This window comes from Virgibacillus sp. CM-4 (assembly GCF_000445495.1).
Lineage (GTDB): Bacteria > Bacillota > Bacilli > Bacillales > Amphibacillaceae > Virgibacillus > Virgibacillus salexigens.
Window position 1 is genome coordinate 1 of record NZ_AUQA01000006.1, and the last position, 57,671, is coordinate 57,671.

The following is a 57,671-nucleotide window of genomic DNA, read 5'->3' on the forward strand; positions in this document are numbered from 1 at the left end:
CACAGTAGTTAAGCTCTCCAGCGCCGATGGTAGTTGGGGCTTTGTCCCTGCAAGAGTAGGACGCCGCCAGGCCATTTTAAAAGCTGTTCGTATGTTTATACGGACAGCTTTTCTAACACTAAATATATTCATTTTATCCCTACAAACTCTGCCTGAAATAGTAAAAGTCAATATTTTTAAAAAACCATATAAACAAATGGCCTCAGTACTCTTAAAACGAAGACTGAGGCCATTGTTAATTCGATATATTCAACAACTTTAAAAGTTTATTCAGCAATACAAGATTAGGTTAGGTTATTTTCTTCTGTAAGATTTCTGCCTTTTTTTCCACTTAATGAATTCGTTATAGAGGTGATGGCTCCATCACCTGTAACATTACAAGCTGTTCCAAGACTGTCTTGTGCTAAGTATAGAGCTATCATTAAAGATACCATCGTTGCGTCAAAACCTAGCATACTTTTGAGCAAGCCAATAGCAGCCATTACTGCACCACCAGGAACCCCTGGAGCAGCAATCATTGTTATACCTAACATTAAGATAAATGGAAATACAGCTGAGAATGTACCAGGCTCTCCTTGTAAAAACATGACAGCTAAAGAACAACTTACTAACGTAATTGTACTTCCAGATAGATGTATATTTGCGAGTAAAGGAACTGTAAAATCAGCTATTCCTTCTCGTACTTTTAATGTTTTTGTATGTTTTAAAGTTACTGGAATGGTAGCGGCAGAAGATTGAGTTCCTAACGCTGTAAAATATGCAGGTATCATTCGTTTTATCATACTGATTGGGTTTTGCTTACTTAACGTTCCAGCTAATGTATATTGAAGCATTAAATAAAGTAAATGCAAAATAATAATCATAACAAATACTTTTGCAAATACAGCTAAAATTGTACTCACTTGACCAGCTGCCGTCATATTGGCAAATATTCCAAAAATATGGATTGGAAGTAAAGGAATAATAACTTTTTCAATAACTAATTGTATAATATCTCGGAAATCAGTTGTTATTTTATATAATGCTTCGCCTTTAATAGTTGCAATACCAAGACCAATGACAAAAGACAGAAGTAAAGCTGTCATAATTTCCATTGGGGGTGGCATTTCAACTTGGAAAAATCCTTCACTAAGGCTCTTGGAAGGATCTGAAAAAGATTGTAAGGATTGCTGGCTCAAAAACGTCGGATAGACGATTTTCGCTACAAAAAATGCTATTACTCCAGCAACAACGGTTGATGTATAAGCTACTGCCCCTGTTAGTCCAAGTAATTTACCTGCACCTCGTCCCATTGAGCCAATACCTGGTGCAATGAAACCTATAATAATTAATGGAATAATAAATTCTAGAAAATTACCGAATATATCGTTAAACGTTGCAAATAATCGAATAAGCCAGTCATTCGCGAATGACCCAATTACAATACCGAGAAGGATTGCTGTAATTATTCTAAGTAGTAGTCCTAGTCCTTTCAATGATTCCCCTCCTTTTATAATACCCCCTATTTTACACAAAATATTACGATTCGTCTAACTAAATTAAAAGCGCACCAAATTTAGGTGCGCTAGTGCCTGCTTAGCTCATTCCATAAGGTCCTAATTGTTGGGAATTACTTGTGCTTGTGTTTCCACTGTTACCGCTACTATTATTTGAATTCGTCATTTGGGAAACGAATGGAATCATCTGTTGCATGGTTTGTCCAAGATTTTGATTGTTTTTTGTCATGGTATAATATGTGGCAGCTCCTACACCAACAGACGCAATAATAGGTAACCATACTCCGTTTTTTTGCATTATTTACCAACCCTTTCTAAACCTTATCGTTTGATTAACAGACATTATTAGGTTAATCCATTTGCTGAATTTAATGCCTAGTATCAACTACCAGCATAATAACCTGTTTCCAACGCAGCATTTAGTCCCGCCAATCTTCCTGTGACTAGAGCCGAAGTAATATTATAACCACCTGTATATCCATGTATATCTAAGATCTCACCACAAAAATATAGACCATGCATGATTTTAGATTGCATTGTATTTGGTACGATTTCTTTTATGGATACACCACCTCCAGTTACAAATGCTTTATCAAGGGGTAATGAGCCATGAACTTGAAATGTAAACTGTTTAAAGTCTTTAATGATATTGCGAATCGTTAATTTTGAGATGGAACTTCCTTTTTCATCGTCCGTAATGCGATGTCGTTGAAATAAATAAGCCATCAATCGTTCAGGTATCCAACCTTTCAGTAAGTTTTTTAGAGATTTCCTTGGATGCTCCTCGACTAATTTCAGTAACTTATTAAATAGCTCTTGTTCGTTGTGTTGAGGTATCGTATCAAGCTGCATTGTTACTGAAGATTGCCCTTTACGTAATTCCTTTACTACAAATTGAGAACAACGCAGAACAGCTGGACCAGAAACTCCAAAATGCGTAAATATCATATCCATTTGATGAGATACAATAGGTTTATGATTTTTATTTAAAACGGTTAGTTTTATATCCCGTAAGGATAAACCTTGAAGGGATTTATTTTGAATAAAAGGTTCATTAGAGGTTAGGGCCACTTCAGTAGGATATAGATCTGTCACAGTATGTCCTGCTTTTTTAGCCCAAGCATATCCGTCCCCTGTAGAACCTGTATGTGGTACTGCTTTTCCACCGACTGCGATAACCAATGCTTTTGTCATTATTTTTGAACCGTCTCGAAGAATAATCGTATGGTTAGCTTGGTCATAATGAATAGCTTTCACAGGAGTTTCAAGTTTTATTGCTACCTGTAACTCATCCATCCGATTTAAAAGGGCGTTAACAACGGTTTTGGATTGATTAGAGACAGGAAACATTCTTCCGTGGTCTTCTTCTTTAAGAGGAACGTTTAGTCCTTCAAAAAAATCAATAATATCGTAATTATTAAATACTGAAAATGCACTATATAAAAATTTGCCATTGCCAGGTATATGTTTGATCACTTCATCTTGAGGAAGACGATTGGTAACATTGCAACGGCCACCCCCAGATATAGCTAATTTTTTCCCCAATTTCTTCCCTTTTTCAATTAATAAGGTCTTCGCCCCTGATTCGGAAGCTGCAATAGCTGCCATCAAACCAGAAGGCCCACCACCAATTATTATTACGTCATAGGACAATTTTCTTCATTCCTTTCCGTATGTATATTAACATGATCTATTAATACGAACAATTTTTTACTGATGGTATGTAATAAATAGGAGTTGAATTGATAATGATGCAGTTAAATTGTGATAAAATAGTGCAAATGATTCTTTTTATCAGAAATGAAGTTTCTGTATAATGATATAATGGTGTCGAATTTTAATAATTTATGTAGATAAATGCGGGTGAAATAATGTCAAATATAGTACGAGGAACCATGTTATTAACTGGGGCGTCTTTTTTGTCGAAGTTTTTAGGCATGATCTATGTCGTTCCTTTTAATGCGTTAGTTGGAGCAAGCGGTGGTACGCTGTTTGCCTATGCATATACGCCTTATAGTATTTTTATAAGCTTATCAACAGTAGGTGTACCTTTAGCAGTATCTAAATTTGTGTCGAAATATAATGCAGTAGGGGATTATGAAACAGGTATGCGCATGTTCCGTGCAGGTTTAACGTTGATGCTTGTAACTGGAACCTTGGCTTTTTTAGCCATGTTTATTAGTGCTGATTGGCTAGCAGCTGGGATGATTACGAGTGACGATCCAGATAGTATTACTGTAGCCGATGTAGCTTTTGTGATTCGTATGGTAAGTGTTGCATTAATTATAATTCCAGCTATGAGTATTGCCCGGGGTTTTTTCCAAGGCCATAACTCGATGGGACCAACGGCAGTCTCGCAAGTAGTTGAACAAATTGTTCGGATTGTTTTTCTTTTAGGCGGCTCATTCATTATTCTAAAAATATTTGATGGAACAATACTTGCAGCTGTTGGATTTTCTACGTTTGCAGCCTTTCTTGGCGCATTGGCATCATCAATCATTCTATGGTTGTATTGGCGTAAAAGAAAACCATTTTTAGAAAAACAAATTCATCAGCAAACATATACGCATGATGTTCGTAAGAAGGATTTGTTTGCTGAATTGTTCCGTTATGCAGGACCATTTGTACTGGTAGGATTAGCAATCCCATTATATCAATTAGTAGATCAATTTACATTTGAACGTTCAATGGTAGCAAGTGATCGACAAGATATTTGGGAATTTACGTACTCGGTTATCAATTTTTATGGACATAAGCTCGTTATTATTCCAATTACGTTAGCAACGGGTTTATCAATGGCGATATTACCTGAAATGACCAAATCATTTACGCAACAAAACCAAACACAATTGAAGCAGCAAATTAATCATGCTTTTCAAATTATTATGGTTTTAGTTATTCCTGCTGTTGTCGGGCTTTCTATGTTATCGAATGAAGCATATGGGACACTGTTTGGTGAAATGGATAAGCTGCATATTTCAGGTCCATTGCTTGCTTGGTATGCACCAGTTGCTTTATTATTTGCACTATTTAGTGTCTCATCCTCCGTATTACAAGGGATAAACCAACAACGTTTTGCAGTTATTAGTTTGTCCGCAGGATTGTTAGTTAAAGTGCTATTCAATATACAGTTAATCTATTTATTTGGAGCAAAAGGTGCTATTTTTGGAACTGCAATTGCTGCTGGTATTGCAGTGATGTTAAATCTTTGGAGAATCCGTGCTTCCATTGATTTCTCTTATAAACAGTTAATTAAACGTACGATTTTGATTGGGATTTTTGTAACCATTATGAGTGGTTGTATTATCTTACTTAAGTATTTCGTTGGTTTTGCCGTTCCTTATGAGGATACAAGATGGGGGGCAGCTATCATGCTTATTATTGGTGTGATCGGCGGAGGAGCAGTTTATCTATGGCTTGCCTATAAATCCACTTTATTGGAAAGAGTATTAGGGAATCGAGTCCGTGTGTTGGACAAAGTCTTCCAAAGGTAAGGAGGAAAGAATATGCGAATTGATAAATTTTTGGCGAATACAGGTTATGGTAGTCGTAAAGATGTGAAGGTATTACTTAAGAAAAAACAAGTTTTTGTTAATGGTTCTATCGTTAAAAATAGTGCTTTGCATATAAATCCATATGAGGATATGATTAAAGTAAATGATACATTAATAAAGTATCGAAAATATATTTACATGATGATGAACAAACCTCCTCAGGTTATTTCTGCTACGGAAGATAAGCGAGATAAGACCGTCATTGATCTGCTACCTCCAGCATTACAAAATTTTCAACCTTTTCCTGTTGGGAGGTTGGATAAAGATACAGAAGGACTATTATTAATAACAAATGATGGGAAGCTGGCCCATCATTTGTTATCTCCAAAGAAAAACATTGATAAGACATATTACGCTAAAATCGATGGAATTATTACGGAAAATGACATTACATCTTTTCGTAATGGCATTCAATTAAATGATGGATATGTGACTAAACCCGCTGGTTTGTCCATCTTACATCGCGGGGAAATATCTGAAGTACTTGTAACCATTACTGAAGGAAAATTCCACCAAGTGAAAAGGATGTTTCATGCGATTGATAAACAAGTAATTTATTTAAAACGCATGCAAATGGGGAGATTAAAGCTTGATCAATCTTTAGCTTTAGGAGAATATCGTGAACTTACAGAAGAAGAACTTCAATTATTAAACAACCCCTAAAACATTGGAGGCTTATCATGACTGGAGAACCGCATTATTTTATAGCTGTCCCATTGTCTAATGATGTGAAAGAACGTTTTTCTTTAACGCAACAGCAAATAAGCAATCTGCCATACAAACAATGGACGGATTGGCAAGATATGCATATTACATTAAAGTTTTTAGGCCCTGTTTCCGATATTAAATTAAAAGCATTGATTCATCGCTTACATCAAATTTCTTTTCGGGGATTCACTTTAAAAGCAAGTAATATCGAAACGTTTGGTAATCCAGCAAGACCCAGAGTATTATATGTCTCTGTCGAATTATCTAAGCAGTTGACTGCGTTATACCAAAAAATAGAACTAGCTTCTTTGGAAGTTGGATTTTCAAAGGAAAACAGAATTTATATACCACATATAACGTTAGCTAAAAAATGGATTGGACAGAACGATTGGTTGAATAAGTTGGATCAAGTTAAAGCAAATGTCCAGGGGCCCATAAAAATAGATGTACGTGAATTTACACTATTTCGTATTTATCCGAACCGTATTCCAAAATATAGAATAATTGCTACGTTTCACGAACAAGGGGGTGGAGCATCTGGCTCAATTAATTAAGCTTCAAGATTATATTTCTCGCTATGAATGGAACCCATTTCGCTATCCAAGTCAGTTTATACGATTGAAACAAGAAAATTGGAAAAAATTGACTGTAGAATGGGAGCAGATCGTAGAGGAACCGGAGGAAGAAGAAGCATCTCCTAAATCATCACGTTTTTCCAAATGGAAACGGTGGAAACAGAAACCGAGGGTAGATGTAACAGGGGAGCGAGATCATACAGAATCTTTACCACCTACCAAAGAAGAGCTAAAGCATTATTTCTTGAATCGTTTAATGGAGATTCAGATGAAGTGGGCAACTTCCACAATAACGGATATTTCTTATATTAATCAAAAATACAGCTATGATCCGGAAATAAAATATTTTCTTCAGCGCTTTCCAGATACATATCTCATTATGTATTATCCAATTTTTAATATAAAAAAAGCACCAATAGAGGGAGAAATCATTGTAATTACGCCGATTAATATAGAAATTATATATTTAATGGATGAGGGTAAAGATGCTATGATTATCGCTAGTGATGAACGAACATGGACAGTGGATGTACAAGATAAGCGATATAAAATTATAAATCCTCATATCGCTTTAAAACGGACTGAACAAATCATAAAAAGTGTACTTGCCTTTCATGATTTAGAATTTCCAATTAAGAAGACAGTATTATCAAAAACAAACGAAATACTGTATACTGACGAACCTTTTTATACTCAGCTCGTTGGTAGAAAGCAATATGAAGAATGGTTCTTAACAATGCGTAGTTTGTCTTCACCATTAAAAAACCAGCAATTGCGAGTGGCAGATGCATTATTAAAACATTGTCAAACAAGCTCAGTCAAGCGGCTGGAATGGGATGAAGAAACGTATGCTTTTGGATTCACAGAAGAAAATAATTGACTGTGGTGGGGAAGCGAAGAACATGCTAAACTATTCACATATTTGTATTTTTGCTTAGAACTAGATAAAATGTATTATTGAACGCTAAATTTTGAAAGATGTGAGGAATTTATGGTGGACTGGCTGAAGCGAGTTCTAGGTTATGAATGGGAGATTACTCCAGCAGGGGGATTGACTGGAGATGCTTATCTAGCTACAAAAGACAATCAACGATTATTTTTAAAACGTAATTCTTCGCCATTTTTGGCTGTATTATCAGCCGAAGGAATTGTTCCCAAGCTAATTTGGACAAAACGTATGGAAAATGGTGATGTGATTACAGCACAGGAATGGCTTGAAGGAAGGGAATTGAAGCCAGCAGAAATGCAGCATTTACGTGTTGCTGAGCTGCTGCACAAAATCCACCATTCCTCGGAATTATTATATATGCTTATGCGATTAGGGAAAAAACCTGTCACATCTGATGAAAGTTTTTCTAATATAAGATTGAGATTAGAGCGTATTGGTTTATTTAACCAAGATCAAGTAAGAATAGCACTTGTTTTTTTGGAGCAATTATTACCAATTACTAGAAAGCAAAAATTGGTCGTATGTCATGGTGATTTAAATCATAATAACATTTTACTTTCAAAAGAAGGACATCTTCATTTGATTGATTGGGATAATGCTCTGATTGCAGATCCTGTAACAGATTATGGAATGGTATTAAACTGGTATATTCCTAAAGAAAATTGGAATGAGTGGTTAGAGCACTATGGTGTCACTAGTGACGACCATTTAATTGAACGGATGTACTGGTATTTACTTCTTGATGTGTTACATTATTTATGTTGGCATTTAGAACGAGATGAATTGATTAAATACAGGGAAAGATTAACGGACTTAGAAGAATTAAACGAGCAAATTAGAGCATTTAACGTTCACTAGTTTGATGTAGCGCATGAAGCCATGATGCTAAATTTTGATCATTTGCGGTTATATGATCTTCTATATTTTCAACAATTTCCCCATCTTTTCCATAGCTGTATATTTCAGGAAGAATACGAAGTAGTTCTTGATCCGTAACGTTATTATTATTCATTAAAGATTGAACGAGTCTAGAGATTTGTTGATACTCCGAAACATGGCCACAGCATTCGCCTTTTTGTTCATCTAAAAGGTCTATTAACAATGTTAATTGATTGTTTGTGTTTAATGTCATTCGTTATCACCTCTTCCTTAGTATCGTTCATCATTGCATTTCTATACCTCTAAATACAGAAAGAGAGGCTTAAATGATGCGTCAACGAAATAAGCCGTGGGCAGACGATTTTTTAGAAGAGAATACACATATTGTTATTCCAAATCCGCAAGAATACAAAGGTAAATGGAAAAAATTCTTTGGTAATGATAAAGCCGTTCATATTGAAATTGGAACAGGAAAAGGACAATTTATTGTTGAGATGGCTAAACAGTTTCCAGAAGTTAATTTTATTGGAATTGAACTCGCTAAAAGTATCATTGTTACAGCAGCTCAAAAAATCAACGAATCGAAACTAAATAATATTGTGTTGATTAATGAAGATGCTGCTAATCTAAAAGAAATATTTGCAGAAAGCGAATTAGCAACGATTTATTTGAACTTTTCGGATCCGTGGCCTAAAAACAGGCATGAAAAACGGAGACTTACCTATCATACCTTTTTAGAAAAATATCAAGAAGTATTACAACCGTCGGGAGAAGTCATTCTAAAAACCGATAATATGGGATTATTTGAGTACTCGTTAACAAGCTTCTCTCAATTTGGGATGCAACTTGAGGAAGTCAATTTGGATCTGCATCGTATTCATGATCCAACCAATAGGATGACAGAATATGAGGAGAAGTTTTCGAGCAAAGGCCAGCCAATCTATAGATGTCGTGTATCTTTCCACAATATGTAGACAAACAATCGATCGACGATATATTCGATCGATTGTTTTTTTTGCATTTTAGAAAGCGTTTGCTAGCTGACTGTTCTTTGCTAAACTAATAGGAAAAGGGGGGAATATAAATGGAGAATTTGCAAGTAGGTAGAGCTAGATTAACTTGGTTGCGCGGTGGAGTTACTTTTTTGGACGGTGGAGCCATGTTTGGTGTCGTACCAAAACCACTTTGGAGTAAGAAGTATCCATCCAATAATAATAATCAAATTGAGTTACGAACAGATCCAATTTTAGTGGAAATCGACAATAGAAACTATTTAATTGATACTGGAATAGGCGCAGGTAAGTTGTCTGATAAACAGATCCGTAATTTTGGCGTTATCGAACAATCCTACATCGAGAACGCTTTAGCACAAATAGAATTAACACCAGATGATATCGATGCTGTCCTTATGACACATCTTCATTTTGATCATGCATGTGGATTAACAAAGAAGAATGGGGACTCCTTAACTTCTGTTTTTCAAAATGCAATCATTTACACATCTTCAATTGAATGGAAAGAAATGCAGAAGCCGAATATTCGATCATCTAATACGTATTGGGAGAATAATTGGGTACCAATCGTTGACCAGGTTCACGTTTTCGATAAGGAAATAGAGATAACGCCAGGTCTAAAAATGATTCATACGGGGGGACATAGTAATGGACATTCTATTCTCGTATTTGAAGAAGGAAATGAGTGTTTTATCCATATGGCGGATATTATGCCGACACATGCGCATCAAAATAAACTGTGGGCATTAGCGTATGATGATTATCCCGTTACCTCAGTACATGAAAAAGAAAAATGGATGAAATATGGTTATGATAAACAAGCTTGGTACACGTTTTATCATGATGCCTATTATCGTGCGATTCAGTTTAATAAAAATGGTGAAATCAAAAATTTAGTTGAGCGAACACGCTATACAGATAGGAATTGAAAGCTGCTCAGAACTTGAGCAGCTTTCCGTTTGGATGTTCATTATACGGTTTGAACAGAGTCAATGACTGCTCCTGTTTCAACATCAACATAGAATTCATACTGTTTATTTTCGCCATCGAGGCTGCGTGTTACTCCACCACGATAGGCATTGTACAATAAACCGTTTTTTTCTACTTCTTGTGGTTTCATATAAATCCATGAACCACTAATTGGTCCTTGTTTTTTAAAAGTTTCTTTTGCTTGTTTTAAAGCTTTTTCTGGTGTTATTTTTTGGATTTGATCTAATTGTTGTTTAGCAATATAACCGACGGCTACACCTAATCCTGCTGCAAGAACTGCTTTTTTTACACTCATATCATGTTCACCTCTTGCTATAATATTAAAATCGGTAGTTTTGGGTCTACAAATGTTAGTATATCGTATTCTGAAAAAAATAGAAAATAATAAATCAAGGTATGTTTATTTATTAAGGAATAGTGGATATACATCGACTATTTCCGTTATACTAGCTATATTACATAGCAAAGGCGGGATATGAGAGATGAATCAAGAGACATTAGCAATGTTTAGGGAATTAACCGAATTACAGGGAGCTCCGGGTAATGAACACCCAGTCCGTTCATTTATGAAAAGAGAACTTGACAAGTATGCTGATGAGGTGATTCAAGACCATCTTGGTGGTGTTTTTGGTGTTAAAAAGGGAAAAGGTCCAAGAGTAATGGTAGCTGGTCATATGGATGAGGTTGGATTTATGGTTACACAAATTACAAAAAATGGGATGATTCGTTTTCAAACATTAGGCGGTTGGTGGAGCCAAGTCTTATTAGCTCAACGCGTTCAAATTATGACGGAAAACGGACCAGTCATTGGAGTTATTGGTTCGATACCACCACATAATTTAACAGATGCACAACGGAAAAAACCAATGGAAATGAAACATATGCTTATAGATATTGGTGCCGATGATCAAGATGATGCAGAAAAAATTGGAATTAAGCCAGGGCAACCCATTGTCCCGTTGACACCATTTACACCTATGGCCAATAATAAGAAAATTATGGCGAAAGCTTGGGATAATCGATATGGATGTGGATTAGCCATTGAACTACTGAAGGAATTACACAACCAATCTGTACCTAACTATTTGTACTCTGGGGCGACTGTCCAGGAAGAGGTTGGGTTAAGAGGTGCTCAAGTAGCGGCAAATATGATTAAACCAGATATATTCTTTGCGTTAGATGCTTCACCTGCTAATGACGCATCCGGTAATAAAGAAGAATTCGGTCAATTAGGTGAAGGAGCATTACTCCGTATATTTGATCGTTCGATGATTACACATCAAGGTATGAAAAATTTTGTATTAGATACGGCGGAAAGCCATGATATTCCGTACCAATATTTTATATCGCAAGGAGGAACAGATGCTGGACGTGTCCATATGACTAATCATGGAGTGCCTTCAGCAGTTGTAGGAATTTGCTCACGCTATATCCATACTTCTGCTTCTATTATTCATGTGGATGATTACGCTGCTGCTAAAGAACTATTAATACAATTAATTAAATCAACAGACCAAAACACATTAAATTACATTCACCAATCTGTTTAATCTAAGGTCTTGTAGAGGATGAAAGAAATGAATATAATAGTCGGTTCCACTAATCCTGCTAAAGTAAATGCAGTAAAAGAAGTATTCTATGAGAAAATGGTTGACTCAAAAGTTGTTCCATCACATGTTTCTCCTCAACCTTTCTCTGATGATGAGACGAGACAAGGAGCAATTAACCGAGCAGTAGCTTGCACTTCTAGTGATACAATGGGGATTGGTTTAGAAGGTGGAGTGATGTATGTTGAAGAGCAACTCTTTCTTTGTAATTGGGGGGCATTAGTAATTCCTGATCAGACAATTTTTACTGCTAGCGGTGCTCGTATTCCCTTACCGAAGGAAATAGATATCCAATTAGAACACGGGATGGAACTTGGAGACATTATGAATGCGTATGCCAAACGAAAAAATGTAGGGAAGAAAGAGGGAGCTATTGGCATATTTACAAATGAAATGATTTCGAGACAAACGATGTTTAGCCATGTTGTTAAATTATTACGTGGTCAATGGGAATACAATAGCCGGTAGAGCTGTTCTGCTCAACCGGCTATTTATCTTTCACTATGTTTACTCATATACATAATGAATAACATCTATTGCTTGTTCAATTGTTTCGACAGTTACATTTGCTTTTTCCGACAACTCTTTTAAAGGATGGATAAGTGAATCTGGTCGAACGATAATTGTTGGTTTATTTAATGATATCGCCTGACTTGCGTCCATAGCGGTATTCCATTGCTTATATTTTTCACCAAATAGCGCAATGATAATATCTGCTTTTTCCATCAAAACCTGGGTTCTAAAGTTATTTATCTTCGAAGCGGCTTCATCTTTATAAACCTTGCTCGGCTGGTTACCCAATATCGCTTCTCCAATATTATCTGAGCGATCATGATTGGTTTGTGGTGCAACAAAGGTTAAAGGTAATCCCTTTTCTTGTGCCAACTGTTTTATAGTTTCTCTCCAATCATCATGAATTTGTCCAGCTAAATATACTGTGAGTTCCATGCGCTTTCTCCCTCCTCATAAATCCTTCTATATCTATAGTATACAAAATTAAAATAACTGAAAAGCATTTTACGTAGTAGATTGATCTCGAACGTTTCACATTCTATGAAATTCATAGTAATATAGGTAAAGGAATAGGTAGCTGTACAATTCGTTCATTCAATTAGGGGCTCTAATATACGTATGGTGTAATCCAAAAGACAAGCCAATTCATTGCAAGTGGATGCAGGATATAAAAGTAAAATAATATACCTATAAGGTTTAATTTAAAATACGAAAATGCATCGATTTTTTTAGACAATGGTATACCGTTGTTTCTTCTATTAGAAACATTATCCATTCTATTCTGTCATAAACAAAGGAGATGATATAAATGGAAACATTACGATCTCATGAAACATTTGAAAAAAGGATCAATCAGTCGAATATCGTATTCTATTTTACTGCCGGATGGTGCCCAGATTGTAGAGTGATTGAACCTGTATTACCAGAAATAGAGGCAGAATTTCCAAACTATACTTTTGTAAAAGTAGATAGAGACGAATTTATTGATATTTGCCAGGAGTACGCAATATTTGGAATCCCTAGCTTTGTCGCTTTCCGTAATGGTGAGGAAACGGGTAGATTTGTAAGTAAGAATCGTAAGACGAAAGAAGAGATTGTCCAATTCCTTAATAATCTTCCAAACTAGATTTGTGTTAGGAGGGAATCAAAATGAAAATGACAAGCTTAAAATTAAAACAAATTCTAGAACAACATTTAGCAAATGACGATTTTCGAACATCATATAACCGGGATAAGGATACGTTTCGAATTGAAAGGAAAGAAACAAAAAAAGGGATTACCATCACCTTGCCGAATGTAGTAGGGAAATATAACCAGCGCGGGGAAATCGTCATAGATGAATTAGTTGATCATATTAAGGAAGCATTACGAATCATGAATGAAGAGCAACACCTAGCTGGAATGGAAAAACAAATTTATCCGGTTATTCGAGCTACTTCCTTTCCAACAGTCACCAATGCTGGAACTGAATTGATTTTTAAAGATCATACAGCGGAAACAAGAATCTTTTACGCATTAGATTTAGGAAAATCCTATCGCCTAATTGATGAAGAACTACTTCATAATGAAGGTTGGACCAAAGAACGGATAGATGAAATTGCAACTTTCAATTTACGTTCGTTATCCTTGGATTACAAACATGAGCAAGTGGCTGAAAATGATTTTTATTTTATTTCCACACAAGATGGGTATGATGCGAGCCGAATTTTAAATGAGGCATTTTTAGAAGAAATGAAAGCGAATAGTAAAGGGGAGTTAGCTGTTGCTGTTCCTCATCAAGATGTCTTAATTGTTACAGATGTTCAGAACAAAGCTGGATATGATATTCTAGCTCAGATGACTATGAAATTCTTTGCTGAAGGAAGAATTCCTATTACATCTTTACCAATGATTTATGAAGAAAAATCATTAGAGCCTGTGTTTATACTAGCTAAAAACAAACCCGAGAAGAATCAATAAACCGAAAAGGATGATCAAGCGAATGGATGTATTTTACAATGTCAATGGTATTGGTGATGTACTTATTATCCCAATCTCAGAAGGAAATCGTTATGACGTGAGACATGAAAGGATTGGTGATGTTGTTCGGATTACCGGTGATTCAGATAAAGTTTTAGGTTATAACATCTTTCATGCGTCCACTTATTTTTCTTTCTTAACCAATGGAAAAATAATGCTAACTGAAGAGGGATTAGGTGAACTCAAGCAATTATTTAACCAATTAGAATTAGATGATTATTTGAATTTTGACTTACGTCCTAAGTTCGTTATTGGACATGTTATGAGTAAAGAGCAACATGAAAATGCTGATAAATTAAGTGTTTGTCAAGTAGATGTTGGAGATGAAACGTTACAGATTGTGTGTGGTGCTCCAAATGTGGATCAAGGGCAGAATGTAGTTGTTGCCAAAGTAGGAGCTACGATGCCAAGTGGATTAAAAATTAAACCGACAGAATTACGAGGTGTTCCTTCGAATGGTATGATATGTTCCCAGAAAGAGTTGGGTTTGCCAAATGCACCAAAAGAAAAAGGGATCTATGTTTTAGACAATTCTTATCGAGCTGGAGAACCATTCGTGATCTAGTAAAGGACAAAAACAACCTGCAAGTATTACGAGGGTTGTTTTTCTTTTTGTTAAGCAGATCAACGTTCTTTGAGAAATGTAAAGAAAAAGGATACAATCTAAAGAACTTGTCTATAGGATTATATTCACAAGAAACCTTCCAAAGAATGGATGAAACCTGCTACAATAAAGGAACACAAGATTTTTAGATACAGAAATGAGTGAATTGATGTGTGGGATCATTGGAAACAGAAAATTAAAAGTCTTTTTGCAGAAAGTGAAATTGAAGAACAGCAAGAGGAAAATCATAAAACGGAGAAAAGTAATCTCGAGGCAAAAATGATGTATCAATATCCTACGAATAAATCGTTTCGCTTTCCCGTTATTCCTGATCAAGCTGAACAAAGAAAAGAAAATACACGAAAGAAAAATCGAAATTCAGTAAAAACAAATAACCATAATTTCATGAATAATAATCTAAACGAGGATCGAAGCTCGAGAATTGAACCGGAACAACAACAGCAGAGTAGTGTGCGACTTGAGAAAAAGAACATGGAGAACAGTGAAGAACTACCAGCTTACCAACGAAAACGCTCAAGAAGATCAAATTCTGATAGGAGTACGTATCATACTAGTCATTCATTGTCTCAGGAAGAAGGAAGAAATGTTGAAAGGGAGCAATCGGCAAATAAAGTTTATAAAAAAGATCCAGATGTACCCTTTAAACCAACAGAAGTACCTTCCCCTATCTATGGGTTTCGCCCTAGAGATGAACAAAAAGCAAAAGTAGAAAATATTCCGGCATATCAACGTAAAGTAGATGAGAAAAATAAAGAACCATTTTCTAACGAAATAAATCAAGAAATCCGAAAAGAATCAGTGGAAATCGCAGAACGGGAGATTGCAGCTGAAACAAAAGAGGAGGAAAAAGTTAGCGAACTTTTACATGAAGAAAATGCTACGCCTGCTTCCGTTAATATTTCAGAAGTAAAAGATAGTAGTAAGCAGCAGCCGAGAAAATCAGAAGAAACAGAAAATTGTTCGATTAGTGAAGATAGAAGACGGTCATCTAAACGGGTCAACCAACGGGAACATAAAAAACAAGAGCGTCAAAGTGGAAGGGCGACTATTCCATTCAACGTGATGATGACTCCCAGAGATAAGAAAAACTTAATGGAAAAATCAAAGAAAGCAAAAAGGCGAGAATCTGAACAGAAATCAGAAATAACCAAACAAGAATTATTCAATAAGAAGGATACGAGTATTCCGTACTATCTATTAGATGATATCGATCGAACAAATGCAGATGATGATCACTGGGTTCAACAACAACAACAATTGCTTGAACAAACCTTAAAGCATTTTAATGTACGAGCTAAGGTAGTAAACGCAACTCAAGGACCTTCTGTAACACGATTTGAAGTACAACCTGAATTAGGGGTTAAGGTTAGTAAAGTGAAGAATCTAAGCGATGATTTAAAATTAAATATGGCCGCTAGAGATATTCGAATTGAAGCCCCTATTCCTGGGAAAAATACAATCGGAATTGAAATTCCAAATCGCAAAGCACAGATGGTAGGGCTACAGGGGATATTTGAGACAGATGCGTTTAAAAGAAATACATCTCCTTTAACAATCGCTTTAGGGTTAAGTATTGAAGGGCAACCTTTAATAACCAATATTCAAAAGATGCCACATGGATTAATAGCTGGTGCAACGGGGTCTGGTAAAAGTGTCTGTATCAATACGATATTAATCAGTTTATTATACAAAGCAAGTCACGAAGAGGTTAAATTCTTATTAATTGATCCTAAAATGGTAGAGCTAGCACCCTATAACGGTATTCCACATTTGGTTTCCCCTGTAATAACGGATGTGAAAGCAGCTACTGCCGCACTCAAATGGGCTGTGACAGAGATGGAAGACCGATATGAGAAGTTTGTGCATGAGGGAGTACGCGATATTGAGCGCTATAATCAAAAAATGGACAAACAGCAACGCACACAAGATAAACTGCCATTTATTGTAATTGTTATTGATGAACTGGCTGATTTAATGATGGTTTCCCCTCAGGATGTAGAAGATGCAATTAGCAGAATTGCCCAGAAAGCAAGAGCATGCGGAATTCACTTATTGCTAGCGACACAACGTCCGTCGGTAGATGTTATCACTGGACTTATTAAAGCAAATATACCTACAAGAATTGCATTTAGTGTATCTTCTCAAGTGGATTCACGTACGATACTTGATACAAGTGGAGCTGAAAAGTTGCTTGGAAAAGGGGATATGCTATTTATTGAAAATGGAGCAGGAAAGAGCATGCGCCTTCAGGGACCGTTTGTATCTGATGAAGAAATCGAACGAGTCACCAATTATACTAGAAGTATTGCTGAACCTAATTACTTGTTTGAGCAAGAGGAGTTGTTAGAGCAAGTAGCGATGGATGAGGAGGAGGATGATCATTTGAAAGATGCTGTTAAATTTGTTCTTGAGCAAAATGGAGCTAGTACGTCGTTGTTGCAACGCCACTTTAAAATAGGCTACAATCGTGCTGCAAGACTCATTGACAGTTTGGAGCAGCGGGGGATAATATCCGGTCAAAACGGAAGTAAGCCTCGCGAAGTATTAGTTACAGCATCGCAGGTTGAGGAAATGCTTTAAACAATGGTGGCTGTATGTCTTGTTTCCTCAACCAAATTTATATATGATTAACTGTAGGATTATATGCTAAGGGAGAAAACAAAAACATGAAGGAAATCGAACAAAAATTAAATGGCAAAATAAAACGGTTAACCAATAAAACATTTAAGTTTGATGAACGAATTAAAGAGGGCTGGTTCTCTGCCGTTTATTTTCTTAAAACGAAAGACATAGCTGAAAAGAAATTACCAGATAATCAAGTAACCATGCAATTCTTTCAAAAATCAGATGCAGTACTTTGTGGAACGGATGAAGCAATTGCTTTACTACATACTTTTGCAGACAATCCAGAAACATTAGAAATTCATTCTTTAAAAGATGGTGATAAAGTACGGCCGTTTGAATCTGTATTGACTGTATCAGGTGGATACCACCAGTTTGGCTATTTGGAAGGAATTATTGATGGGATTCTATCAAGAAGAACATCTGTAGCCACGAATGTATACAATGTTGTAAAAGCCGCCCGTACCTCTGGTAAGCAAAAGCCTGTTATTTTTATGGGAGATCGAGACGATCATTACACCCAGCAAGCAGGTGATGGTTATGCTGCTTTTATTGGTGGTTCTACAGCTCAGGCAACACATGCTATGAATGAATGGTGGGGAAAAGAAGGAATGGGAACAATGCCTCATGCGCTTATTCAAATGTTCCGTGGTGATATTGTAGCTGCTTGTAAAGCGTACCATGAGCTTTTTCCTGAGGATGATCTAGCTGCACTTGTTGATTATAATAATGATGTTATTACGGATTCTCTTAAAGTGGCTAGTGAGTTTGGAAGTGAATTAAAATCCGTTCGATTAGATACTTCTCGAACATTAGTGGATAAATATTTCTTAAGAAATCATCATTTAATGGGTACTTTTGATCCACGAGGTGTAAATCCTGAACTAATATTCGCCTTACGAAATGCTTTAGATGAAGAAGGCTACTCTCATGTGAAAATAATGGTTAGCGGTGGATTTACGGAAGATCGAATTGTGCAATTTGAAGAATTAGGAGTACCTGTTGATATGTATGGGGTTGGAAGAAGTTTACTTAAATTGAATATTGGCTTTACCGGTGATAACGTTTTATTAAACGGCACACCTGAAGCTAAAGAGGGACGGCGTTATCGTCCCAATCCTCGCTTGGAACAGGTGCCTTATATTGGTGGAAATGAATATTAAAACGAATTTATGAAAAAACTATAATTCATTTTATTCTAAAACAGGATTTGCTATAATAAAAAAATAGCTGTAAAAAATAGATAAAAAGATGATTGAATCCTTTTTACGTAAAATATGGAGGTTCTTTTATGACAACTTACCATTTTATTGGTATAAAGGGAACAGGAATGAGTGCTCTTGCACAAATACTTTATGATTCTGGGGAAACAGTGCAAGGTTCAGATGTTGAGAAACGTTTTTTTACACAAGAAGCCTTAGAAGATAAAAACATTCCCATATTTCCTTTTTCAGAAAGCAACATCAAAGAAGACTATACTGTCATCGCTGGAAATGCATTTTCAGATGACCATCTTGAAATAAAGGAAGCGAAAAGAAAAGGCGTAACATTTTATAGGTATCATGATTTCTTAGGTGAATGGTTAAAACAATATACAAGCATAGCTGTAACGGGTGCTCATGGAAAAACATCTACAACTGGGTTGTTATCACATGTATTGAAAAATACATTTCCTATTTCTTATTTAATTGGTGATGGCACAGGTAAGGGGCATGTTGATAGTCAATATTTTGTATTTGAAGCCTGTGAGTATCGGCGCCATTTTCTGAGGTATGAACCAGACTATGCGATTATGACGAATATTGATTTTGATCATCCGGATTATTTTACAAGTATTGATGATGTATTCGCAGCTTTTCAATCGATGGCCGATCAAGTTAAGAAAGGGATCATCGCATGTGGTGATGATGAACAATTACAGCAAATTCAAGCCAAAGTACCAGTTGTATATTATGGGTTTGCTGATACCAATGATTTCCAAGCCCAAAACATAACAGAAACACCTAATGGTACGTCATTTGACGTGTTTGTTCGTAATACCTATTATGATACATTTACGATACCAATGTATGGAAATCACAATGTCTTAAATGCTCTGGCTGTAATTGCAATTTGTCATTATGAAGAAGTGGATGTAGAGAGTATTAAACATTTAGCAACTTTTGGAGGTGTGAAGCGCCGATTTACTGAAAAGCAAATTGGCAACCAAATTCTAATTGATGATTATGCACATCACCCAAAAGAAATTACTGCTACTATTGAGTCAGCAAGAAAAAAATATCCAGATAAATCGGTTGTTGCGATATTTCAACCACATACATTTACACGGACGAAAACATTTCTACAAGAATTTGCTGATAGTCTTGCTCAGGCTGACAGAGTTTATCTTTGTGATATATTTGGCTCAGCTCGAGAGGAAACAGGTCAGTTGACGATTGACGATTTACAGAAGCTTATTGATCATAGTTCGATCTTGGAATTATCTCAAACGGAAGCACTAAAAGAATTCGATGATAGTGTATTAATATTCATGGGTGCTGGGGATATTCAAAAATTCCAGCAGGCATATGAAGAAGCACTAACAATTAAATAGCAAATTGAAAAGAGTCTGTGCCGATGGCAACAGGCTCTTTCTTTTCTTTTAAAAACTAAAAATGTGAAGTGATATTGCGATGTCTTCCAAAATTTAATAAAAAAATAAAGGAATTTATAGATTTCTGTCGAAATGGTTATTATAAGCAATAACAAAGGAAAGGAATACAAATGAAAAATAAAACATGTTTCACCCATGCATAATGGGGGTATTTTTATTTTATAACAATATTTGCTATACTTTATTGGTATACATGAATGTTTTTGAACGATTCATTATATATCACTAAATAGACATCGAAGGAATTGAAGGAGTGTAAGGTCATGGAGATAATAGGATATATAGCAGCTATTATTGCAGCCCTCGCATTTGTTATTCTCGTTATTTATTTTGTTATAACGTTGAAAGTAGCAAAACAAACTCTACATAACGTAGCAAACACCTTAGAAAGTTTGGATAAGCAAATGCAAGGAATTACAGATGAAACGACGCAGTTGTTAACAAAAACCAATAAGTTAGCAGATGATATGAATCAGAAGTCAACAAAACTAAACGGGCTTTTTGATGGAGCTAGAGGGATTGGTGAGACGGTTAAAGATTTCAATCAATCACTGAAACAGTTAACGAATAGCGTATCTAAAGCTGCTGAAAAAGACCCCGAGAAAACCTCTCAAGCAATTAGATGGGGATCGGCGTTAATAGATATTTGGAAGAAAAAATAAATAACTAGTATCAGGAGGAGATAGACATGTCAGATAATAATTTAAATACGAAGGACTTTTTAATAGGAAGTTTTATTGGTGGGGTTGTCGGTGCAGTAACTGCTTTATTATTAGCACCAAAGGCTGGTAAAGAACTTAGGGGAGATATAAATAGTGGTGCTTATCAGGTAAAACAGCGTGCATACGAATGGAAAGATGTTGCTGCTGAGAAAGGGGCAGATTGGAAGGATAAGGCATACACAACCGGTTCTGAGCTTAAACAAAAAGCAATGGATTCCACAGCACAGATTACAAAATCTGCTTCTGAAAAGACAAAAGATCTAACTAAAAATGTTCAATCTAAATTACAAGATAAACGAAAAAAGGAAGATGAAGCATTACAAGCGGCTGAAGAAGTTGCAGAAGCAATTGAAGATGCTGCGGAAGAATTAGAAAAGAAAAATTGATATTGGGTTAAAGCTTGTAGAAAAGGTTCAATCACCTTTTCTACAAGCTTCTTTTAATTTCACAATTGGTATAATATTCCAATAGGCTTGTGACACATCAGAATCGTCTACGTTCTTTTATGTATAATTTCTTCCTTTAGATAAAGCATAAAAAAAGGGGATTATATGTATTTCTTAATACTATTGAGTGCATTACTGGCCACTATAGATTCTTCACTATAAAAGTTGGAAGAGAAGTAGATAGAAAAGATAATGACCTTGATCGTGATTCTAAAGCAACGAGGAGCCATCCAGTATGATTAACCCAGCTTTTTTGGCCTATGCTATTGGATTTGATGCGTTGCTGATTTTTATAGCGTACCTAGCACTTTCATAAATCACACGTTATCAATACCTTCCGCCGAATATCTACCGCTTAAAACTACAAACAGAAGCTGTCCACACTTGAATTGTTACTCGTAAGTTACAATTAATGGTGGTACAGCTTCTCTTCTTATATAGACGTGTATATTTTTGTTTTTGAATTTTACCAAATAATTTCTAATCGATCTCCATGATGTATTGGATCCGTAAAGCCTGATGGCCCTTTGATTTATTAATATGGAGAAATTTCCGTTCATGGTTGTTACATCTAAGTCAATATAACGAAATATATCCTGGAATATAAAAGAAGGTTGTTCCTTCTCAAATATTTCAATATGGTCATTGTGTCTCAATACCGTATCTTGGTTTATCAAGCCTTGTTGTCCTTTTATGCTATATCTTGGTTGGGATAACTGAATGATTTCTTTATTAAAATGAATCGCTATCGAATACCAATAATCTTTTTTAAGTCGATCCAATAAATGCTTAACAGTTGGGTCCTTTGTGTGAACATAATGTACACGATCACCTTGTCTAAGCTTATGGCCTGGATCTACTCTCCTGTTATTTACAAATATACTTGTTCCAACAGAGAATTTTATACTTTCCTTATTTACATAAACAATAAAAGATTCTTCTGTACTTAAATTTTCATTGGATACAGTATGAATAACTTCACCTACACGGCAGGATTGATGCCATTGGATCTTGTCCCCATCTTTTAGCGTATACGTTTTATTTTGTCGCTGTTGGTTAACTTTATAAATAGGATATAATGGACGTAATTGGTCATTAACATAGATAGCTATTGGTCGAATATCTCCAAGCAACTCCTCAATCGTTACATATGGAGAATCTCCATCTTCACCTTTCCTTATTGAGATTTGATCTCCATCAGTTATTGGCTTATCCACTGAGGACAAGAATTCATTCACTTGAATTTCTGGAGGCTGTCCATACTGGCCAGGTATTGTAATTTCTTTGCCGTTGACAGTTATCATAGAAGCGATACCTGGCTTGCCATACCATTTTTTGATATCTATTCCTGCCTGAATCAAACAATCTCCGACGGTTAACTTACGTAATTCAAATAACCGAATTGTACTATTATTTACGCTGACACTTACATATTGAACAGGATGCTGATTCGCAGAAATCGCAATTCCAATTGGAGTGACAAATTCAGGTCCAATTGGAAGATTCTCAGAAGAGCTAAGCTGGTCAATATTATCTATCCCACGTACAGCAACCCGATTGACTGGAAGTTGTAATTTCTCAGCAATAGTGCTGGTAATGTTAGGGGTTAAACTTCCACCACCAACAAGCATGACTGCTTTGGGAGGATGCGAATTTAGACGAAGTATTTCTTCAGCTACTTGCGAGGCAAGATAATCTATTGCAGTCGAAATATCATTTACAAATGTATCGTAATTTATCGTGGATTCAAATCCTAAAATATCTTTCACTACTGCTTCACCATTATTTACAATAGATCGTTTTGTTTTTTCTGCTATAGAAAAATCTAGTAGATATTGATCGCTGACTGCTTCTGTAATTTCATCACCTGCTAATGGAACCATACCGTATGCTACGATTGTTCCTTGATTCGTAATCGCGATATCGCTTGTACCAGCACCTATGTCCACTAGAACTACATTTAATCTTCGCATCGATTCTGGTATCAATACATGAATTGCAGCAATTGGTTCTAAAGTGAGCGCCTCCATTTGCAAATTCGCTCTAGTTAATGCAGCTAACAATGATTCAACAACCACACGAGGCAAGAAAGTAGCGATGATCTCAACTGTTGCTTCATCACCGCGCTGATCAATTAAGGACCCAATTTGTTGATTGTCTATCTGATAATGCAATACAGAATATCCAACGCAATAATAGGTTGATAGATCCGCTGTCTGTTCTTCAACGGCTAGTTTTGCTTGAGCAGCTTGAACAGCGCTAAGTTCAAGATGTCTAATGGTTTCCTCTGTAGTAATCTATCTTGAAGTTTCACTGAGGCAGTAGCCTGAGTAGTCATTAATGCTCTGCCTGCTGCAGCTACATACACCTTTTCTAATGTTCCATACTTATCTGACAAATGATGCTTAACTTGATTTATTGTGTCAGCCACTGCAACAACATTATGTATTTGTCCATCTCTCATGGATCTGTCTTTATGTTCTAAGGTAAAAAAGTCTAGCATATGATACCGTTGATCTTGTTTTTGTAATATGATTCCTGTTACTGAGCGCGTGCCAATATCTAGGGCAAAAATCCGATCCTTCATCCATAAAAAATCCTTTCAAACAGTTAATATGAATTAATTATAAACTTTTTATCGACAAAGAAAAAATTTTTAGCTATAATTGTCACTAATTATTAAAAATCAAAGGCATAGGGGGAGCATAATATGAGTGAATTAGATCAAGTGAGAGATCATTTGGATCAAGTAAACCAAGACATCTTAAAATTAATTAATGAGCGCGCTAAACTTGTGCAACAAATTGGAGATATTAAAGCGAAACAGAGCATCAATCGGTTTGACCCTGTGCGTGAAAGGGATATGTTAGATAAAATTACATCTAGTAACGATGGTCCGTTTGAAAACGCGACTATTGAACATATTTTCAAAGAGATTTTTAAGGCTAGCTTAGAATTACAAGAAGATGATCATCGTAAAGCATTGCTTGTATCTAGAAAGAAAAAACCAGAGAATACCGTTATTGATATTAATGGAGCGAACATCGGCGATGGAAGTGTACATTTTATCATGGGTCCATGTGCTGTCGAAGGATACGAACAAGTTGCTAGTGTTGCTAAAGCGGTAAAAGATAAAGGTTTAAAGCTGCTACGTGGAGGAGCATTCAAACCGAGAACATCACCTTATGATTTCCAAGGATTGGGTTTAGAAGGCTTACAGCTATTAAAACGAGCAGCAGATGAACATGATTTAGCAGTTGTTAGTGAAATTGTGAACCCAGCTCATATTGAAAAAGCCCTTGATTATGTAGACGTAATCCAAATCGGTGCTAGAAATATGCAAAACTTTGAATTACTAAAAGCTGCTGGTGATGTGAATAAACCAGTTCTATTAAAGCGTGGTTTATCCGCAACCATTTCTGAATTTATCAATGCAGCAGAATATATTATTTCCAGAGGCAACGAAAATATTATATTATGTGAACGAGGGATACGCACATACGAAAAAGCTACAAGGAATACCTTGGATATCTCAGCAGTCCCTGTCTTAAAACAAGAAACACATTTACCTGTAATGGTTGATGTTACGCATTCTACTGGTAGAAGAGATCTTCTATTACCAACAGCAAAAGCTGCCATCGCTATCGGTGCTGATGGTGTTATGGCAGAAGTACACCCAGATCCGGCAGTTGCACTTTCTGATTCAGCTCAACAAATGGATATTCCTACATTCAACCAATTTATGGAAGAAATTGTAGATATGTCTAATCGAATGAAATAATACTCTGGTTATTTCATCTGTTCTGAATAGGGAGGCTGATCACCCTTCGAGGTGCCTCAGCCTTTTTTGTTTTGAAAAATTTTTCATAGTAGAGTATGATATAGAAAATAGAGAACGATTTCTATATTCTAGGAGGTAAATAAGATGAATATTACAATATACGATGTAGCAAGAGAAGCAAATGTATCAATGGCAACAGTGTCCCGTGTAGTTAATGGGAACCCGAATGTAAAACCAACAACACGTAAGAAGGTATTAGCTACAATTGAACGATTGGGTTATCGTCCAAATGCTGTAGCAAGAGGTCTTGCGAGTAAAAAGACAACTACAGTAGGCGCGATTATACCAGATATTTCTAGCATCTTCTTTGCGGAATTAGCCAGAGGTATAGAAGATATTGCAACGATGTACAAGTATAATATGATTTTAAGTAATTCTGATCAAAATGAAGATAAGGAACTACAGTTAATCAATACAATGTTAGAAAAACAAGTAGATGGAATTATTTTTATGGGAGGAAATATTACAGAACAGCATGTACAGCAATTCAAGAGTTCTTCTGTTCCGGTTGTACTTGCAGCAACCTATGATGAAAATAACGAAATCCCATCCGTTAACATTGATTATGAGCAAGCTGCTTATGAAGCAACAAAGTATTTAATTGATGAATACAATAATATACCTGCGTTTGTTTCTGGATTAGAGGAGACACATATTAATCAATTGAAATACAAGGGGTATGCAAAGGCGTTGAGTGAAGCTTCCCATTCTGTAGACGAATCTTTAGTTGTTAAAGGTGACTATTCATATAGTTCAGGTATTGAGGCATTCAATCAGTTTGTTGACGACGATCAAGTTCCTTCAGCTATTTTTGTAGCTTCAGACGAGATGGCACTTGGCGTTATTCACGGAGCGCAAGATAAAGGCTATCGAGTGCCTGAGGATATCCAAGTATTTGGGTTTGATAATACGCGACTAGCTACGATGGTCCGCCCAACGCTATCTACCATTGTCCAACCGATGTATGATATTGGGGCAGTAGCAATGCGACTATTAACGAAATATATGAATAAAGAAGAGGTTCAAGATAGTAAAGTTGTGTTGCCTCACCGAATTGAAAAAAGAAACTCAACAAAATAATGGAACATGCCGATAATAGGAGTAGAGATAATTAATCGATTTTCTGAGGTGAGGGTACGATGAGAAAACGTGATATTTTGACTCCTATCGGCATTACATTAGGTTTTATTATGATCATGCTTGCTATCATTTCTAAAGGTGATACAAGCAGCGCATGGAGGTTTCTAGATGTTTCCTCCATTTTTATTGTTATTGGAGGATTGTCAGCTTCGATGCTAATTAATTTTAAGTTAGAACAGATTAAGTTGACGAAGAGCGTTATAAGTGAATCTTTTCACAAAAATGATCAGCAATTAACAGAATTAATATGGTTGTTTGTTCAATTATCCAATCGTGCAAGGCGTGAAGGTTTACTAGCTTTAGAAAATGAACTGGAAGAAATCAAAGATCCATATATAAAAAAAGGAATCCTATTAACAGTAGATGGTATCGATCCGGAAATAATTAGGGATATCATGGAAGCTGAAATAACAGCTTTAGAAGATAGACATTATAAGGGCAGATCATTAATTGAAAAAGCAGGGGAATATGCACCTGCTTGGGGAATGATAGGAACATTGGTGGGGCTTGTATTAATGCTTAATAATTTACAAGATCCTTCCACCCTTGGCCCTAGTATGGCTGTAGCGTTACTTACAACGTTGTATGGAACGGTTCTTTCCAATTTAGTGTTTATACCGATGGCAAACAAACTAGAGAGTAAAACCGAAGAAGAAGTTTTTATGAAAGAAATAATTATTGAGGGTGTCATTGGTGTCCAATCAGGGCAGAATCCAAGAATATTAGAAGAAAAGCTCCGTGCCTTTCTTTCAGATGATGTAAAGCGCAAACAAACAGAACAACAATCTTCTGAATTTGTTGAGGAAAGCATTCATGAAGCGTAGGCAGATCAGAAAGTCGCATAAGACAGGTGCTCCTAAATGGATGGTTACCTATTCAGACATGGTTACCCTAATTCTAGTCTTTTTCATTCTATTGTTCTCCATGTCGCAGATTGACTTAGAGAAATTTGAGGCTATTTCTAAATCCTTTCGAAACGACATGATTTTTGATTCCTATTCATCACTGGTGCCACTGGAGCATCCATCACGTAACCAAGAAACAGAGACATTAACGAAGGAGATTGCGTTACCATCTATGGATGATCTGGAGGAGAAATCTTCTTTAGACAGGTTAATGCAAGAAGTTAACACTTATTTGAATGACAATAATTTAAATGAAGTGATTGCTGCTAATCGAACGGACCAAGGAGTAGAGTTAATACTACAAGAACGTATTTTATTTGCTTCTGGTGAGGCAGAAATTTTAGATGAAGGAAAGCCGTTTTTAGATAAAATTGGGTCTTTGTTATTAGAGCTTCCCAATCATATTTATGTTGAAGGACATACGGATAATAGGCCAATTGCCAATTACCGCTATCCTTCGAATTGGGAATTATCTGGCGCTAGAGCAAGCAGTGTAATCCGCTACTTATTACAGGAGAATAACTTAGATAGCAATCGTTTTTCGTCCGTAGGCTATGCAGACACACAACCAATTGTACCTAATGACTCAGCTGACAATTGGAGTAAGAATAGACGAGTAGAGATTGTAATTTTAGAGCTAGAGGAAACAATAAGAGAAGGAGATAACCAGTAAACTGGTTATCTCCTTTTTAAGATTCTATGGTTTTCGTATATTTAAGTAGCTGAATTAATGTATTTTTGTTTTTCTCTGTAATTTCTTGCTTGCGTGGGATGATTGGTACTGTAGTTGGATCATCCTGCCAATTTTTCGGCAAAGTAACAGGGCTTTCATCTTGCCATTTTGATAACCATTGATCAGGTAAAGCTCCGTAAACGATTTCACCGTTAGACATTACATTCCATAGCTGTGCCCATGCTCTTGGAACTACTCTCCAAATATCATATCCACCACCACCCAGTGCTATCCATCTTCCTTTACAGTATTGATGTGCTATTTCGTGAGCTAAAAGAGGGATTTGTTCAAAAAGGCTCATTGTTCCACATAAATGGGTTAATGGATCATAACAGTGTGCATCAGCTCCGTTCTGTGTGATAATAACATCTGGTTTAAAAAAAGAAGCTATCTCTGTTAATGCGGTTTGATAAACCTCAAGAAAAGAAGCATCTTCAGTAAAGGCGTCGATTGGTAAATTAAAGGAAAATCCATGCCCATTTTTTATGCCGCGCTCATTAACATTACCTGTACCAGGAAACAGGTATCTACCAGTCTCATGAATGGAAAAAGTGCATACATCTGGGTCATCGTAGAAAGCCCACTGAACCCCGTCCCCATGATGAGCATCTGTATCGACATATAGTACGCGCAGATTATATTTTTTTCTTATATAACGAATGGCTACTGCGCTATCATTATAAATACAAAATCCAGATGCTTTGCGTTTAAAACCATGATGTAAACCCCCACCTAGGTTTAATGCATGTGTAGATTGACCAGTTAATACTTTATCAACGGCTTCAAGTGTACCGCCGACTAGATAGGCAGAAGCTTCATGCATTCCCTCAAATATTGGTGTATCTTCTGTGCCTAAGCCAAATGCCAATCCTTCTTCCGTTGATAATCGTCCAATACTAGCTTGCTTAACTGCTTCGATGTATGAACGGTCATGAAACAGGGCTAATTCATCATCTGTTGCTTTTCGAGGCAATAATATAGCTTCTGGTTTAAGCATATGAGCAGCTTCTAATAATTCTCTTGTTAATAAGAGTCTTTTTTGATTAAATGGATGGTCCCCATGGAAGTAATAATGTAAAAAATCATTAGAAAAAACAAATTTTGATGAACAAATCATTGCTTTGGACCCTCCAAATTATTTGGCCATAATAATTCATAACCTGCTTCACGAAGATCTTCTATGACGGGAAGCGGATTCATTGTTTGAATACGAAAAACTAATATTTTGTAATTAGGATCATCTTTAAACGGATAAACAAGTACTGAAATTATATTGGTCTTGCGCTTACTAAAAATGGAAGTTACTTCAGGAAGAATACCTGGCCGATGAGGAACTTTAACTTCGATATGAGAGCTTTGTACATGCGTTCCAGTTAATTGAATCATCGTATAAAGCATATCTTTTTCTGTAACAATCCCTACAAGTTGATTTTGTCGAATAACTGGAAGACAAGCAATTTCTTCTTCATAGAATACTTTCGCGATTTCTTCAACAAAATCTAAAGGGTGTATAGTAATTACTGGTTGACTCATGATGGTTTGAATTTCATGTTCTAATTCTCTTGAGGAGTTACCAGTATTAAGTATAGATGGACTTGCATCTCTTACATCTCTATCAGAAACAATCCCAATAACTTGATTTTGTTCATTTACGATGGGGATATGTCTTATATGATGTTCATGAAGTAGGTGTAAAGCTCTCTCAATGGTGGCCGTTGGAGGCAAGGCAATTACATTTGTTTTCATTATTTCTTCTACCAGCATTACAATCCCTCCCGCATATTTCGATATTTGTGTCGCTGTAAAAATCGAAGCGTATCAAATTGCGTTATTGAATCTGCTGTTACATTTTTACCGATCCGTACCATTAAACAATTGGCAGGGTGAGAAATTATTTCGGGATCATCTGTAGGAGCAGGTAGTAATCCACCAGCAGCCATCATTTTTTCCATTACTTTTCGATAATCCCAAATACTTAATTTTGTTCCATCTAAGTCCCAATGCCAATAATATTCGGTAGAAATGATGATATAATTTTCCATAAAGTCATCCATCATAGAAACTTCAAGTAAGCCAGATGCAATCTTAGCTCCACGAAAAGCAGGAATAACTTCAATAGCTCCTAATTCAAGTAAATCTTCCATCTCAAAGGTGGACCATCTTTCTAATGGATCGGGGTGTAAGTAGGTAACATACCCTATAATTGTATCTGCAGTTCTAGCAATAATGATCCGTGCTTCAGAAAATGTGGAAATCGTTATGATTGCTTCAAATTGTTTAGAAGCAGGACGAAAAGCCGTCAGCTCTTCATGAAATTCATATTTTTTTAGGTCACTTGCCTCAAGTGGTCCTTCGATAATTATGGTTCCTTCAGATGTCTCGCGCATGCTCGTGTAATAGCTTTTTTCATGCTTCATTGGTTCACCACCTGTTTGTATTGCGCTTACATTTATTATACAGCAAAATCCTTTGAATTTTTAGTAACATAAGCGAAAGATTTATAAAAAGAAAAGCTAGTAAAGAATGATCTTTACTAGCTTAATGGGCACATGCTTTATTGTCCTGTATCTTCGGATGAATCATTACTGGAGTTATCCTCTTCTTGCTTATTTTCGGTTTCTTCGTTGTTTTTGCTTTCATCGTTATTCTCTTTCTGTTGATCATCCTTTTTTTCTTTTGATTTCTCTTGTTTATCAGGTGTTTCCGGTTCTTTTTCCCCCGTATCGCCTATAATAATCTCTTTTGAAGCAGAGGATTCTACCCCAAAGTAGTCAACAGCTTTTACGTGATAACGTGCATCTCCATCGCCAATCTCAAATTCAGTCGATGTCGTATTTCCAACTCTTGTGAAGTTGTCCCCTGGTCCATTAGAACGATAAATTCGATAGCCTACAACATCGTCACTTCCTGATTTCTGCCATGTTAATTTGTTTCCAGACTTTTTCACATTCGTTGGTGCCTGAGGTGCTTTTCCATCATCTTCAAGCACATTGTTTGAATCCATATTTGGAGCACTTATTTTCTCCCACTTTTCCCTTTCTGTACGTGGGTACAACTGAGTTATATCATTCAACTTATCATAGCCATTACGTTTTAAAAATTCGGGATTAAAGGCTAAGCCATCTCCAGTTGTAAATTCACTTGGTGTATTTGGTCCAGCTGTTATAGCTTTTCCATTCACCATAACCGTACTGCCTGAGACTAAACTATCATCTTTTTCTGTTGGTACGTATTTGCTATTAAACAAGTCTGTCTTTACTAATCCGGCTTTTTCACAAAGCTCTGATGGCAGCATGCCTGAAATGGAACAATAGCTACGTTGGACGATGCCTTCCGGTCGTTGGAAATTAGCGCCTGGAGCAACTAATTCTGGATCCACATCAGATGCAGAGTTAATAAGTTCTGCCCATAATTTTATGTTTCGATTACTATAGGACATGCTGGTATTGTTAATTGGATAAGGGGTATCATATCCTATCCATGTTCCAAACGTTACATTTGGATTTGTAGCTACAAACCATGCATCATGGTAATCCTGAGATGTTCCTGTTTTGCCGGCCCAGTCGACACGCTGATATTTTAATTGACTGGTTAAGTAGCCTGCAGTTCCATTGCTGATTACATCACGCATCATATCAATAGTCAGATATGTTGTTTGTGGAGAAAACACGTTTACGGGATTAGGTTCATGTTCATAGACAATATCGCCATCATTTGTAGTAATCTTCTCAATCATATATGCATCTTCAAATTTGCCATTATTACCAAAGGTTGCGAAGGCATTAACATTTTCTTCAATTCTTGCTTCCATTGTACCTATGGATAAAGATGGATTTACGTGATCTGCTTTCGTCAGTGTGGTAATCCCCATTTTTTCTAAATATTTGGCAGCAGGATCTTGGTTAATGATTTTAGAATAAATTTCTGCAGCTGGAACATTATAGGAATTAACTAATGCTTTTCGAGCAGAAACGATCCCGTGATAGCCACCACCATAGTTACCAGGTTTTCCGTAATCCCATCCTGGCAATTGCTTTTTATAGTCAGCTAGCACACTTCCTGGTTGGATAACGCCTTCTTCCATAGCAGGTGCATAATCCAGAATTGGTTTAATTGTACTACCATTTGAGCGAGTAACCGTCTCTGAAATATAGTTTATGTTATTATTCTCATCATAGCCTCGACCACCAACAAAGCTGATAATCTTACCACTACTATTTTCAATTAGGATGCCCCCGGTTTGTACCCGTTCCTTGGTTTCTTCGACTTCACCGGTTTCAGGGTTTTCTTTTCTAACTGTACGGGTTGGGCCGTAATTTTCATAAGCTTGCGCTGTTTTCTGCATGGTATCATAAATATCTTTATTAATTGTAGTATGAATATGATAGCCCTGCATACGTAAATTGCGTTTCGCTAGCTGATTATACTCAGCTAATAAATCGTCATCCTTATTTAAATCTTCTTTGGAGTAACCATCTTCTTTAGCTAATTGTTGTGTCAAAATGTCTGTAGCTCTACGCTCAAGCTCAAATGTTAAATATGGATATTGTTCAATTGGTGATTTTGATTTATTGGTAAAGTCCTTCGTAATATCATATGCGACTGCTTCGTCATATTCTTCTTTTGTAATGTATTCGGCTTCGTACATGCGATGTAGAACCGATTTCATTCGATTTATACCTCGCTCTAAACTTTCTCCTTCTTTCATGTCCCCATTATTCGTAAAGGGGGTATAAGCAGATGGGCTCTGCGGTAAACCTGCTAAATAAGCTGCTTGCGGAAGGCTCACGTTTTTGGCATCGACCCCAAAGATTCCCTGTGCAGCAGTCTGTATTCCAGCAATGTTGTTACCGGAGGCATCTCTACCATAAGGAACAATATTTAAGTACGCTTCTAATATTTCCTCTTTATTAAAGAAACGTTCTAAGCGAAGTGCTAATAGTATTTCTTTTGCCTTTCGCTCAAAAGATACTTCGTCAGTTAGTATTTGATTTTTAATTAATTGTTGCGTTAACGTGCTGCCACCTGTTTTCGTGTTTGCGTTGGTTACTTCTTGCAAGACGGCACGTAAAATAGCTTTAGGTACAACTCCGTGATGCTCATTAAAGTATTCATCCTCTGTTGCAATAACAGCATCGATAAGCTGTGGAGAAATATTCTCTAAAGTGGTCTCTTCTCGGTATAGATCAGATCTTACATCGCCAAAATAAGTATCACCTGCAAAGTAGAGTTTCGATGTTTCTTCATAGTTATAGATATCTTGTTTCATAACTTCATAGGAACGAACTGGTTCATCCTTAACAAGCGAAGCAAAATAACCTGCTCCTAAACCACCGGCAAAAAATACCCCAATTAAACCGATAACAATGAAAAACAGGATAACATTCCAGACGACATTATATGAAATGCGTGTTGATTGCTGAATTTTTCCTGCTTTCCAGAGTGATTTGAGTTTCTCAATAAAAGGTTGAGAATTAATTTTTTCCATAAAAGGATGAGCTTTCACTTTGTTGATATATGTATGAAGCCTATGTTTAAAATTCATGACTAACCCTCCTAAATTCCTTATTCATTATAGCATACTAGAGAAAATTGGTATAACTGATTTTCGTTTATAAATTGCTTTTATTAATAAGATATGGTATAGATAGATAATAACCGAATATAAGATGCTGAGAAGGAACGGAGTAATTTTGCAAATTCCTGTATAGAGAACTAGCGGTTGGTGGAAGCTAGGTTAAATTTGTAAAGTGAATTACATTCTGGAGCAATTTCTTTATGATTAGAATGAAGAAACGGTGGCAACATCGTTAACAACCCCAAGTGGCATTGATGTGCAACAAGGGTGGTACCGCGTGTGAATAATAACTCGTCCCTTTTCGTAGAGGGAGGAGTTTTTTTAATGTCTGATACACTACGTTATCAGTTTTCAAAAAAATTATTGGAGTGTGAAAGAAATTGAATATTTTACAAGATCTAGAAACACGAGGACTTATTAATCAAGTAACAGATAGAGAGGGATTAGAAAAACATTTATCGGAAAATGAGGTTACTTTATATTGCGGATTTGACCCCACTGGAGATAGTTTGCATATTGGACATTTAGTTCCAATCACCATGCTGAAACGTTTTCAAAAAGCTGGTCATAAACCAATTGCATTGATAGGCGGAGGAACTGGAATGATCGGTGATCCTAGTGGTCGTAATACGGAGCGCTCTTTAAATGAAAGTGAAGTGGTTAAAGGTTACAGTGAGAAAATCAAACAGCAAATTGCCAGAATTTTAGACTTTGACAAAGGCGAAAATCCTGTAGTTTCAAGAAATAATCATGATTGGTTATCCAGTATGACAGTTATAGATTTCTTAAGGGATGCGGGAAAGCATTTTGGTATTAATTATATGCTTAGTAAAGAATCAGTGTCTGCTCGTATAGAACAAGGGATTTCTTATACAGAATTCAGTTACATGATTTTACAATCTCTTGATTATATGAAATTGAATGAAGAAGAGGATTGTACATTACAAATAGGGGGGAGTGATCAATGGGGGAATATTACAGCAGGAATGGAACTTATTCGTCGTTCTAGAGAAAATGAAAACGATGAAGTTAATGTCTTCGGTTTAACTGTACCACTTATTACCAAAGCAGATGGAACAAAATTCGGGAAAACAGCTGGCGGAGCCATTTGGCTTGATCCGGAAAAAACGTCTCCATATGAGTTTTATCAGTTTTGGTTAAATACAGATGATCGAGATGTTATTAAGTTTCTTCGTTACTTTACATTTATCGCTGAAGAAGAAATAGCAGAACTTGAAGATGAGATTAAGACACAGCCGGAGAAACGTGTTGCTCATAAACGTTTAGCTGAAGAAATGACAATACTTGTTCATAGTGAGGCTGCACTTAAACAAGCACAAAAAATCTCAGCATCGTTATTTAGTGGAGATATCAAACAATTAACTGCAAGTGATATTAAACAAGGGTTTAAAGATGTTCCAACCTATAATGCTGAAAATAAAGAAATCGGATTAGTCGATTTACTAGTTGGTGCAAAAATTTCTTCATCAAAGCGGCAAGCTAGGGAAGATATTTCAAATGGCGCTATATATATTAATGGAGAACGTGAGCAAGATGTAAACTATCATTTACAGGCTGATGACCGAATTGAAGAGACTTTTACGGTTATCCGTAGAGGTAAGAAGAAGTACTTTCTTATTACATTTGCATAGAACATATCATTTAAAACACAGGCATTGTCCTGTGTTTTTTATATTAACATACAACAACTCTAGTAAACATCGTTGGGAATTATTTGTACTTTCGAATTATTTGCTATAATAAAAATGAACTTTATATTCAATTCTGCTTTAAAGGAGGTATTAGAGATGGAAACCAAAACAGCTGTGTTGCGGGAATCAGGTTTGGCCCAACCGTATGCTGAAAGTAAACCGCTTACGATTGAAAACTTAGAATTGAAGAGACCTGAAAGAGGTGAAGTTTTAATACAAATAAAAGCCGCAAGTCTATGTCACTCTGATTTATCTGTGATTAATGGAAGCCGTCCTAGACCTTTACCAATGGCATTAGGTCATGAGGCAGCTGGTATAGTTAAAGAGCTTGGTGAAGGTGTAACCGATTTACAAGTTGGCGATCATGTTGTATGTGTGTTTGTACCTAGCTGTGGCCATTGCTTACCATGCCAGGAGGGGCGCCCCGCTTTGTGTGAACCAGCTGCTTATGCTAATAACGAAGGTACATTAATAAATGGAGGCATTAGACTGTATGCTGATAATGAACCAATTTATCATCATATTGGTGTTTCAGCGTTTTCAGAATACGCAGTAGTGTCCAGGAATTCATTAATTAAAGTCGAATCAAATCATTCTTTTGAACATCTTGCTTTGTTTGGCTGTGCTGTTATTACTGGTGTTGGTGCAGTTGTAAACACTGCAAATATTAAATTTGGAAGCACAGTTGCCGTGGTTGGATTAGGAGGTGTAGGATTAAGCGCATTGCTTGGTGCAAAAGAGGCTGGAGCAAGCCGAGTGATAGCCATAGATCTTAATGAATCAAAGTTGAAGCAAGCCAAAAAACTTGGCGCTACGGATATATTTAATTCCAACGATACCAATATAGTGAATAAAGTGAGAGAAGCAACAGCTGGTGGTCTAGATTACACATTTGAAACTGCTGGAGTCGTATCTGCAATGGAAGTAGCGTATGGTATTACAAAGCGGGGAGGTACGACAGTGACTACAGGATTACCAGATCCAGAACATCACTTTTCCTTTCCTTACGTTAGCCTTACAGCAGAAGAACGAAGTCTGAAAGGATCTTATGTTGGTAGCTGTGTTCCAGCGCGAGATATTCCTCAGTATCTTTCATTGTTTGAGAGAGGTCGTTTACAGGTAGATCAATTACTATCTGAAACGATTCGATTAGAAGATATAAATGAAGGATTTGATAAGCTAGCAAATGGAGAAACATCACGGATCATTATTAAAATGTAAGAGGTGCGTTGATAAACGTCCAATTCGCCCTATCCGAGATCTTAAATTAAAGCTTAAGTCAGAAAAAACCCCAACAGCCTTTAGGAAAAGGGGTTGGGGTTTAACTGCTAACTGCTTTTTAGCGAGAGTAGTACTCAACAATAAGCGCTTCGTTAATTTCAGCTGGAAGCTCTTCACGCTCTGCATAGCGAGTGAACGTGCCTTCTAGTTTATCTGCATCAAATGATAAATATTCAGGAACGAAGTTACTCACTTCGATTGCTTCTTTAATGATATCAAGATTCTTTGATTTTTCACGTAAGCTGATAACTTGACCTGGTTTTACCAAATAAGATGGAATATCAACGCGACCACCATCAACAGTAATATGTCCGTGGTTCACTAGTTGACGAGCTTGTCTACGTGTACGAGCAAACCCTAAACGGTAAACGAGGTTATCTAGGCGAGAATCAAGTAGTAACATGAAGTTTTCACCATGGATACCTTTCATTTTGCCAGCTTTGTCAAACAATGTACGGAATTGGCGCTCATTTAAACCATATGTGAAGCGAAGTTTTTGCTTCTCTTGTAGTTGTAAGCCATATTCCGAAATTTTCTTACGTTGATTTGGTCCATGTTGACCAGGAGCGTAAGGACGCTTATCTAATTCCTTACCAGTTCCAGTTAATGAAATGCCAAGACGACGTGATTTTTTCCATACTGATCCAGTATAACGAGCCATAAGACATTTCCTCCTTTTTATTTTATTTTGCATAAAATAAAAGGCCGTGTTCCATTACGCTTGACCATGTTGTCTTCATGTACCATCGCTCCAGCAGCTAAGAGTTACGCGATACACCTCAATAGAGAGGAACAACATGAAATTGCAAACGTCGGTTCACTAAGGCTACTTTATTATTTTACACAAAGAATAGTATATAATTTTTATTGGTGTGAGTCAACCTTTCTATAAAAAAAGTATTCGACAAAGTTCTTAATAGGCACAAAGAACTATTTGGTATATAATGGATATGTAATTTGAACTAATTAATTCATGAGAATAGGTGAATGATGATGAATTCACAAGTTGTAAAGAGAGAATTACAGCAGTACTATTTTGATGTAATAACTAATTGGGACTGCCGATCCTATGAGGAATTCGTATCCCTCATAGCCATTCAAATAAATCGGCTTCCATGTATTCAATTAACCGGTATGTATAAGTGGATGAAAGAGTCTTCTACATATCACTTAATTTCAACGGATTTAGTTAGTAAGGAGTTGTTGGAAGAAGGGTTAAATAGCAAAGATATTTCTAAGGATCTGTTTTGCTTTTATTCATACGAAAAGGATTATTACTTAAATGTAACTTCTGGGCTGCTTTTATATGTGAGGTTTTCTGATATAAATTCTATTTCCATTTTGCAAACAATTCAATCAGAGACAAGGAAAGTGTTAAAGCTAGCCCAGCAAATGATGAGCAACCAGGATATCTACCCATTCTTATATGAATTTTCCATAAGCGTCTTTACAATGACACATAAATCAGAAATATTAAAGGAAGTATACCGGACCATTCAAACATTCTATCCAGACAATGTAATCCAATTTTTATTATCTCATGATACAGAGCTCGATGACGATATTCCCATTCAAACAATCGCTTATACAGATGATGAAACAAAGAGCTACAGTTCCAAGGCATTTGTAACCGGGGGAGTCCAATTGGAGAATGTTGATAAGGATAGTAGAAAGATATACGCACCTCTTACTGGAAAACAAGGAGTCTATGGTGTCATCCAACTACTTTTGAAAGATAGTCCAGGTATGTTGCTAGAGCGGCAAATATCCTGTATTACGCATATTGCGCATACTGCTGGTATGGCTATTGAAAATGTGAGTTTACTTGAAACTTCTAATCATTTAATTTCCGATTTAAAACTAATTAACGATGTCACACATAAGGTGAATTCAAATTTAGATTTGACTGATATTACAGAATCGGTCCGAGATAAGATTGAAGAGGTTTGCCAAGCTTCTGAGATAGGGTTTATTTTTAGACATAGTGAAAATAGAGTAGATATACTATCAGCAAGTACAAGTTATTTTAAATCAAAAAACAGCGAAGCGTTTACTGCATTTTTATTTAAGGAAATAGATTATCCAGTATTTAAAGGTGATTATGATGAATATCCGCATTTACCATATCGATCTCTTATGGTAATCCCCATGCGTCAAGAGTATGAAGTGTATGGTTTTGTTGTAATCATGCATGAATCACCCTATTATTTCACATTTGAAGTATATAAGTTATTACAATCGCTTATCCAGCATTGTTCATTAGCCCTGTCTAATGCCATTTTAAAGGAAGAATTACAAAGAGCAGTTATTACGGATTATCTTACCAATCTATATTCACGCAATCATTTAGAAGAAGTTATTATCAAGGAAATGAAAGTGGCTGAGAAGGGATCGCTGATCTTATTTGATATTGATGATTTTAAAAAGATAAATGATGAACATGGCCATCCTATTGGTGATGAAGTGTTAAAACAAGTTGCTAATATTATCATTGATTATTCAAAACAAGCATTTGTTCCATCTAGATGGGGAGGGGAGGAGTTAGCGATTTATGCACCAAATACATCGATTAATGAAGCTGTTCAAATAGCGGATAAAATATGCGGAAAAGTGAAGACTTCTACATCACCTTCTGTTACACTTTCCTGCGGGGTCTCTTTCTGGACAAGAACGATAAATGATTCAGTCAGTGAATTGTTTATTCGAGCAGATAAAGCACTTTATGAAGCGAAAAATACAGGGAAAAACAGTGTGGTGAAAAATGTAAAACTTAAATAGCTTGGTATATATACATCTATACATCGTTTTCTTTTGATGAATCTAAAGCCGATACCAAAAAAAGCTGTCGAAATTGACTCGACAGCTCAGGTGGCAGTATAATACACTATCTTTTACTCTAAATAACTTAGGATAAATACCCTTGCAACGTATCAATAAATTTCTCTAAGTATTCTTGATCTGTCTCATCAAATCGATTTGTTACAGGGCTGTCAATATCAAGAACCCCATAAATCGTACCGTTGATGATAACAGGTACAACAATTTCTGATTTAGTAGCACTATCGCAAGCGATATGTCCTGGGAATTGATGGACATCTGAGATCCGTTGGGTAGCTTTTTCTTGAATTGCAGTACCACATACACCTTTTCCATAACCGATTCGAATGCAAGCTGGTAGGCCTTGAAAAGGTCCAAGAACAAGTTCGTCCTCTTTCCATAGATAAAATCCAACCCAATTCGTCTCCTCTAGAAATTGATTCAATAATGCGGAAGCATTTGATAGGATTGCAATAGGATCTTTTTCGTCTTCACTTAATGCTTGTAATTGACGAATTAATAAACCATAATCTTTTACTTTATCTCCTGAATACATACTGGCCTGGAACATATACACTTTCCTTTCTATTTGTTTTTTCGACATTCATAATTATATTGTCGAGCGAAAATTGCAGGATAAATCCTCTCACTGTCGTATTTGAGATGTAAGGAGTGAATCTTATGAAAAATAATCTCTCAAAACAGAAAGTAATCGAAGCTGCATCGTCATTATTCTTTCAAAAAGGGTTTCACGGCACTTCTGTACGTGATATAGCAGATAAAGCAAATGTTAATGTTTCGCTTATTAGCTACTATTTTAGAGGTAAACAAGGTCTTTTAGAATTCGCTGTTACGAACTATTACGAAAATTACCTAAATACCCTGGAAACGGCCCTTGAAGAACATAAAGATTTAAATGCACTAGATCAATTAAAGGAATTAATTTTCATCATTATACAGTACAAGCAAGACAATCATCAATTCTCGTGTTTTATACATAGAGAACTTTCGTTAGACTCCGTATTTGTTCGGGAAATGGCTGTTACGTATTTAGCCAAAGAAAATCATTTTATAAGTAAAGCTTTTTTTGAGGTTGTAAACAAGCGAGCAACTTCAATTAATGATCGGAATTATTTATTGATGCAATTAAAAGGGATGCTTGTAACACCGTATATGATGCATAATGAATGGAAGGATCATATTATTGGTGAATCTTCCCATCAATTATTTGTTCAAAACTACACAAAAACAATCCATCAATGGTTGGATTTTCTTGTGGAACAACAAAGAGAAATAGTAAATGAAGTTTTCTGTAAATAAAAAATATGCGAATCCGCAATTTATTTGTATTTTTTTAGCAAAAATGGCGGTAAACATGGTATTATTATAATTAGATTACTATTTGCGACGGTTATTATTGTAAATTGTAAACGTCCATCCTCTTATAGGAATTTAGTTGGGAGGCATTATATGGCATACATCATAGGCGGTATACTTGTAGTCATTACACTAATCATTATTGGACTTATTTTACGTAAAAGAGTATATGATGTTGTCGATCGTTATGAAGCCTGGAAAATGGATATTATGGGTCGAAACATCAATTCTGAGCTCTCCCGTATCAAGATACTGAACTTATCTGGTGAGACACAGGATAAGTTTGAAGCATGGAAAGAACGATGGGAGCATATAGTCACAAAAGAGTTAACGGATATTGAGGAACTTCTCTTTGATGCAGAAGAATCTGCTGATCGTTATCGCTTTACAAAAGCTAAAAAAGTATTAGCTGATGTAGAACGTATCCTACAATCAATAGAAGTGGAAATTGAGGACATTTTAAAAGAAGTTGAAGAGTTACTTCATTCTGAAGAATCAAGTCGAAAAGAAGTTGAGCATGTAGAACCAACGATTAAATCATTACGTAAGCAATTATCCCAAAATAGATATCAATTTGGGAAAGCAGACATGTTTTTTGAAGGTAAGCTCGATGAATTGGCAGAACAACTATCCCAATATTATGCATTAATAGCGGATGGAAATTATTTAGAAGCAAAAAAGTTAGTAGATCAATTAAGAGCTTCACTAGACGCGGTAGAAGTGCAGCTCGATGAATTTCCAAGGCTCTATCAAAAGAGTAAGCAAGAGTTACCTTCCCAACTAGATGAACTTCATGGCGGATTAAAAGAAATGAAAGAAGAAGGTTATCGAGTTGATCACTTAGCTTTTGAAAAAGAAATAAAAGGTTATCAAGATAGGCTACTACATATCGTGAGCGATTTAGAAACAGGAGACTTTACCGATGCTGAACTGGTTATTGAGGAGGTAGATGCACGAATAAAAGAAATGTATCAACTGCTTGAAAAAGAGGCAATTGCTAAAAATTATGTTGATACAAAAGTTCCATCCTATCAAACTACATTAGAAGAGATGAATAACACGTTTATTGATACGAAACATGATGTAGAACAATTGAAAAAAGCGTATTACTTTGAAGATGAAGATATGGAAAAATACCTGTCATTGGAAAAATCAATTACTAAGTTAAATGGGCAGCTTGAAGAGCTCTTATCGGATATGGAACATGATAATACACCTCATACAAAGCTTAGAGATGAAATTGAAGAAGGCTTTCAGCAAATTGAACTACTAAAAGAAAAACATGAAGCGTTTAAAAAACGAATTAATAACTTACGCAAAGATGAACTGGAAGCAAAAGAAAAATTGACAGAAATGCGCAATCAGTTATATCATATCCAGCGTAAACTTAAAAAGAGCAATGTTCCAGGTATTCCTAATTTTATTTGGAACCTAATCGAAACGGCTAGCCATAAAAACCAGCGGGTATTAAAAACGTTGGAGAGTCAGCCCTTAGATATGACTGAAGTGCAGCAAGCATTAAATGACGCTAAAAATGCAGTAGAATATGCAATGGAACAAACCGATCTCATGTTAGAACAAGCTTATTTAACGGAACAAGTCATCCAATATGCGAATAGGTATCGTAGTCAATATCCAATGTTAGCAGCAAAATTAGCTGAATCGGAGCGGCTATTTAGAAATTATGAATATGAGCTATCGCTAGAACATGCAGCAAAAGCTGTGGAAGAAATTGAACCTGGTGCATTAAAGCGAATTGAGGCTTACCAAGAAGGTGAAGTAACGCTTAATTGAATAAAAATACGTAGAAAAAAGGATATTATTTAATATCCTTTTTTCTAAGCGTAAAGGAACACATGTGTTTTGCTAAGATAGGAGTTAACTAGTTATGATATATTTAGATAATAGTGCAACAACCAAACCTGCCCCTTCTGTTTTAAAAAGTTTTGAACAAGTGTCCACTGCTTTTTTTGCAAACCCATCATCGATTCATCCGATGGGTGGTGAAGCTGAGAAATTACTTATTCAGGCTAAACGTCAAGCAGCCGATCTTTTACAAGTGGAACCGAATGAAATTGTGTTTACCTCTGGTGGTACGGAAGGAAATAATATTGCAATAAAAGGGATTGCATTGGAACATCAAAATAGAGGGAAGCATATTATAACGACCGACATTGAACATCCGTCGGTGTATAATGCCTGCGAGAGCCTTAAGAAACTGGGGTTTGAGATAACTTATTTACCAGTAAATCAATCCGGTGTCATTGATATCGTGGACCTTAAAAATGCGATTAGAGAAGATACGATTTTAATCAGTATCATGCATGTTAATAATGAAATGGGATCTATTCAGCCTATCCATGAGATAGGTAAGATTGCTAACCAATATCCGAAATTATTTTTCCATGTAGATCACGTCCAAGGCTTTGGTAAAATCCCTCTAGATCTTGCAGACAGCGGTATTGATCTTTGCACGATTTCCGGACATAAAATACATGGACTAAAGGGAACAGGGATTTTATATGTGAAGCAACGTACAACACTTTTTCCGTTATTTCATGGGGGAGAACAAGAACAAGCGATTCGATCCGGGACAGAGAATTTAGCTGGTGCAGTATCAATAGTGAAAGCCATTCGATTAATGAAGGAAAAAGAAAAGAAGGATCAACTTCATTTGTATGAGTTACAGCAATATTTGGTTAGAGAGTTAGAAAGTATAAAGGAAGTAAAGCTGAATTCTCCAAAAGAAGCTGCACCGCATATTATTAACTTCTCCATTCCTGGTATAAAACCGGAGGTAATCATTCATATGTTGAGTGATGAAGATATTTTTATTTCAACGAAGTCAGCTTGTTCCTCAAAGAAAACAGATGAAAGTAAAATCCTTGCTGCATGTGGCTTGTCAGAAGATCGAACCACTTCTGCTTTACGAGTGAGTATGAGTTATGAAAATAATAAAGAAGAATTAAAGAGGTTTATTAACGTATTACGTGAAAAAATTCGCCAATTTAAAGAAGTTATGGAGTAGATAAAAAATGCAATATGATCATATATTAATTCGCTATGGTGAGATGGCCTTAAAAGGAAAAAACATTAAGCAGTTTATTATTCGTTTGCAAGAGAATATTCAAGATAAACTAAGGGATTTCTCCAATATTAAGGTGAAACGTACACAAGGAAGAATGTTTATTTTATTAAATGGCCATGATCCGGAACCAATAATCAATAAATGTAAAAACATATTTGGTATACAAAGCTTGAGTTTAGCAATAAAAGTGAAAAATGATCCGGAAAAGATAAAAGAAGGTTCGTTATACGCGTTGAAAAAAGGGAAGAATGTAAAAACATTTAAAGTATCTGTAAAACGGATTAATAAAGATTTTCCCATCCCTTCACAAGAAATGAATCAAGTCTTGGGAAAACATTTGCTAACGAATACGGAAGGAATTTCGGTTGATGTACATGAACCCGACTTAGAAATTAAAGTTGAAATAAGACTGGAAGCGGCTTATATTACTTCTAGTGTTGTTCAAGGACTGGGAGGACTTCCGGTAGGTACATCTGGAAAGTCTCTATTATTGCTTTCAGGCGGAATTGATAGTCCAGTTGCCGGGTATCTTGCAATGAAGCGAGGTGTACACATTGAAGCCATACATTTTCATTCTCCACCATTTACAAGTGAACGTGCAAAACAAAAAGTTCTTGATTTAGCACAGCAATTAACGAAATACGGTAAGTCCATTAATGTCCATATTGTACCATTTACAAAATTACAACAGGAAATATTCCGAGAGATGCCTAATGAGTATGCCATGACGATTATGCGGCGAATGATGATGCGTATTAGTGAAAGAGTTTGTCATAGTCAAGAAATCCTTTCCATGACAACTGGTGAAAATCTTGGACAGGTTGCTAGTCAAACGATGGAGAGTATGAATACCATCAATGAAGTCACCAATTATCCAATTATTCGTCCGTTAATCGCAATGGATAAAACAGAAATTATTAAAATTTCACGTGAGATAGGTACGTATGAGACTTCTATCCTTCCATATGAAGATTGTTGTACTATTTTTGTACCAAAATCTCCGAAAACAAAACCGAAACGTGAAAAGGCAAATCTGTTTGAAGCAAGAACGGATTTTACCGACTCCCTTGAAGAAGCCGTGAATGGGATTGAAACCATAAAAATCACTGCTAAAACAAATCAATGTGCGTATGAAGATTTATTTTAATTTCTTTAAAAAGATTGTCAGGAACTACCAATTAAAAAAATGAATGTTTTCCACCCTTTGTACACATTCTATAAGTACCAAGGAGGTGAGTTAACATGGCAACTAACAATTCTTCAAACCAATTAGTAGTACCTGGTGTTCAACAAGCACTAGATCAAATGAAATACGAGATTGCTCAAGAATTTGGTGTTCAACTTGGACCAGATTCAACTTCTCGTTCCAACGGTTCTGTTGGTGGTGAAATCACTAAACGTCTTGTTCAAATGGCTGAACAACAATTTGGTGGTACCAAATAATTATAATAAAATAGTGAAATGGCTTTAGAGCTATCCGTTACACGGGTAGCTCTTTTACTATCTATATAATAAGAAGTTAGTTTGCATCAATACTTGATTCTGTGAAAATAAAAAAGTACAGTTAGGTTATGTTGGAGATGAAGCATCCATAGAAAGGGAGAGTACGATGGGAAAATTATGGTTCGGTGGTCCGATCTATACCATGGAGCAAGAGGACATTGTGGTAGATGCAGTATTTACCCAAAGAAATAAAATTATAGCGATTGGTACTTACGAGTATTTATATCACACGTATTATAATGAGATAGAAGAAGCTATTCATTTACAGGGGAAAACTATGCTTCCGGGGTTTATTGATAGTCATTTACATATTGTTTGGCACGGAGAGAAATTATTGCGCTTGGATCTTTCAGCTATGCAATCAGCAGATGAAGTATTAGAGGCATTATCTAATCGTTCTGTTCATCTTTCTAAAGGTGAATGGTTAGTTGGGGAAGGATGGAATGAGAATCACTGGGAAGAACCATTGATTATTCATAAGTCGGCGTTAGATGAAATTATTCCAGATAATCCAGTAATGTTGTCTCGAGTTTGTAGGCATGCTGTGTTAGCAAATAGTAAAGCAATGGAGCTGGCAAAAATTGATTATCCTAACAACACGGAAGATCCACAGGGGGGAGTTATTATACGTGATAATTCAGGGGAAACAACCGGATATTTCTTAGATACAGCACAGGAATTGATTAAGCAAGCAATGCCATCCGTTTCACAAGCATATTTGGAACAGGTTATTTCGATTGCGATTAGTGATCTAACTGCAAAAGGTTTAGTAGGGGGGCACAGTGAAGATCTTAATTATTTTGGAGGCTTTGAGAAAACGTATCGGGCATTTACAAATGCAATAAATGAAGAGAATAAATTCAAAGCACATTTATTAGTACATCATGAAGTTATGCAGGATGCGATTCAGGCAGGTTTAGGCGAGTTAAGTAGTGAGCAATATGTAGAATTAGGTGCAATTAAGATCTTTTCAGATGGCGCTTTAGGTGGAAGGACTGCTTGGTTAACGAATGATTACTCTGATGACAAAGGTAATTGTGGCTTTAATATTCATAGTACGGCAGAATTAGAAAGAATTGTTCAAGATGCTAGGAAGTATCGTTTACCAGTAGCGGTTCATGCAATTGGAGATCAAGCCATTTTGGAAGTAGCATCGATATTAAAGAAATATCCGCTGCCAAATAAATGGAGAGATCGGATTATCCATGGGCAAATTTTAAATCCACAATCTTTACAACTATTAAAGGAGCTTCCAGCGATTATTGATATACAACCCTCTTTTGTTGCTTCTGATTTCCCTTGGGTCATTGATCGTCTTGGAGAAAAAAGATTAGATCTTTCTTATGCATGGAAAACCATGTTAGCAAATGGCATACACTGTGCTGGCGGGTCAGATGCACCAATAGAAGAGGTTAATCCACTCTATGGAATAGAAGCGGCAGTACTAAGGAAATCATCATATGATGGTAAAAGGTACTTAACAAAAGAGGCATTATCTATATTTGAAGCTGTTCAGCTATATACGACAGGAAGCGCTTATGCCATTAACCAAGAGGATACAAGGGGGCTTATTGCAGAAGGATACGCAGCTGATTTTACGATTATTGACCAAGATATATTTCATGTTAATCCGCATGATATTCATCGTATTGGGGTTGAAATGACAGTAATAGATGGAGAAATTGTGTACGTTAAAAACCCATCTTCAACATAAAGGAAGATGGGTTTTTCTGTTTTTTTAAGGATTGCGTTCTCCGCCCTCGCAGCTCTATAAAAATGTACGCTTCACTCTATCCCAATAAGAATTGTTTTTTAATTTTACTGTTTTAATGACTTTATCACTTAAAGTAACGGTGACATCTTTAATATTACGAATAGAATAGGCTTCATTATCTAAGCCAATAATAGGGTAATCATTTCCATCTTGCTGCACAGATAATTGTAATTTACGATCATTGTGAAGCACGAAGGAAGAACCTAAAGTACGATAACGATTATTATTAATGGAAGCTAATTCAGAAACTTGAAAACAAGGGATACGTGGGTCGATGACGGCTCCATTGGTCGATTTATTATAGCCAGTACTGCCGGTAGGAGTTGCGACGATTAACCCATCTCCACGAAATGTTTCAAAATGAATATCATCAATAAAGACATCCATAACAATTGATTTAATGATGGTAGATCTTACACTAATTTCATTTAAACAGTAGAAGTTGGTTTCTCCATTAACATCCGCATGAATAACAGGAAAACGTCTAACTTCCATCTCCTCATGTAGAATGGTATCTAACATTTCATCAAAATTATCCAAATTAAAATCACAATATAACCCGGATTCGCCAGACCGAGTTATGCCTGTATACAGGCAATCTTGCCGAAATCCAGTCTTACGTACTGCTTGTAGAAATGCACCATCTCCACCAATACTTACAATAATATTGGCATTATCGGAATCGCTTACAATTGTAAAACCATTAGACTCTGCTAATTGATACAATGCGTCTAACTTGTTTTTTAGACCATCACTATTTAAATAGTAGAAAAAAATATTCTTACGATCTGACATAATCTTGTTGTCACCCTCCTATTAATATGTAACCACTTATGTTCTTCATATAGATAAGTGTAAATATGAAGCTTATCCCCATTCTATCATGTTTGTAAATCATTATCCTAATAAAGTTAATTTTTTTGAGTAAAACAGGAAATTTGAGGAAAAATAGGAACAGATATGAAATCGAGGTGACAAGACGATGTGGGATTGGTTTATATTCATTTTCTGCTTGGTTTTATTCGTTTCTTTTGTACTTCTATCTAAACTTTTCATTCGTATACAAGCATCTTATATTGAGAAACATGGTTCTATTACTATTTATGTGTATTGGTTTTCGATTCGACTGTTTAAAAAAGATATTCTCTTAGAAGATAAAGAAGAGGATAATAAATCTCACTTTAAAGACCTGCCAACGAATCTACATGAACTAATTGGACTTATTCAAGAAAGTAATCGATTATTAACCATCGTATTTCGATCGCTCGTATTACATCAGTTGCGTTGGCATACGAAAGGTGGAGCAGGTGATGCTTCTCTTACAGGAATGGCATCGGGCGGGGTTTGGACAATGAAAGGGATATTATCAGGTTGGATTCTTGAAAAAAGTAAAGGTTCATGTAAACCGGATTTACAAGTTATCCCTCTTTTTCAGCAAATCTATTTTAAAACGGAATTTTCTTGTATGGTTTCGATTCGAATAGCACAAGCTATAAACGCATGTACTCAGGTAATGCGGGAAATTGCTGTTAAAAGACATACTGTAAAACAAGAGCAATAGTATAAAGGAGTTGACTAATATGGAAGAACATCCAATTCAAGGGTTGATGACGACCGCAATGGAAAATTTAAAAGATATGGTAGAAGTGAACACGATTATCGGTGATCCAGTACAATCCCCTGATGGGAGTGTTATCATCCCTGTCTCAAAAGTAGGATTTGGCTTTGCTGCTGGAGGTAGCGAATTTAACTCATCAAGTAATCAATCCCAAGACGATTCAGAGGCTACGCTTCCATTTGGTGGAGGAAGTGGGGGGGGAGTATCCATTACACCAGTTGCCTTTTTAATTGTAAGTGAAAAAGGAATAAAAATGGTTCATTTAGATCACCATGCTCATATTTATGAAAAAATGCTGGACTTCGCGCCACAGGTTGTAGAAAAGGTACAGCAAATCATTAAGGATTCAGGAAATAAACAACAACCGAAGAAACAAGAACACAAGAAACAAAAAGATATTTCTACACAGTATGATATATAAGATTCCTATCCATTACTTACATGTTCTTTGAAAGCGCTAGCCATTTTGTTCACAAATTTTTCCCTAAATCGAAGGCGTAAATTATTGGACATGCATCTTTATTCACTTCATAATGATAGAGGAATACAATTATTTTAGGAGGAATGATTCATATGGCAAATGTTACATTCCAACATGATCCTGTTACGCTTGTAGGTAATGAAGTGAAAGTAGGAGACGAAGCACCTGCTTTCAAAGTACTTTCAAATGATTTAGAAGAAGTTACCTTAGATGATTATCAAGGCAAGGTAAAGTTAATAAGTGTTGTTCCTTCCATTGATACAGGTGTATGTGCTGATCAAACAAAACGGTTTAATGAAGAAGCCGACAAAATTGGAAATGTAAAAGTTTTAACGGTGAGCATGGATTTACCTTTTGCCCAAAAGCGCTGGGTAAATAAGCATGATATTAATAAACTTGATACATTATCCGATCATCGGGATGCCAACTTTGGCAAGAATTATGGTGTATTGATAGAGGAACTTCGCCTATTGGCACGATCTATTTTTGTCGTTGATTCGAACAATAAGGTTACTTATGTTGAGTATGTCAGTGAAGTAAGTAACCATCCAGATTATGATGCTGCACTGGAAGCTGCTGGACAAGCAGAATAACATGAGCGGAATCTCTCTCATAAAGTTGAGAGGGATTTTTACTGTCATCGCCTGTTCACATATATTTGCATTACTTTGTACATAGACCTTATTCATTTGGTACAATAGAAACGCTCTTTATGTAAGTGTGCTCAAAGAGAATTCTTACGTAAACTATTACTTATGAATAGAATACTTTTTGACCAACCTTTTAAAGGGGCCGAATGGAGGAATCTATTATGGAGAAGACGAATGTAGAAACACTATACGAGTGGTTGGATCAAACAACTGAACTTATTCAACATCATGTTAATGAGCCTTATCTGGAAAGCTTAAGTTATACAATGGAAATCGTATTTTCGCAAGAAGTACCAGTTGACATAGATGAAAGTTTATCTACGAAGTTAAAACAAGCATTAGATGAATTAACCATTGATGCGTACTCATCAGAAGAAAAAAGAAAGGCCAACCAACTTGCTATTATAAAAGGAATGACTGGTTCTACCCAGCAACAGCATTTAATGACACCTGAAACGGTTTCATTAATGATTGGTTATTTAGCGGGAAAATTACTGAGTGACAAAACGGATCCTGTTCGTGTTTTTGATCCAGCAGGTGGGACAGGAAATCTAATTACTGCCGTTTTAAATCAACTAGTCCAAGAAAAAGAGGCCTTTGCTAGCGAGGTAGATTCAACCTTAATCCAATTGGCAGTATGGAATGCAAATTTACAAAAAATTAATATTGAATTCTTTCATCAGGATAGTTTACGTCCATTCTTATTGGATCCAGTTGATTTGGTGGTTGCAGACTTACCTGTTGGTTATTACCCGGATGATTTACGAGCAAATGAATTTAAGTTAAAAGCAAATGAAGGCCATTCCTATGCACATCATTTATTTATTGAACAAAGTTTGAATTATACAATTGCTGGTGGATATCTTCTATTTGTTGTTCCAGAGTTTTTATTCGATAGTGATCAATCCGATCAATTACAACAATTTATCCATGAGCATGCACATATGGTTGGTGTTTTAAGACTGCCAGATACTGCCTTTAAATCAGAGAAGCATCAAAAAAGTATACTCATTCTACAGAAAAAAGGTCATCATACCCATTCTCCAAAACAACCGTTATTGGTAAAGATGCCATCTTTTACGAATACGAATGCAATGGGGGATATATTAGGACAGATAAATAATTGGTTCCAAACGTATAAGAAGGAGTTGAGCAGCAATGAGTAATGTATTGGCAATTAATGCCGGTAGTTCATCTTTGAAATTCCAATTAATACAAATGCCAGAAGAACATGTTTTAGCAAAAGGGCTAGTGGAACGAATTGGCCTTAATGAGGCTGTTTTTACGATGGATGTTCAAGGTGAGAAAGATAAATTCGTTGGGGATATTCCAAACCATGAAGTAGCTGTGAAGAAATTATTAGAAGGTTTAAAAGAATCTGGTGTCATTGCTTCCCTTGACGAAGTAGACGCTGTAGGGCACCGTGTGGTTCATGGAGGAGAGCATTTCAGTGATTCCGTTTTAATCACTGATGATGTGATAAAGACAATTGAACAAGTATCTGAGTTGGCACCATTGCATAATCCAGCCAATCTTACAGGTATCCATGCATTTAGAGAGATTTTACCTAATGTACCAATGGTTGCAGTCTTTGACACAGCTTTTCATCAAACGATGCCTGAATCATCTTATCTATATAGTCTCCCTTACGAGTATTATAAGGAGTATGGCATTCGTAAATATGGTTTTCACGGGACTTCTCATAAATACGTGTCACAAAGGGCTGCAGATTTAATGGGTGTGCCTTTAGAGAACTTACGATTGATTTCTTGTCATTTAGGTAATGGAGCAAGTATTGCAGCAATCCAAGGCGGCAAATCAATTGATACATCAATGGGCTTTACACCATTAGCAGGTGTTACAATGGGGACACGATCAGGTAATATTGATCCTGCGCTAATTCCTTATATTATGGAAAAAACCGGAAAAACGGCTGAAGAAGTGGTTCATGTACTGAATAAAGAAAGTGGTATGTTAGCATTGTCTGGATTCTCGAGTGATTTACGTGATATTGAGCAAGCTGCAGATGAAAATGAACGTGCTGAATTGGCGCTAGAGGTTTTCGCTGGGAGAATTCATAAATATCTAGGGTCTTATGCTACTAAAATGTCTGGGGTAGATGCTATTATCTTTACTGCTGGTGTTGGTGAGAATAGTGATACGATAAGAGAGAGAGTATTACATGGATTAGAGTTTATGGGGGTTTATTGGGATCCTGCATTGAATAAAGTGCGTGGAAAAGAACAATTTATTAATTACCCACACTCTCCTGTGAAAGTTATTGTCATTCCAACAAATGAAGAAGTTGTTATTGCAAGAGACACGATTCGATTTTCACAAATTGGTTAATAATAAGGTTTTGGTATGGTTTATCCATAGCAAAACCTTTTTTTAAATATAGAATGTTTTAGAAATGGATGGGAGGTATAGATAAAATGGAAGAAGACCAGCTGCCAGTAAATTTCATGATTATCACAATTAGTAACACGCACACATTAGAAACAGATATGAATGGTGGGATAATCCAATCATGCTTAAAAGAGAATGGATATACAAATATAATTCGCGATATTATCGAAGAAGATCAAACATCCATCCATTCCGCATTAAAGCGTAGTTCAATAAACCCTGTTATAGATATCATCATCCTTAACGACGGGTATCAATGTTCAGATAGATTGATGAATTCCCATTTTATTGAGGAGTTTTTTGATTATCCAATTGTTGGATACGGTAATTTATTTCAAGACATGCAATTGTTAGAACCGTATGTTCATATGAAGCCAGTAGCAGGTGTCAAACATCAAACAGCCATTTTTATGCTGCCTGGCTCCGTTGAAACAATGAGACATACCATGAATTATTTAATCATCCCGAGTCTTAAAAAAATTGTCAGTCATTATGTGATAGGCGCATAGCAGTTGTTTTAACAGGAAAACAACTGAAATTTGACCATTAGAGGTTATCGTACTACCAATACATCACAAGAGGCATATCTTGTAATATTCTCAGAGACACTTCCGATCAAAAAGCGTTCCACAGCATTCATTCCTGTTGCACCACAGATTATCAAGTCTGCATGAAAATCATTGGCTATATCCTTCGCAATTTTAACCTTTGGAGAACCATATTCGATACATCGAATTAAATCATTGACGCCAGCTGATTTGGCATTCTCCACATAGCTATCAAGTAACTCTTTTGCATATTCATCGGCTCTGTCAGCTAAGGATCGATCATATGCTTCCGCTGTTGCAAACGTCCTAGAGTCTACAACATGTGCAAGAATAAGCCGAGCATGATTTCGTTTTGCAATATCAAGGGATTTAACAAAAGCCTTTTCAGAAGCCTCTGACCCATCAACTGCTACAACAATATTTTTATATTCCACAATTATCTCTCCTTTCTTATTAGTTATATACCCGAAAATAACCAGATACAATCAGGATTTTCCATTTTTGCTAAAATAATTTGAGTAAATCTTACAAAGTTACGGACACACTATTAATGGGGGTGATCAGCTTGTCAAAGGAAAAGCGTGATAATCAGCCACAGAACATCTTTGAAGACGAAAAAGGTGTAGCAGCTGTCCAAAACCAACTGAATGAAAGTTACCAAAGCGGTGTAATTGAACAAAGGCATAACAATAAGGGGATTTATACGTTTAATAACCGTAAGAATTAGTAGTTGAAATAACCCGCCTTGTTGTTGATGAGGTGGGTTATTTCCCCCCCTTCTCTTTTCCTTTTATAAAATATTTGGTACTGTAAATTATACATAATTAGATAATTAGCAATTAACTGATAATATGAATTGGAGGTAAATAGTATGAGAATTGGTGTTCCGAAAGAAATTAAAAACAATGAAAACAGGGTAGCTATGGCCCCGTCTGGTGTATTGACATTAAAAAATGCTGGACATGAAATTTATATTGAAACAGGAGCAGGCATCGGATCTGGTTTTACAGATAATCAGTATCAGGATGCTGGTGCAATTATTGTTGCTACAGCAAAAGAAGCCTGGCAACAAGAAATGGTTATGAAAGTCAAAGAACCCTTACCAGAAGAATATGATTATTTCTATGAAGGGCTTATTTTGTTTACTTATTTACACCTAGCTGCGGAGCAAAGTCTTACGAAGGCGTTAATAAATAATAAGGTAACCGGGATTGCCTATGAAACGGTACAATTGCCAAATCACTCTCTACCGTTATTAACTCCTATGAGTGAAGTTGCTGGAAGAATGGCTTCGCAAATTGGTGCGCAATTTCTTGAAAAAACCAAAGGCGGTAAAGGTATTCTTTTAAGTGGTATTCCTGGTGTGAAACGTGGGAAAGTAACCGTTATTGGTGGTGGAGTAGTAGGAACAAATGCGGCAAAAATTGCGGTAGGGCTAGGTGCAGATGTTACAATTATTGACTTGAACCCGGAACGCCTTCGTCAGCTCGACGACATATTTGGATCATCGATTAATACAATGATGTCAAATCCTTTGAATATCCGTTTAGCATTAGCTGAATCTGATTTAGTTATAGGTGCAGTACTCATTCCAGGCGCTAAAGCACCAAAATTAGTTAGTGAAGAGATGGTAAAAGCAATGTCACCTGGATCTGTGATTGTAGATGTAGCTATTGACCAAGGTGGCATATTTGAAACAAGTGATCATGTTACGACGCATGATCATCCGACCTATACGAAGCATGAGGTTTTACATTATTCAGTTGCTAATATGCCTGGGGCAGTACCACGAACTTCAACCATTGGTTTAACAAATGTTACCGTTCCCTATGCCATGCAATTAGCCAATAAAGGATATCAGGGTGCGTGCAAAGCCAATGAAGCATTATTAAAAGGAATTAATACATTAAATGGGTATGTTACTTATGAAGCAGTAGCTGTATCTCACGGATTAGAATTTGCTGACCCGCATACATTGCTTCATCTTTAATCCTATTAAAAAGCTATCGAGTGAAAACCTCGATAGCTTTTGCTTAGTCTATAATTTGTAAGTCTTTTGGTGATTTAGTTAATACTTCTGGTCCTTGCTCGGTCATATAAATCATATCTTCAATTCGAACACCAGCCACTCCTGGAACATAAATTCCTGGTTCAATCGTATAACACATGCCAGCTTTTAAAGGGAGATCATTATTACCATGCATTGAAGGGTATTCATGTGTTTCAATTCCTAAGCCATGACCAATTCGATGCGTGAAATAGTCACCATATCCTGCATCAGCGATATGATTTCTTGCAATTTGATCTAACTGTCCTGTAGCTACCCCGATTTTTGAGGCGTCAATTGCTTTTTGTTCTGCTTGTAGTACTGTATTATATATGGTTTTTTGTTCCTCTGTTAAGGATTTGAATGCAACGGTTCTTGAAATATCAGAACAGTACCCTTCATAAACGACACCTAGGTCAAACAGAACTATATCTCCAGAATTAATTTTCTTCATGGAGGGAGTTCCATGTGGAGAAGCTGTTTTTGCTCCTGATAAAGTCATGGTTGAGAAGGACATTTCTTGAATGCCTTGTTTTTTCAATTCATATTCGATATTAGCAATTACTTCTAATTCAGTTACACCTTCTCTAATTGATTGAATACCTGTTTTGATCCCGAAATCAGCAAGGTCTGCAGCGGTTTTCAATCGTTCATATTCTTGCTTACTCTTGATAACGCGTAAGTTGGCTAGTAATTCCTCTCCGTCTATAACAGTAGTATTGGAAAAGAATTTTTGTAATGTTTGATATCGATCCAACGTTAAATGGCTATTTTCAACCCCGATTGTCTGGGGAAGTTTCTTATTGTGATGCAGTGTTTGATAGAATTTTTCCCAGGGATTTTCATGATCTTGATACGTAATTAGTTCGTATTGCCAGCCTGCTGCTTTTGCATCTTCCTCTTCCATCGCTGGGATAATTAATACGGGGTCGAAATTATTGCTGATATACACTGCTACTAATCTTTCGTGTGGATCGGTATAATAATTTGTCATATAATATACATTTGCTTGTGATGTAACAAACATGCTATCAATGTTATTACTTTTCATGTTTTTTAATAATGCTTCAACTCTTTCTGCCATTCTAACACCCTCTTTTACCATGTAATGTTTTTTATTATAACAAATTTCGGGTATAGAAATAAAATGGAGAGTTTGTATTCAATCATTTTAATGACCATGAAGGTTGCATTTGTAAGAGAAGGTTAATTAAAAATAGAAATGGGTACATTCAAAAGTAAAGCTAATTTGTTATAATAGGAAATAAATTTAAAAGGAGAGGATAATCGTGAAATTATCTTATCATGGACATGCAGTAGTAATGATAGAAACGGACTCCCATCAAATTCTTATTGATCCATTCATCTCAGGGAATGAAGCTTGCGATTTAGATGCGCAGACGGTTGAACCGGATGTTATCCTTCTTACACACGGTCATAATGACCATGTAGGAGATACGATTGATATTGCCAAGCGAACGAACGCTTTAATTGTAGCGCCTAACGAACTAGCAGATTATATGAGTGGTAGAGGATTAAATGCACATCCTATGCACATTGGCGGGAAACATCAATTTGATTTTGGAACGGTTAAATTAACACAAGCTTTTCATGGATCCGCGTATACAGAAGAAAATGGTTCCTCTATTTATACTGGTATGCCAGCAGGAATTTTACTTACTGTGGAAGGAAAAACGATTTATCATGTTGGAGACACAGGATTATTCTCTGACCTTAAGTTAATAGGGGAAATGAATGACATTGATATTGCTTTTGTACCGATTGGTGATAATTTCACAATGGGGCCAGAAGATGCTCTCATCGCTTCGAAATGGATTAACGCAAAGGTTGTTGTTCCGATACATTATAATACGTTCCCATTAATTGAACAGGACGGCGAAGCGTTTGCCAAGCAAGTTAATCCTGGTAAAGGACAAGTAATGGCCATCGGTGAACCCATGCAAGTGTAACGACCTATATATCGTTTGTATTTGATAAAGAAACTCTCCTTCATTAGCGTGGGTGAAAGGAGAGTTTCTTATTTAAATAGACGAAATTCTCGTAAACCGTGGGAAATAGTTAGTTATGAAAGGAAAGGAAACCTGTTAGCTTAAATTTAATTATTCTAAAATTCAAGAAAGTCTATTATTTTATCTAGCCATTTCCTCCAGCTTGATATATTATATAGGTATATCTTACTAAATGCACTTTTATAATAGGAGGGAGTTAACTGGATAACTATATTATATGGTTTGTCTTTCTTATTGGAACAGTCGTTGGTTCATTTTTGAATGTCGTTGGATTACGTTCTCCACAGCAGTTATCATTTACTACAAGCCGCTCCGAATGTCCTTATTGTTTAAAAACCCTTCAATGGAAAGATATTATCCCCATTTTATCGTTTACCTTACTAAAAGGAAAATGCAGATATTGTGGCGTCCGAATTTCTAGCTTATACCCAATTATGGAAATAATAACAGGTATGTTATTTGTTTATTGCTACATTATTATTGGTATCCAATTTGAATTATTTTTAGCTTTAGCTCTGGTGTCCATGTTTGTTATTGTACTAGTATCAGATATAACGTATATGATTATTCCAAATAAAGTTCTATTATTCTTTCTTCCTATTTTTGTGGTTTTTCGAATTATCGATCCACTTACTCCTTGGTGGGATACGATTACTGGGGGTGTTGCCGGAATCCTTATCCCGATGTCTATCATTATTGTTAGTAAAGGAGGAATGGGAGGAGGTGATATGAAATTATTTGGACTTATTGGTATTGTGTTAGGTTTTA

58 protein-coding genes and 1 other annotated feature (1 of these 59 running past the window's edge) are annotated in these 57,671 nt (G+C 36.1%); of the genes, 41 read left to right on the forward strand and 17 right to left on the reverse strand.

What is annotated here, in order from left to right:
* Positions 1-262, forward strand: a 262-nt coding sequence (locus M948_RS43650; RefSeq protein WP_041203140.1) for a hypothetical protein, incomplete at its 5' end; no start/stop codon positions are given.
* A gap of 22 nt (positions 263-284) precedes the next feature.
* Here M948_RS43650 and M948_RS33270 read toward each other — a convergent pair.
* The 3 genes from M948_RS33270 to M948_RS33280 all read right to left on the reverse strand — a co-directional run bounded on the left by M948_RS33270 (position 285) and on the right by M948_RS33280 (position 3,149).
* Positions 285-1,475: a dicarboxylate/amino acid:cation symporter gene (locus M948_RS33270; RefSeq protein WP_021290807.1), complete on the reverse strand. Its 1,191-nt coding sequence runs from the start codon at positions 1,473-1,475 to the stop codon at positions 285-287.
* A gap of 100 nt (positions 1,476-1,575) precedes the next feature.
* Positions 1,576-1,794, reverse strand: coding sequence for a hypothetical protein (locus M948_RS33275; protein ID WP_021290808.1), 219 nt, complete (start codon positions 1,792-1,794; stop codon positions 1,576-1,578).
* Positions 1,795-1,877: 83 nt separating this feature from the next.
* Positions 1,878-3,149 carry an NAD(P)/FAD-dependent oxidoreductase gene (locus tag M948_RS33280; RefSeq protein ID WP_021290809.1) on the reverse strand — a complete coding sequence of 424 codons (1,272 nt, stop codon included), beginning with the start codon at positions 3,147-3,149 and terminating at the stop codon, positions 1,878-1,880.
* A gap of 218 nt (positions 3,150-3,367) precedes the next feature.
* Here M948_RS33280 and M948_RS33285 point away from each other — a divergent pair, with 218 nt between their 5' ends.
* The 5 genes from M948_RS33285 (at position 3,368) to M948_RS33305 (ending at position 8,140) form a co-directional block, all read left to right on the forward strand.
* A complete protein-coding gene (locus M948_RS33285; RefSeq protein WP_021290810.1) occupies positions 3,368-4,990 on the forward strand; it encodes a putative polysaccharide biosynthesis protein in 1,623 nt (540 codons plus the stop codon).
* 12 nt (positions 4,991-5,002) lie between these two features.
* A complete protein-coding gene (locus M948_RS33290; RefSeq protein WP_021290811.1) occupies positions 5,003-5,713 on the forward strand; it encodes a pseudouridine synthase in 711 nt (236 codons plus the stop codon).
* Between the two features lie 17 nt (positions 5,714-5,730).
* On the forward strand, positions 5,731-6,312 hold the full coding sequence (thpR, locus tag M948_RS33295) for an RNA 2',3'-cyclic phosphodiesterase (RefSeq protein WP_021290812.1): 582 nt from the start codon (positions 5,731-5,733) through the stop codon (positions 6,310-6,312).
* Complete coding sequence (locus M948_RS33300) at positions 6,287-7,213, forward strand: hypothetical protein (RefSeq protein ID WP_021290813.1); 927 nt, start codon at positions 6,287-6,289, stop codon at positions 7,211-7,213. Before thpR ends, M948_RS33300 begins: the two co-directional genes overlap by 26 nt.
* 111 nt (positions 7,214-7,324) lie before the next feature.
* Positions 7,325-8,140, forward strand: a complete 816-nt coding sequence (locus M948_RS33305; protein ID WP_021290814.1) for a phosphotransferase family protein — start codon at positions 7,325-7,327, stop codon at positions 8,138-8,140.
* On the opposite strand, the gene M948_RS33310 is transcribed toward M948_RS33305, so the two are convergent.
* Positions 8,127-8,414: a YtzH-like family protein gene (locus M948_RS33310; RefSeq protein ID WP_021290815.1), complete on the reverse strand. Its 288-nt coding sequence runs from the start codon at positions 8,412-8,414 to the stop codon at positions 8,127-8,129. The genes M948_RS33305 and M948_RS33310 overlap by 14 nt on opposite strands.
* Positions 8,415-8,490: 76 nt before the next feature.
* Here M948_RS33310 and trmB point away from each other — a divergent pair, with 76 nt between their 5' ends.
* Positions 8,491-9,135: a tRNA (guanosine(46)-N7)-methyltransferase TrmB gene (trmB, locus tag M948_RS33315; RefSeq protein WP_021290816.1), complete on the forward strand. Its 645-nt coding sequence runs from the start codon at positions 8,491-8,493 to the stop codon at positions 9,133-9,135.
* A 110-nt stretch (positions 9,136-9,245) separates the two neighbouring features.
* A complete protein-coding gene (locus M948_RS33320) occupies positions 9,246-10,103 on the forward strand; it encodes a YtnP family quorum-quenching lactonase (RefSeq protein ID WP_021290817.1) in 858 nt (285 codons plus the stop codon).
* 41 nt (positions 10,104-10,144) lie between these two features.
* On the opposite strand, the gene M948_RS33325 is transcribed toward M948_RS33320, so the two are convergent.
* Complete coding sequence (locus tag M948_RS33325; RefSeq protein ID WP_021290818.1) at positions 10,145-10,459, reverse strand: PepSY domain-containing protein; 315 nt, start codon at positions 10,457-10,459, stop codon at positions 10,145-10,147.
* Between the two features lie 187 nt (positions 10,460-10,646).
* Between M948_RS33325 and M948_RS33330 the strand changes: the two genes are divergently transcribed.
* Together M948_RS33330 and M948_RS33335 are read left to right on the forward strand one after the other, a co-directional pair.
* The gene (locus tag M948_RS33330) at positions 10,647-11,714 is read left to right on the forward strand and encodes a M42 family metallopeptidase (RefSeq protein WP_021290819.1); all 1,068 of its coding nucleotides are present in this window, start codon (positions 10,647-10,649) and stop codon (positions 11,712-11,714) included.
* A 27-nt stretch (positions 11,715-11,741) separates the two neighbouring features.
* Positions 11,742-12,239, forward strand: a complete 498-nt coding sequence (locus tag M948_RS33335; protein ID WP_021290820.1) for a DUF84 family protein — start codon at positions 11,742-11,744, stop codon at positions 12,237-12,239.
* A 39-nt stretch (positions 12,240-12,278) separates the two neighbouring features.
* On the opposite strand, the gene M948_RS33340 is transcribed toward M948_RS33335, so the two are convergent.
* Entirely contained in the window at positions 12,279-12,719 is a 441-nt protein-coding gene (locus M948_RS33340; RefSeq protein ID WP_021290821.1) for a YtoQ family protein, read from the reverse strand.
* A gap of 373 nt (positions 12,720-13,092) precedes the next feature.
* On the opposite strand from M948_RS33340, the gene M948_RS33345 reads away from it, so the two are divergent.
* From M948_RS33345 to M948_RS33380, 8 genes are all read left to right on the forward strand, one after another.
* The gene (locus tag M948_RS33345; RefSeq protein WP_021290822.1) at positions 13,093-13,410 is read left to right on the forward strand and encodes a thioredoxin family protein; all 318 of its coding nucleotides are present in this window, start codon (positions 13,093-13,095) and stop codon (positions 13,408-13,410) included.
* 23 nt (positions 13,411-13,433) lie between these two features.
* Complete coding sequence (locus M948_RS33350; RefSeq protein WP_021290823.1) at positions 13,434-14,243, forward strand: DUF1444 domain-containing protein; 810 nt, start codon at positions 13,434-13,436, stop codon at positions 14,241-14,243.
* Positions 14,244-14,265: 22 nt separating this feature from the next.
* Positions 14,266-14,868, forward strand: a complete 603-nt coding sequence (gene ytpR, locus M948_RS33355; protein WP_021290824.1) for a YtpR family tRNA-binding protein — start codon at positions 14,266-14,268, stop codon at positions 14,866-14,868.
* A 210-nt stretch (positions 14,869-15,078) separates the two neighbouring features.
* On the forward strand, positions 15,079-17,508 hold the full coding sequence (locus M948_RS33360) for a DNA translocase FtsK (RefSeq protein ID WP_021290825.1): 2,430 nt from the start codon (positions 15,079-15,081) through the stop codon (positions 17,506-17,508).
* An 86-nt stretch (positions 17,509-17,594) separates the two neighbouring features.
* Entirely contained in the window at positions 17,595-18,713 is a 1,119-nt protein-coding gene (locus M948_RS33365) for a nicotinate phosphoribosyltransferase (protein WP_021290826.1), read from the forward strand.
* A 128-nt stretch (positions 18,714-18,841) separates the two neighbouring features.
* Complete coding sequence (murC, locus tag M948_RS33370) at positions 18,842-20,143, forward strand: UDP-N-acetylmuramate--L-alanine ligase (protein WP_021290827.1); 1,302 nt, start codon at positions 18,842-18,844, stop codon at positions 20,141-20,143.
* Positions 20,144-20,466: 323 nt separating this feature from the next.
* Positions 20,467-20,865 carry a DUF948 domain-containing protein gene (locus M948_RS33375; protein WP_021290828.1) on the forward strand — a complete coding sequence of 133 codons (399 nt, stop codon included), beginning with the start codon at positions 20,467-20,469 and terminating at the stop codon, positions 20,863-20,865.
* A gap of 26 nt (positions 20,866-20,891) precedes the next feature.
* A complete protein-coding gene (locus tag M948_RS33380; protein WP_021290829.1) occupies positions 20,892-21,311 on the forward strand; it encodes a YtxH domain-containing protein in 420 nt (139 codons plus the stop codon).
* A 452-nt stretch (positions 21,312-21,763) separates the two neighbouring features.
* On the opposite strand, the gene M948_RS33385 is transcribed toward M948_RS33380, so the two are convergent.
* Positions 21,764-23,545 carry a cell division FtsA domain-containing protein gene (locus tag M948_RS33385; protein ID WP_231378679.1) on the reverse strand — a complete coding sequence of 594 codons (1,782 nt, stop codon included), beginning with the start codon at positions 23,543-23,545 and terminating at the stop codon, positions 21,764-21,766.
* 56 nt (positions 23,546-23,601) lie between these two features.
* A complete protein-coding gene (locus M948_RS43655; RefSeq protein WP_231378680.1) occupies positions 23,602-23,958 on the reverse strand; it encodes a hypothetical protein in 357 nt (118 codons plus the stop codon).
* Between the two features lie 123 nt (positions 23,959-24,081).
* On the opposite strand from M948_RS43655, the gene M948_RS33390 reads away from it, so the two are divergent.
* The 4 genes from M948_RS33390 to motS all read left to right on the forward strand — a co-directional run bounded on the left by M948_RS33390 (position 24,082) and on the right by motS (position 27,930).
* Positions 24,082-25,152, forward strand: a complete 1,071-nt coding sequence (locus tag M948_RS33390; protein WP_021290830.1) for a bifunctional 3-deoxy-7-phosphoheptulonate synthase/chorismate mutase — start codon at positions 24,082-24,084, stop codon at positions 25,150-25,152.
* A 144-nt stretch (positions 25,153-25,296) separates the two neighbouring features.
* Positions 25,297-26,292 (forward strand): catabolite control protein A, encoded by a 996-nt coding sequence (ccpA, locus tag M948_RS33395; RefSeq protein ID WP_021290831.1) that lies wholly within the window; start codon positions 25,297-25,299, stop codon positions 26,290-26,292.
* A gap of 59 nt (positions 26,293-26,351) precedes the next feature.
* The gene (motP, locus tag M948_RS33400; RefSeq protein ID WP_021290832.1) at positions 26,352-27,176 is read left to right on the forward strand and encodes a flagellar motor protein MotP; all 825 of its coding nucleotides are present in this window, start codon (positions 26,352-26,354) and stop codon (positions 27,174-27,176) included.
* A complete protein-coding gene (gene motS / locus M948_RS33405) occupies positions 27,166-27,930 on the forward strand; it encodes a flagellar motor protein MotS (RefSeq protein ID WP_021290833.1) in 765 nt (254 codons plus the stop codon). Before motP ends, motS begins: the two co-directional genes overlap by 11 nt.
* 16 nt (positions 27,931-27,946) lie before the next feature.
* Here the strand turns inward: motS and M948_RS33410 are convergent, their stop codons facing one another.
* The 4 genes from M948_RS33410 to M948_RS33425 all read right to left on the reverse strand — a co-directional run bounded on the left by M948_RS33410 (position 27,947) and on the right by M948_RS33425 (position 33,535).
* A complete protein-coding gene (locus M948_RS33410) occupies positions 27,947-29,107 on the reverse strand; it encodes an acetoin utilization protein AcuC (protein ID WP_021290834.1) in 1,161 nt (386 codons plus the stop codon).
* Positions 29,104-29,754: an acetoin utilization AcuB family protein gene (locus M948_RS33415; protein ID WP_021290835.1), complete on the reverse strand. Its 651-nt coding sequence runs from the start codon at positions 29,752-29,754 to the stop codon at positions 29,104-29,106. Before M948_RS33415 ends, M948_RS33410 begins: the two co-directional genes overlap by 4 nt.
* A complete protein-coding gene (locus M948_RS33420; protein ID WP_021290836.1) occupies positions 29,754-30,407 on the reverse strand; it encodes a GNAT family N-acetyltransferase in 654 nt (217 codons plus the stop codon). The genes M948_RS33415 and M948_RS33420 overlap by 1 nt, the downstream gene beginning before the upstream one ends.
* Positions 30,408-30,544: 137 nt before the next feature.
* Positions 30,545-33,535, reverse strand: coding sequence for a transglycosylase domain-containing protein (locus tag M948_RS33425; RefSeq protein WP_021290837.1), 2,991 nt, complete (start codon positions 33,533-33,535; stop codon positions 30,545-30,547).
* Between the two features lie 120 nt (positions 33,536-33,655).
* Positions 33,656-33,870, forward strand: a binding site (T-box leader).
* A 78-nt stretch (positions 33,871-33,948) separates the two neighbouring features.
* Between M948_RS33425 and tyrS the strand changes: the two genes are divergently transcribed.
* Together tyrS and M948_RS33435 are read left to right on the forward strand one after the other, a co-directional pair.
* Positions 33,949-35,220 carry a tyrosine--tRNA ligase gene (tyrS, locus tag M948_RS33430; RefSeq protein WP_021290838.1) on the forward strand — a complete coding sequence of 424 codons (1,272 nt, stop codon included), beginning with the start codon at positions 33,949-33,951 and terminating at the stop codon, positions 35,218-35,220.
* A 156-nt stretch (positions 35,221-35,376) separates the two neighbouring features.
* Complete coding sequence (locus M948_RS33435; RefSeq protein WP_021290839.1) at positions 35,377-36,501, forward strand: zinc-dependent alcohol dehydrogenase family protein; 1,125 nt, start codon at positions 35,377-35,379, stop codon at positions 36,499-36,501.
* Between the two features lie 118 nt (positions 36,502-36,619).
* Here the strand turns inward: M948_RS33435 and rpsD are convergent, their stop codons facing one another.
* Positions 36,620-37,222, reverse strand: coding sequence for a 30S ribosomal protein S4 (rpsD, locus tag M948_RS33440; RefSeq protein WP_021290840.1), 603 nt, complete (start codon positions 37,220-37,222; stop codon positions 36,620-36,622).
* A 326-nt stretch (positions 37,223-37,548) separates the two neighbouring features.
* Between rpsD and M948_RS33445 the strand changes: the two genes are divergently transcribed.
* On the forward strand, positions 37,549-39,339 hold the full coding sequence (locus M948_RS33445) for a sensor domain-containing diguanylate cyclase (RefSeq protein WP_081674742.1): 1,791 nt from the start codon (positions 37,549-37,551) through the stop codon (positions 39,337-39,339).
* 127 nt (positions 39,340-39,466) lie between these two features.
* Here the strand turns inward: M948_RS33445 and M948_RS33450 are convergent, their stop codons facing one another.
* The gene (locus M948_RS33450; RefSeq protein ID WP_021290842.1) at positions 39,467-39,949 is read right to left on the reverse strand and encodes a GAF domain-containing protein; all 483 of its coding nucleotides are present in this window, start codon (positions 39,947-39,949) and stop codon (positions 39,467-39,469) included.
* A gap of 110 nt (positions 39,950-40,059) precedes the next feature.
* On the opposite strand from M948_RS33450, the gene refZ reads away from it, so the two are divergent.
* The 6 genes from refZ (at position 40,060) to M948_RS33480 (ending at position 47,060) form a co-directional block, all read left to right on the forward strand.
* Positions 40,060-40,698: a forespore capture DNA-binding protein RefZ gene (gene refZ / locus M948_RS33455; protein ID WP_021290843.1), complete on the forward strand. Its 639-nt coding sequence runs from the start codon at positions 40,060-40,062 to the stop codon at positions 40,696-40,698.
* 150 nt (positions 40,699-40,848) lie between these two features.
* Positions 40,849-42,549 (forward strand): septation ring formation regulator EzrA, encoded by a 1,701-nt coding sequence (gene ezrA / locus M948_RS33460; RefSeq protein ID WP_021290845.1) that lies wholly within the window; start codon positions 40,849-40,851, stop codon positions 42,547-42,549.
* Between the two features lie 94 nt (positions 42,550-42,643).
* Entirely contained in the window at positions 42,644-43,783 is a 1,140-nt protein-coding gene (locus M948_RS33465; protein WP_021290846.1) for a cysteine desulfurase family protein, read from the forward strand.
* Between the two features lie 7 nt (positions 43,784-43,790).
* On the forward strand, positions 43,791-44,990 hold the full coding sequence (thiI, locus tag M948_RS33470; protein ID WP_021290847.1) for a tRNA uracil 4-sulfurtransferase ThiI: 1,200 nt from the start codon (positions 43,791-43,793) through the stop codon (positions 44,988-44,990).
* A gap of 95 nt (positions 44,991-45,085) precedes the next feature.
* Positions 45,086-45,286: an alpha/beta-type small acid-soluble spore protein gene (locus M948_RS33475; RefSeq protein WP_021290848.1), complete on the forward strand. Its 201-nt coding sequence runs from the start codon at positions 45,086-45,088 to the stop codon at positions 45,284-45,286.
* Between the two features lie 166 nt (positions 45,287-45,452).
* The gene (locus M948_RS33480) at positions 45,453-47,060 is read left to right on the forward strand and encodes an amidohydrolase (RefSeq protein ID WP_021290849.1); all 1,608 of its coding nucleotides are present in this window, start codon (positions 45,453-45,455) and stop codon (positions 47,058-47,060) included.
* A 54-nt stretch (positions 47,061-47,114) separates the two neighbouring features.
* On the opposite strand, the gene M948_RS33485 is transcribed toward M948_RS33480, so the two are convergent.
* Positions 47,115-47,915: an NAD kinase gene (locus M948_RS33485; protein WP_021290850.1), complete on the reverse strand. Its 801-nt coding sequence runs from the start codon at positions 47,913-47,915 to the stop codon at positions 47,115-47,117.
* A gap of 187 nt (positions 47,916-48,102) precedes the next feature.
* Here M948_RS33485 and M948_RS42560 point away from each other — a divergent pair, with 187 nt between their 5' ends.
* From M948_RS42560 to M948_RS33515, 6 genes are all read left to right on the forward strand, one after another.
* A complete protein-coding gene (locus M948_RS42560; RefSeq protein WP_021290851.1) occupies positions 48,103-48,681 on the forward strand; it encodes a DUF2953 domain-containing protein in 579 nt (192 codons plus the stop codon).
* A gap of 19 nt (positions 48,682-48,700) precedes the next feature.
* Complete coding sequence (gene ytfJ / locus M948_RS33495) at positions 48,701-49,159, forward strand: GerW family sporulation protein (RefSeq protein ID WP_021290852.1); 459 nt, start codon at positions 48,701-48,703, stop codon at positions 49,157-49,159.
* Positions 49,160-49,311: 152 nt separating this feature from the next.
* Positions 49,312-49,812 carry a thiol peroxidase gene (gene tpx / locus M948_RS33500; RefSeq protein WP_021290853.1) on the forward strand — a complete coding sequence of 167 codons (501 nt, stop codon included), beginning with the start codon at positions 49,312-49,314 and terminating at the stop codon, positions 49,810-49,812.
* A gap of 218 nt (positions 49,813-50,030) precedes the next feature.
* Positions 50,031-51,035: a class I SAM-dependent methyltransferase gene (locus M948_RS33505; RefSeq protein ID WP_021290854.1), complete on the forward strand. Its 1,005-nt coding sequence runs from the start codon at positions 50,031-50,033 to the stop codon at positions 51,033-51,035.
* Positions 51,028-52,218 (forward strand): acetate kinase, encoded by a 1,191-nt coding sequence (locus M948_RS33510; protein WP_021290855.1) that lies wholly within the window; start codon positions 51,028-51,030, stop codon positions 52,216-52,218. The genes M948_RS33505 and M948_RS33510 overlap by 8 nt, the downstream gene beginning before the upstream one ends.
* An 86-nt stretch (positions 52,219-52,304) precedes the next feature.
* Positions 52,305-52,787 (forward strand): molybdopterin-binding protein, encoded by a 483-nt coding sequence (locus M948_RS33515; protein WP_021290856.1) that lies wholly within the window; start codon positions 52,305-52,307, stop codon positions 52,785-52,787.
* 44 nt (positions 52,788-52,831) lie between these two features.
* On the opposite strand, the gene M948_RS33520 is transcribed toward M948_RS33515, so the two are convergent.
* Entirely contained in the window at positions 52,832-53,266 is a 435-nt protein-coding gene (locus M948_RS33520) for a universal stress protein (RefSeq protein ID WP_041203170.1), read from the reverse strand.
* A 125-nt stretch (positions 53,267-53,391) separates the two neighbouring features.
* On the opposite strand from M948_RS33520, the gene M948_RS43470 reads away from it, so the two are divergent.
* Positions 53,392-53,553 carry a hypothetical protein gene (locus M948_RS43470; protein ID WP_021290858.1) on the forward strand — a complete coding sequence of 54 codons (162 nt, stop codon included), beginning with the start codon at positions 53,392-53,394 and terminating at the stop codon, positions 53,551-53,553.
* A 144-nt stretch (positions 53,554-53,697) separates the two neighbouring features.
* Positions 53,698-54,816 (forward strand): alanine dehydrogenase, encoded by a 1,119-nt coding sequence (gene ald, locus M948_RS33525; RefSeq protein ID WP_021290859.1) that lies wholly within the window; start codon positions 53,698-53,700, stop codon positions 54,814-54,816.
* A gap of 43 nt (positions 54,817-54,859) precedes the next feature.
* Here the strand turns inward: ald and M948_RS33530 are convergent, their stop codons facing one another.
* Entirely contained in the window at positions 54,860-55,957 is a 1,098-nt protein-coding gene (locus tag M948_RS33530) for a M24 family metallopeptidase (RefSeq protein ID WP_021290860.1), read from the reverse strand.
* Positions 55,958-56,162: 205 nt separating this feature from the next.
* On the opposite strand from M948_RS33530, the gene M948_RS33535 reads away from it, so the two are divergent.
* Both M948_RS33535 and M948_RS0121900 read left to right on the forward strand, forming a co-directional pair.
* The gene (locus tag M948_RS33535; protein WP_021290861.1) at positions 56,163-56,843 is read left to right on the forward strand and encodes a metal-dependent hydrolase; all 681 of its coding nucleotides are present in this window, start codon (positions 56,163-56,165) and stop codon (positions 56,841-56,843) included.
* Between the two features lie 293 nt (positions 56,844-57,136).
* Positions 57,137-57,671, forward strand: the 5' portion of a protein-coding gene (locus tag M948_RS0121900) for a prepilin peptidase (protein ID WP_337191376.1). 200 nt of this gene lie beyond the right edge of the window; only the first 535 of its 735 coding nucleotides appear in the window; it begins with the start codon at positions 57,137-57,139; the stop codon falls past the right edge of the window.

Coding starts and splice junctions, on each gene's coding strand:
- M948_RS33275 (WP_021290808.1), bottom strand. CDS start 1,794: ATGCAAAAAAACGGAGTATGGTTACCTATTATTGCGTCTGTTGGTGTA.
- M948_RS33285 (WP_021290810.1), top strand. CDS start 3,368: ATGTCAAATATAGTACGAGGAACCATGTTATTAACTGGGGCGTCTTTT.
- M948_RS33290 (WP_021290811.1), top strand. CDS start 5,003: ATGCGAATTGATAAATTTTTGGCGAATACAGGTTATGGTAGTCGTAAA.
- thpR (WP_021290812.1), top strand. CDS start 5,731: ATGACTGGAGAACCGCATTATTTTATAGCTGTCCCATTGTCTAATGAT.
- M948_RS33305 (WP_021290814.1), top strand. CDS start 7,325: ATGGTGGACTGGCTGAAGCGAGTTCTAGGTTATGAATGGGAGATTACT.
- M948_RS33310 (WP_021290815.1), bottom strand. CDS start 8,414: ATGACATTAAACACAAACAATCAATTAACATTGTTAATAGACCTTTTA.
- trmB (WP_021290816.1), top strand. CDS start 8,491: ATGCGTCAACGAAATAAGCCGTGGGCAGACGATTTTTTAGAAGAGAAT.
- M948_RS33320 (WP_021290817.1), top strand. CDS start 9,246: ATGGAGAATTTGCAAGTAGGTAGAGCTAGATTAACTTGGTTGCGCGGT.
- M948_RS33325 (WP_021290818.1), bottom strand. CDS start 10,459: ATGAGTGTAAAAAAAGCAGTTCTTGCAGCAGGATTAGGTGTAGCCGTC.
- M948_RS33330 (WP_021290819.1), top strand. CDS start 10,647: ATGAATCAAGAGACATTAGCAATGTTTAGGGAATTAACCGAATTACAG.
- M948_RS33335 (WP_021290820.1), top strand. CDS start 11,742: ATGAATATAATAGTCGGTTCCACTAATCCTGCTAAAGTAAATGCAGTA.
- M948_RS33340 (WP_021290821.1), bottom strand. CDS start 12,719: ATGGAACTCACAGTATATTTAGCTGGACAAATTCATGATGATTGGAGA.
- M948_RS33345 (WP_021290822.1), top strand. CDS start 13,093: ATGGAAACATTACGATCTCATGAAACATTTGAAAAAAGGATCAATCAG.
- M948_RS33350 (WP_021290823.1), top strand. CDS start 13,434: ATGAAAATGACAAGCTTAAAATTAAAACAAATTCTAGAACAACATTTA.
- ytpR (WP_021290824.1), top strand. CDS start 14,266: ATGGATGTATTTTACAATGTCAATGGTATTGGTGATGTACTTATTATC.
- M948_RS33365 (WP_021290826.1), top strand. CDS start 17,595: ATGAAGGAAATCGAACAAAAATTAAATGGCAAAATAAAACGGTTAACC.
- murC (WP_021290827.1), top strand. CDS start 18,842: ATGACAACTTACCATTTTATTGGTATAAAGGGAACAGGAATGAGTGCT.
- M948_RS33375 (WP_021290828.1), top strand. CDS start 20,467: ATGGAGATAATAGGATATATAGCAGCTATTATTGCAGCCCTCGCATTT.
- M948_RS33380 (WP_021290829.1), top strand. CDS start 20,892: ATGTCAGATAATAATTTAAATACGAAGGACTTTTTAATAGGAAGTTTT.
- M948_RS43655 (WP_231378680.1), bottom strand. CDS start 23,958: ATGAAGGATCGGATTTTTGCCCTAGATATTGGCACGCGCTCAGTAACA.
- M948_RS33390 (WP_021290830.1), top strand. CDS start 24,082: ATGAGTGAATTAGATCAAGTGAGAGATCATTTGGATCAAGTAAACCAA.
- ccpA (WP_021290831.1), top strand. CDS start 25,297: ATGAATATTACAATATACGATGTAGCAAGAGAAGCAAATGTATCAATG.
- motP (WP_021290832.1), top strand. CDS start 26,352: ATGAGAAAACGTGATATTTTGACTCCTATCGGCATTACATTAGGTTTT.
- motS (WP_021290833.1), top strand. CDS start 27,166: ATGAAGCGTAGGCAGATCAGAAAGTCGCATAAGACAGGTGCTCCTAAA.
- M948_RS33410 (WP_021290834.1), bottom strand. CDS start 29,107: ATGATTTGTTCATCAAAATTTGTTTTTTCTAATGATTTTTTACATTAT.
- M948_RS33415 (WP_021290835.1), bottom strand. CDS start 29,754: ATGCTGGTAGAAGAAATAATGAAAACAAATGTAATTGCCTTGCCTCCA.
- M948_RS33420 (WP_021290836.1), bottom strand. CDS start 30,407: ATGAAGCATGAAAAAAGCTATTACACGAGCATGCGCGAGACATCTGAA.
- M948_RS33425 (WP_021290837.1), bottom strand. CDS start 33,535: ATGAATTTTAAACATAGGCTTCATACATATATCAACAAAGTGAAAGCT.
- M948_RS33435 (WP_021290839.1), top strand. CDS start 35,377: ATGGAAACCAAAACAGCTGTGTTGCGGGAATCAGGTTTGGCCCAACCG.
- rpsD (WP_021290840.1), bottom strand. CDS start 37,222: ATGGCTCGTTATACTGGATCAGTATGGAAAAAATCACGTCGTCTTGGC.
- M948_RS33445 (WP_081674742.1), top strand. CDS start 37,549: ATGATGATGAATTCACAAGTTGTAAAGAGAGAATTACAGCAGTACTAT.
- M948_RS33450 (WP_021290842.1), bottom strand. CDS start 39,949: ATGTTCCAGGCCAGTATGTATTCAGGAGATAAAGTAAAAGATTATGGT.
- refZ (WP_021290843.1), top strand. CDS start 40,060: ATGAAAAATAATCTCTCAAAACAGAAAGTAATCGAAGCTGCATCGTCA.
- ezrA (WP_021290845.1), top strand. CDS start 40,849: ATGGCATACATCATAGGCGGTATACTTGTAGTCATTACACTAATCATT.
- M948_RS33465 (WP_021290846.1), top strand. CDS start 42,644: ATGATATATTTAGATAATAGTGCAACAACCAAACCTGCCCCTTCTGTT.
- thiI (WP_021290847.1), top strand. CDS start 43,791: ATGCAATATGATCATATATTAATTCGCTATGGTGAGATGGCCTTAAAA.
- M948_RS33475 (WP_021290848.1), top strand. CDS start 45,086: ATGGCAACTAACAATTCTTCAAACCAATTAGTAGTACCTGGTGTTCAA.
- M948_RS33480 (WP_021290849.1), top strand. CDS start 45,453: ATGGGAAAATTATGGTTCGGTGGTCCGATCTATACCATGGAGCAAGAG.
- M948_RS33485 (WP_021290850.1), bottom strand. CDS start 47,915: ATGTCAGATCGTAAGAATATTTTTTTCTACTATTTAAATAGTGATGGT.
- M948_RS42560 (WP_021290851.1), top strand. CDS start 48,103: ATGTGGGATTGGTTTATATTCATTTTCTGCTTGGTTTTATTCGTTTCT.
- ytfJ (WP_021290852.1), top strand. CDS start 48,701: ATGGAAGAACATCCAATTCAAGGGTTGATGACGACCGCAATGGAAAAT.
- tpx (WP_021290853.1), top strand. CDS start 49,312: ATGGCAAATGTTACATTCCAACATGATCCTGTTACGCTTGTAGGTAAT.
- M948_RS33505 (WP_021290854.1), top strand. CDS start 50,031: ATGGAGAAGACGAATGTAGAAACACTATACGAGTGGTTGGATCAAACA.
- M948_RS33510 (WP_021290855.1), top strand. CDS start 51,028: ATGAGTAATGTATTGGCAATTAATGCCGGTAGTTCATCTTTGAAATTC.
- M948_RS33515 (WP_021290856.1), top strand. CDS start 52,305: ATGGAAGAAGACCAGCTGCCAGTAAATTTCATGATTATCACAATTAGT.
- ald (WP_021290859.1), top strand. CDS start 53,698: ATGAGAATTGGTGTTCCGAAAGAAATTAAAAACAATGAAAACAGGGTA.
- M948_RS33530 (WP_021290860.1), bottom strand. CDS start 55,957: ATGGCAGAAAGAGTTGAAGCATTATTAAAAAACATGAAAAGTAATAAC.